41 protein-coding genes are annotated in these 57,671 nt (G+C 36.9%); 17 read left to right on the top strand and 24 right to left on the bottom strand.

What is annotated here, in order from left to right; translation table 11 throughout:
- Positions 1–7: 7 nt before the first annotated feature.
- Complete coding sequence (locus tag K322_RS0113710; protein WP_051290810.1) at positions 8–688, top strand: exosortase/archaeosortase family protein; 681 nt, start codon at positions 8–10, stop codon at positions 686–688.
- A gap of 46 nt (positions 689–734) precedes the next feature.
- Here K322_RS0113710 and K322_RS0113705 read toward each other — a convergent pair whose 3' ends face one another.
- From K322_RS0113705 to K322_RS0113690, 4 genes are all read right to left on the bottom strand, one after another.
- Entirely contained in the window at positions 735–1,898 is a 1,164-nt protein-coding gene (locus tag K322_RS0113705) for a glycosyltransferase (protein WP_026627382.1), read from the bottom strand.
- A gap of 202 nt (positions 1,899–2,100) precedes the next feature.
- Positions 2,101–3,258, bottom strand: coding sequence for a diaminopimelate decarboxylase (gene lysA, locus K322_RS0113700; RefSeq protein ID WP_026627381.1), 1,158 nt, complete (start codon positions 3,256–3,258; stop codon positions 2,101–2,103).
- Positions 3,259–3,279: 21 nt separating this feature from the next.
- Positions 3,280–4,587, bottom strand: a complete 1,308-nt coding sequence (locus K322_RS0113695) for an aspartate kinase (protein ID WP_026627380.1) — start codon at positions 4,585–4,587, stop codon at positions 3,280–3,282.
- Between the two features lie 243 nt (positions 4,588–4,830).
- Positions 4,831–5,196: a DMT family protein gene (locus tag K322_RS0113690; protein WP_026627379.1), complete on the bottom strand. Its 366-nt coding sequence runs from the start codon at positions 5,194–5,196 to the stop codon at positions 4,831–4,833.
- A 220-nt stretch (positions 5,197–5,416) separates the two neighbouring features.
- Between K322_RS0113690 and K322_RS0113685 the strand changes: the two genes are divergently transcribed.
- From K322_RS0113685 to K322_RS0113675, 3 genes are all read left to right on the top strand, one after another.
- Entirely contained in the window at positions 5,417–7,033 is a 1,617-nt protein-coding gene (locus K322_RS0113685; protein ID WP_026627378.1) for an ABC-F family ATP-binding cassette domain-containing protein, read from the top strand.
- Between the two features lie 92 nt (positions 7,034–7,125).
- Positions 7,126–8,373 (top strand): type IX secretion system plug protein, encoded by a 1,248-nt coding sequence (locus tag K322_RS0113680; protein ID WP_026627377.1) that lies wholly within the window; start codon positions 7,126–7,128, stop codon positions 8,371–8,373.
- 174 nt (positions 8,374–8,547) lie between these two features.
- Positions 8,548–14,397: an alpha-2-macroglobulin family protein gene (locus tag K322_RS0113675; RefSeq protein WP_026627376.1), complete on the top strand. Its 5,850-nt coding sequence runs from the start codon at positions 8,548–8,550 to the stop codon at positions 14,395–14,397.
- A 79-nt stretch (positions 14,398–14,476) separates the two neighbouring features.
- Here the strand turns inward: K322_RS0113675 and aroB are convergent, their stop codons facing one another.
- The 13 genes from aroB to K322_RS0113610 all read right to left on the bottom strand — a co-directional run bounded on the left by aroB (position 14,477) and on the right by K322_RS0113610 (position 25,450).
- Complete coding sequence (gene aroB / locus K322_RS0113670) at positions 14,477–15,535, bottom strand: 3-dehydroquinate synthase (RefSeq protein ID WP_026627375.1); 1,059 nt, start codon at positions 15,533–15,535, stop codon at positions 14,477–14,479.
- A 10-nt stretch (positions 15,536–15,545) separates the two neighbouring features.
- The gene (gene fmt, locus K322_RS0113665; RefSeq protein ID WP_026627374.1) at positions 15,546–16,517 is read right to left on the bottom strand and encodes a methionyl-tRNA formyltransferase; all 972 of its coding nucleotides are present in this window, start codon (positions 16,515–16,517) and stop codon (positions 15,546–15,548) included.
- A 17-nt stretch (positions 16,518–16,534) separates the two neighbouring features.
- Entirely contained in the window at positions 16,535–18,325 is a 1,791-nt protein-coding gene (locus K322_RS0113660) for a chloride channel protein (protein ID WP_026627373.1), read from the bottom strand.
- A 187-nt stretch (positions 18,326–18,512) separates the two neighbouring features.
- On the bottom strand, positions 18,513–19,085 hold the full coding sequence (locus K322_RS0113655; RefSeq protein ID WP_026627372.1) for a pentapeptide repeat-containing protein: 573 nt from the start codon (positions 19,083–19,085) through the stop codon (positions 18,513–18,515).
- A complete protein-coding gene (locus K322_RS0113650; protein ID WP_026627371.1) occupies positions 19,082–19,648 on the bottom strand; it encodes an L-threonylcarbamoyladenylate synthase in 567 nt (188 codons plus the stop codon). Before K322_RS0113650 ends, K322_RS0113655 begins: the two co-directional genes overlap by 4 nt.
- Before the next feature lie 157 nt (positions 19,649–19,805).
- Positions 19,806–20,333: a GNAT family N-acetyltransferase gene (locus tag K322_RS0113645; protein ID WP_026627370.1), complete on the bottom strand. Its 528-nt coding sequence runs from the start codon at positions 20,331–20,333 to the stop codon at positions 19,806–19,808.
- Entirely contained in the window at positions 20,317–21,357 is a 1,041-nt protein-coding gene (locus K322_RS19505) for a glycosyltransferase family 2 protein (protein WP_051290809.1), read from the bottom strand. Before K322_RS19505 ends, K322_RS0113645 begins: the two co-directional genes overlap by 17 nt.
- A gap of 54 nt (positions 21,358–21,411) precedes the next feature.
- Positions 21,412–21,867, bottom strand: a complete 456-nt coding sequence (locus tag K322_RS0113635) for a BT0820 family HAD-type phosphatase (protein ID WP_026627369.1) — start codon at positions 21,865–21,867, stop codon at positions 21,412–21,414.
- Positions 21,864–22,292 carry a hypothetical protein gene (locus tag K322_RS20370; RefSeq protein ID WP_026627368.1) on the bottom strand — a complete coding sequence of 143 codons (429 nt, stop codon included), beginning with the start codon at positions 22,290–22,292 and terminating at the stop codon, positions 21,864–21,866. Before K322_RS20370 ends, K322_RS0113635 begins: the two co-directional genes overlap by 4 nt.
- Before the next feature lie 3 nt (positions 22,293–22,295).
- Positions 22,296–22,919: a recombination mediator RecR gene (gene recR / locus K322_RS0113625; RefSeq protein WP_026627367.1), complete on the bottom strand. Its 624-nt coding sequence runs from the start codon at positions 22,917–22,919 to the stop codon at positions 22,296–22,298.
- An 87-nt stretch (positions 22,920–23,006) separates the two neighbouring features.
- Positions 23,007–24,224 carry an HD domain-containing protein gene (locus K322_RS0113620; protein ID WP_026627366.1) on the bottom strand — a complete coding sequence of 406 codons (1,218 nt, stop codon included), beginning with the start codon at positions 24,222–24,224 and terminating at the stop codon, positions 23,007–23,009.
- 171 nt (positions 24,225–24,395) lie between these two features.
- Positions 24,396–24,893 (bottom strand): hypothetical protein, encoded by a 498-nt coding sequence (locus tag K322_RS0113615; RefSeq protein ID WP_026627365.1) that lies wholly within the window; start codon positions 24,891–24,893, stop codon positions 24,396–24,398.
- 95 nt (positions 24,894–24,988) lie between these two features.
- The gene (locus K322_RS0113610; RefSeq protein WP_026627364.1) at positions 24,989–25,450 is read right to left on the bottom strand and encodes a hypothetical protein; all 462 of its coding nucleotides are present in this window, start codon (positions 25,448–25,450) and stop codon (positions 24,989–24,991) included.
- Positions 25,451–25,671: 221 nt separating this feature from the next.
- Here K322_RS0113610 and porE point away from each other — a divergent pair, with 221 nt between their 5' ends.
- The 4 genes from porE (at position 25,672) to K322_RS19495 (ending at position 30,448) form a co-directional block, all read left to right on the top strand.
- Complete coding sequence (porE, locus tag K322_RS0113605) at positions 25,672–27,654, top strand: PorE family type IX secretion system protein (RefSeq protein WP_026627363.1); 1,983 nt, start codon at positions 25,672–25,674, stop codon at positions 27,652–27,654.
- 95 nt (positions 27,655–27,749) lie between these two features.
- Positions 27,750–28,664, top strand: a complete 915-nt coding sequence (gene porD, locus K322_RS0113600) for a type IX secretion system protein PorD (protein WP_051290808.1) — start codon at positions 27,750–27,752, stop codon at positions 28,662–28,664.
- Positions 28,665–28,742: 78 nt separating this feature from the next.
- Positions 28,743–29,108: a BlaI/MecI/CopY family transcriptional regulator gene (locus K322_RS0113595; RefSeq protein ID WP_026627361.1), complete on the top strand. Its 366-nt coding sequence runs from the start codon at positions 28,743–28,745 to the stop codon at positions 29,106–29,108.
- A gap of 59 nt (positions 29,109–29,167) precedes the next feature.
- Positions 29,168–30,448, top strand: coding sequence for a M56 family metallopeptidase (locus K322_RS19495; RefSeq protein WP_051290807.1), 1,281 nt, complete (start codon positions 29,168–29,170; stop codon positions 30,446–30,448).
- 36 nt (positions 30,449–30,484) lie between these two features.
- Here K322_RS19495 and mfd read toward each other — a convergent pair whose 3' ends face one another.
- Together mfd and K322_RS0113580 are read right to left on the bottom strand one after the other, a co-directional pair.
- Positions 30,485–33,793, bottom strand: a complete 3,309-nt coding sequence (mfd, locus tag K322_RS19490) for a transcription-repair coupling factor (protein WP_374116873.1) — start codon at positions 33,791–33,793, stop codon at positions 30,485–30,487.
- 158 nt (positions 33,794–33,951) lie between these two features.
- Entirely contained in the window at positions 33,952–34,521 is a 570-nt protein-coding gene (locus K322_RS0113580) for a terminase small subunit-like protein (protein ID WP_026627360.1), read from the bottom strand.
- 178 nt (positions 34,522–34,699) lie between these two features.
- Between K322_RS0113580 and K322_RS19485 the strand changes: the two genes are divergently transcribed.
- Positions 34,700–35,482 carry a polyprenol monophosphomannose synthase gene (locus tag K322_RS19485; RefSeq protein WP_051290806.1) on the top strand — a complete coding sequence of 261 codons (783 nt, stop codon included), beginning with the start codon at positions 34,700–34,702 and terminating at the stop codon, positions 35,480–35,482.
- Entirely contained in the window at positions 35,472–36,149 is a 678-nt protein-coding gene (trmD, locus tag K322_RS0113570) for a tRNA (guanosine(37)-N1)-methyltransferase TrmD (protein ID WP_026627359.1), read from the top strand. Before K322_RS19485 ends, trmD begins: the two co-directional genes overlap by 11 nt.
- A 60-nt stretch (positions 36,150–36,209) precedes the next feature.
- Here trmD and tamL read toward each other — a convergent pair whose 3' ends face one another.
- The gene (gene tamL, locus K322_RS0113565; RefSeq protein ID WP_026627358.1) at positions 36,210–38,660 is read right to left on the bottom strand and encodes a translocation and assembly module lipoprotein TamL; all 2,451 of its coding nucleotides are present in this window, start codon (positions 38,658–38,660) and stop codon (positions 36,210–36,212) included.
- Between the two features lie 247 nt (positions 38,661–38,907).
- Here tamL and K322_RS0113560 point away from each other — a divergent pair, with 247 nt between their 5' ends.
- From K322_RS0113560 to K322_RS0113535, 6 genes are all read left to right on the top strand, one after another.
- Positions 38,908–39,684, top strand: a complete 777-nt coding sequence (locus K322_RS0113560) for an RNA methyltransferase (RefSeq protein ID WP_026627357.1) — start codon at positions 38,908–38,910, stop codon at positions 39,682–39,684.
- A gap of 198 nt (positions 39,685–39,882) precedes the next feature.
- Positions 39,883–41,835, top strand: coding sequence for an amylo-alpha-1,6-glucosidase (locus K322_RS0113555; RefSeq protein WP_026627356.1), 1,953 nt, complete (start codon positions 39,883–39,885; stop codon positions 41,833–41,835).
- Between the two features lie 103 nt (positions 41,836–41,938).
- Positions 41,939–43,216, top strand: coding sequence for a glycosyltransferase family 4 protein (locus tag K322_RS0113550; RefSeq protein WP_026627355.1), 1,278 nt, complete (start codon positions 41,939–41,941; stop codon positions 43,214–43,216).
- A gap of 32 nt (positions 43,217–43,248) precedes the next feature.
- A complete protein-coding gene (locus K322_RS0113545; protein ID WP_026627354.1) occupies positions 43,249–44,661 on the top strand; it encodes a glycoside hydrolase family 57 protein in 1,413 nt (470 codons plus the stop codon).
- Between the two features lie 49 nt (positions 44,662–44,710).
- Positions 44,711–48,955 (top strand): alpha-glucan family phosphorylase, encoded by a 4,245-nt coding sequence (gene glgP / locus K322_RS0113540; RefSeq protein WP_026627353.1) that lies wholly within the window; start codon positions 44,711–44,713, stop codon positions 48,953–48,955.
- Between the two features lie 270 nt (positions 48,956–49,225).
- The gene (locus K322_RS0113535; protein ID WP_026627352.1) at positions 49,226–51,199 is read left to right on the top strand and encodes an alpha-amylase family glycosyl hydrolase; all 1,974 of its coding nucleotides are present in this window, start codon (positions 49,226–49,228) and stop codon (positions 51,197–51,199) included.
- Positions 51,200–51,264: 65 nt separating this feature from the next.
- Here the strand turns inward: K322_RS0113535 and K322_RS0113530 are convergent, their stop codons facing one another.
- Positions 51,265–51,897: a lipid-A-disaccharide synthase N-terminal domain-containing protein gene (locus K322_RS0113530; protein WP_026627351.1), complete on the bottom strand. Its 633-nt coding sequence runs from the start codon at positions 51,895–51,897 to the stop codon at positions 51,265–51,267.
- 6 nt (positions 51,898–51,903) lie between these two features.
- Complete coding sequence (locus tag K322_RS0113525; RefSeq protein ID WP_026627350.1) at positions 51,904–52,644, bottom strand: glycosyltransferase; 741 nt, start codon at positions 52,642–52,644, stop codon at positions 51,904–51,906.
- A gap of 162 nt (positions 52,645–52,806) precedes the next feature.
- On the opposite strand from K322_RS0113525, the gene K322_RS0113520 reads away from it, so the two are divergent.
- Positions 52,807–54,441 carry an ArnT family glycosyltransferase gene (locus K322_RS0113520; protein ID WP_026627349.1) on the top strand — a complete coding sequence of 545 codons (1,635 nt, stop codon included), beginning with the start codon at positions 52,807–52,809 and terminating at the stop codon, positions 54,439–54,441.
- A 40-nt stretch (positions 54,442–54,481) separates the two neighbouring features.
- On the opposite strand, the gene K322_RS0113515 is transcribed toward K322_RS0113520, so the two are convergent.
- Positions 54,482–56,686: a glycoside hydrolase family 3 C-terminal domain-containing protein gene (locus tag K322_RS0113515; RefSeq protein ID WP_026627348.1), complete on the bottom strand. Its 2,205-nt coding sequence runs from the start codon at positions 56,684–56,686 to the stop codon at positions 54,482–54,484.
- A gap of 307 nt (positions 56,687–56,993) precedes the next feature.
- Positions 56,994–57,671 (bottom strand): glycosyl hydrolase family 95 catalytic domain-containing protein (locus K322_RS19480; RefSeq protein ID WP_035332160.1); only part of this gene is annotated, 678 nt, incomplete at its 5' end.

The following is a 57,671-nucleotide window of genomic DNA, read 5'->3' as shown; positions in this document are numbered from 1 at the left end:
CGGAAGAATGGGGCGCGTATATTCACAAATTCAATTTTTACTAAAAAAAGTAGAACCAATAAAAGGAATCCTCTATTTTCTTTTCCTTTTCTTATTTTTTGAATTTTTATGGAAATTATGTGTACACGAAGGAGATACTGAAAGTCAATTGTTTGTTTTAGGATTTGACCTGACTTCCTCTATTTATCCTGTTTGCGCAGCTACAGCGCGTATTGTTTATTGGATTATTCATGATTTATTCGGCTTTGATAGCTTTAATATCAAAGGCTTGTTTATTTACTTCGATAATTCGCTGAAAATGAAAATTGTGTGGGGGTGTACAGGTATTAAGCAAATGCTTTTATTCACTTTTATACTTATTTTTTATTGGGGGCCTTGGCGCAAAAAACTGTATTATATTCCTTTATCAGTCTTTATACTTTTCATAATAAATATTCTCCGTTTGGTGGTTACCGCTTTTATAGTAAAAGATGGATTTCCTGCTTGGTTTATACCTGTAAATGAATCCTTGACGGGTGTGGATTGGAATGGCTCACAGCAAATGTATTGGAAATTCTATATAGATTGGTATCATTTCTTTCACGATGGCTTTTTCAAGTGGATATATTATGACGGAGTAATGTTCCTGCTTTGGCTTTGTTGGCAAGAAAAATTTAATCTACCTTATCAGAAAATAAGAGAGTCATGAGGTTATTATTGAATTTAATAATGAGCCTTAAATCAATAGACCGACCTTATTTTCTTTTCTTCTTTTTTGTTTTAGCTAAAGATACAAACCTCGAATTAAAGTAAGGCTGAAGTATTTCAAAGAACGGAATACTTAATCTGTATTTAGGTGTTTCGAATAGATTTGTCGCTTTATTTAATACTATTATCTGTGTTATATATCTAATAAGAAATAGCAATACCGCAGCCACAAGGTAAGCCCATAAAAAATAGATTGAACTATATACAATAGATGCCAGAGTAGTTATGTAAAACATATATCGGGAGAATGTTTCAAGTGAGAAAATCCCCGAAGTATAATTTGTAAAGTGAGATTTAGCCCGGTAATACGAGGTCTTGATTTCTTTCCAATGATTAAAACTTTGTAGATTGGTCGATACAAAACTTTCCTTATTTAAAATTACAGCAGTGTTGTCGCTTGTCATTATCCGGTTTACGAATACAAGTTCGGCACTATTGTAATTTAAGGCCGAAGAGAATCCCTTATTATCAAAAAACAAGTGTTTACGATAGGCTATATTGCGGTATGTCGCAGCGAATGGTTTATGTTTGATGGCTTTAGAGAAATACTGAAGCGAGAATATGAGATTGTCAAAAATTGCTATTTTTTTCCATGACTCATCATTGCCTTCGAAGCGGCTGTAACCTATTGATATTTGTGTTTCTTTATTTAACGGGCTTACCATACTTCTTATCCATTCATTTCCAACGGGAATAGAGTCGGCTTCGGTAAATAAAAGGATGTCTTTACGGGCAGCTTTAATGCCTATTGTCAACGGCAGTACTTTATTACGTACTTCTTCATCGTTGTCGGGAATAGGAGAGAAGGTACTATATAAATTTGAATATTCTTTTTTGAGTCTTTTTAGCAAAAACTCAGTTTCATCTGTAGCTCCTTCATTTACAACAATGACTTCATAATTAGGGTAGTCTTGACTAAGGATTACCGGTAAACATTTTTCAAGATTTTCCGATTCATCCTTCCCAACTATAATGACGGATACAGAAGGCCAATCCTTCTTCTCTTGGTTGTAGTCATTTTCTGCGTAGGTTACAGGTTTTTTGTAATCTCCCAGATAAAAATAAAGCTGAATAATAAGAAGAATCAGTAAGATGCCGAAAATGATTATCCCTATTATGTCTATTGTAAAAGATGATATAAACTGTTCCATCCCGCAAATTAAGATTTCAGACCTCTTTGACGCGCCTTCGTGTCGTCTATTGATAATTGTTGTTTTAATAAATATCCGATACTTTAAGCTGTCTTTGGATTATATAATCTAGCTCATATTTAGTATCGGCCTTATATACATAAGAAAGCCAAGGTACAATAATCTTGACTTTCTTACCCTTTATTTAAGGTTTGATCGTATTTTACAGCTTATCCGAAAGATATGCTTTTGGTATTTCTCTGCAATTATATTGCGAAGCCATGATCTCTCCATAAGCTCCAGCTGAGCGTAAAGCGACGAAATCGCCGCGTTTGGTTTCGTTCAGATCGTAATCTTTGACAAAACAATCCGAAGATTCGCATATAGGACCTACTACATCGTATTTTTCGATAGGAAGGTCCGATGATATATTTTCAATCTTGTGATATGCTTGATATAATGCAGGACGAATGAGATCTGTCATACCTGCATCAAGTATTACGAATTTTTTGCTGTCGCCTTCTTTTACATATGTTACACGAGAAATAAGTGAACCGCATTGAGCAACTACCGCACGTCCAAGTTCGAAGTGCAATATTTGTCCTTTTCTTAGCTCAAGATGTTTGTGAAATACTTCGAAATAAGGACCGAAATCAGCAATAGGATTAGTGTTCGGATCGTCATAGTCGATACCCAATCCACCACCTACATTGATGTTTCTTAATTGGATTCCTTTTGCTTCACATTGGCTTTGCAATTCGTTGACACGTTTACATAAAGGCTCGAAAGTTTCAACTTCTGTGATTTGAGATCCGATGTGGAAATGGATACCTATTAATTCGATATTCTCGAAAGTCTTGATTTTGTCAAATACTTTGTCAAGCGAAGACATACTGAATCCGAATTTGTTTTCATTCAGTCCCGTAGTTATATACTCGTGAGTATGAGCGTCTACGTTGGGATTGATTCGGATTGCAACGGAGGCCTTTTTGCCTTTTTTCTCAGCCAGTTCGTTGATCACTTCAAGTTCAGGCAGAGATTCTACATTAAAACAAAATATATTATAATCGAGTGCCAGATTGATCTCTTTATCGGTTTTACCAACTCCGGCGAACACAATTTTTGAGCAAGGAAAACCTGCGCTTATTGCAGCTTTTACCTCATTACCGCTTACACAGTCTGCACCAAATCCGGCAGCAGCTATTATTTGTAGTATCTTATGGTTGGCATTTGCTTTTACTGCATAATGTTGATGATAACCGTACTTATGAGTCTGATCTTTTATTTTGTCTAATGTCTCTTTTAAAAGATCGACATCATAATAGTAGAATGGCGTTTCGATACTTTTGAAGCGTTCGACAGGAAATGTACCTTTTGTCATTATTTTTGTGATATTTGGATGTTAAAAAATAGTATTTCTAAGAGCTTCCAGAGCCCTGTTTTTATCTTCTTCTTTTACAATAAACGATATATTACAACTGCTGCCTCCGAATGATATCATCCTTACAGGAATGTCTTTCACTGAATCAAGAACCTTCGATTCAAGCCCTGCGTTTTTCCAGTCAAGATCTCCAACTGCTGATATAATAGTCATGGATTTATCAACCGCAACAATACCCAATTTTTTGAGATCATCAGTAATTTCTGCTAAATACTTGGTATTGTCTATCGTTACAGATACTCCAACTTCGGATGTAGTCAGCATGTCGATGGATGTCAGATGCTTTTCGAAAATTTCGCAAACTTTTCTCAAAAAACCATGAGCCAATAACATTCTGCTCGATTTAATGTTGATAACAGTTATGCCGTCTTTAGCCGCGATTGCCTTTATTTTGCCCGACTCGGTGTCATTTGATATGAGTGTTCCTTTGGCCTCCGGTGTATATATATTCAGCAGCTTCACCGGAATATTAGCCATTTTAGCGGGAAGTATACATATCGGATGTAATATCTTTGTTCCAAAATAAGCAAGTTCGGCAGCTTCGTCAAAATTCAATTGATGTACCGTTGATGTGTTTGCCATCAGTTGGGAATTGTTCCCATAAAGAGCATCAAAGCTTGTCCATATCTGAATTTCTTCGGCATTAATTGCTGCACCTACCAGAGATGCTGTGTAATCACTACCTCCAAAATGAAAATTATCCACCTCTCCATAAGCATTTTTACAGATGTAGCCTTGGGTTACATACACATCCGAACGGTTGTCTGCCAATATTTTTGTTAAAGAACTGCTGATAAATGAAAGATCCGGTTCGTTTTTCTTATCGATACGAATAAAATCCAAAGCTGATAATTCTTTAGTCTCGATGCCTTTTTCTTGTAAAAGCAGATTTACAATTCCACTGCTAAGGATTTCACCCTGGGCTAAGACTATCTTTTCTTCAAATAGAGTGAACAAGTCTTTTGTGAAAGATCTGATATAATTTATCTTTTCTTTCAGAAAAAGAGTTGCTTTGGCCTTTATCTCAACGTTTTTATAAGTATGTTCTATTTTTTGCTGGTACTCCTTTTCCAGAATACTGATTGTTTCGTTTGCGCCTTCCGGATTTTTCTTGTATAAATAGTCCGAAATTTCTTCAAGTAGAGATGTCGTGCCGGAAATGGCCGATACTATAACTATACATTTGTTATTTTTACTAACTATATCAGCTACGATATTCAGTCTCTCTGGAGTATCTATGGCGGTTGAACCAAATTTTAGAACTTTCATCTATTGAATATTTTTTAATAAGAGTCCTTGATTTCAAATAAGAATCCACAATCGTTAAATCCTCAAATAGAATAAGGAACATAATAAATAATAGAAAGTATTTAATGACGTATTTTAAAGCAATAACCAGCTTTTGCTGTTATGCCTGCAAAGTCAATAAATAGGTCTTAGACCTTAAAATGAGAACAAAAATACAAAAAAAACTTTTATTTTATAGCTTTATGTTATTATACATTTTGTCTTTTATTTCTTGAAAACTAAATATACAGCAGCAACCATAAAACAGAAAGCTAATACATGGTTCCATTTGAGAGATTCGTGAAATACGAGAGAACTGAAAATCACAAAAACAGTAAGAGTAATGACTTCCTGAATAATCTTTAACTGTATGAGCGAGAAAGGGCCTCCGTTTTCATTAAATCCGATTCGGTTTGCCGGAACCTGAAAGCAATATTCGAAGAATGCAATACCCCAACTGATCAGTATTACTCCGATAAGAGGGAGCGCAGCAAACCACGAGAATTCTTTTAGTTTCAGATGACCATACCAAGCAAAGGTCATGAAGATATTGGATGCTATAAGCAATAATATAGTATATAAACCTGACATCTTTTTTTGATGCAAAGATAATTAAGTATCTGTTTGAATAACTTGGTTTCAGCTAATTTTATGTATAGAGATTTTATAAAATAAATTACCTACCTTTGCACCCTTTCAGTAACCATAAGTATTTAGTGACATATTCCGGAAAATAACTATCTGTTGTTAATACTTGCTAAGTCTCATAAAAAAAGGTCTGTGACCTTAAAAGAATAAGTCTATAAAATTCATGTTAATAGTTGAAAGTCTTAAAGTTGAATTTGGAGGTAAGACCCTGTTTGACAATATCAATTTTATAATAAACCCCAAAGACCGAATAGCTTTGGTCGGAAAGAATGGTGCCGGAAAGAGTACCATGCTCAAAATATTAGCAGGGGTTAATAAGAGCTACAAAGGTACTGTAACAGGCCCCGATGGGATGACTATTGGCTATCTCCCTCAGGTAATGCAGGTTTCCGATGAACGTACGGTAAGAGACGAAGCATCGTTGGCTTTTTCTCATATATTTGATCTACAGGATCAGATCGAAGAAATGAACCGTCAACTCGAAACCCGTACCGATTATGAGTCTGATGACTATGCTAAGTTGATAGATGATTTTACACATGCTCATGAGCGTTTGGCTAATATTGAAGATACAAATTTTGATGGTGAAGTTGAAAAAACATTATTAGGACTAGGGTTTAAACGTTCAGATTTTGATCGTCCTACAAGTGAATTCAGTGGTGGATGGCGCATGCGCATTGAGCTAGCCAAGCTACTATTGCGCAAACCTGATGTTATGTTATTGGATGAGCCAACCAATCATCTTGATATAGAATCAATAGGCTGGTTGGAAGATTTTATTACAACTCAGGCCAATGCCGTAGTTCTTATTTCTCACGACAGGGCTTTTATAGATGCGGTAACAACCCGTACAATCGAATTGACTTTAGGCAAGATTTATGATTATAAAGTGAATTACTCTAAATATGTAGAGCTGAGAGAAGAACGTCGTCAACAGCAAATTCATGCGTGGGAAGCTCAGCAAAAGCAGATACAGGAAATCGAAGAATTTATTGAACGTTTCAGGGCGCAGGCTGCAAAGGCTACATTAGTACAGAGCCGCGTAAGGCAGCTCGAAAAAATGGAGCGTGTAGAGATTGATGAAGAAGACAAATCTGCTATACGTATTAAATTTCAGCCCGCTACACGTTCCGGTAATTATCCGTTAACGGTGGATATGGTTACCAAGAAATACGATGATTATCTGGTATTTGAAAATGCAAATCTGATGATCGAGCGTGGCGAGAAAGTAGCTTTGGCTGGAAAGAACGGTGAGGGTAAATCTACTTTCGTGAAATGTGTGATGGGCGAAACTCCTTATAACGGAACAATGATGCTCGGACACAATGTGTCGGTCGGTTATTTTGCACAAAATCAGGCAGATTTATTAGATGAAGATCTCACTGTTTTTGAAACGATAGATCGGGTTGCAGAGGGTGATGTTCGTACTCAGATCCGTAATATATTAGGTGCTTTTATGTTTAACCGCGATGATTCGGATAAAAAAGTGAAAATCCTTTCAGGGGGGGAACGTACCCGTTTAGCTATGATAAAACTATTGCTTGAGCCTGTTAATTTGTTGATCCTCGATGAACCGACCAATCACCTGGATTTGAAAACTAAAGAGGTCCTGAAAAATGCAATACTAGATTATGACGGAACGGTTATACTTGTTTCGCACGATCGAGATTTTCTGGATGGATTGGTAACCAAAGTCTTTGAGTTTTCAGATAAGAAAGTCCGTGAACATATTGGTGGCATCAAAGATTTCTTGGCGAAAAAGAGAGCTTTGTCTTCATAAATAGAGAATGATAATATACCAGATAGAAAGGTTTGCAAATGATTGCAGACCTTTTTTTGTTACATACGATTAAAAATCTTTCCTTTGTTATTATGAAAAAGATATTGTTAACTATTACTTTGCTGTTAAGCGTATTATACTCTTACCCGCAAGCATACAAGACACAACCATTGTCCGAAGATGTACATACCGTACAAGTCAATAAGAATGGAAATTGGGCAAGTATCCCTGTTATAGATTTATCAGGAGACAATTATATAAACATCAATTTTGATATATTAGGTGAAGATTCTTATAGGGCATTAAAATATCGGATCATAAATTGCGATGCCGATTGGAATAAGTCCAGATTATTAGATATTGAATATCTAGACGGATTTAATGATCTGTTAATTGATGATTATGCGCAATCGGTAAATACGATTGTTGATTATACAAACTATAATTTTCAGATACCTAACGATCGTCAGCGATTAAAACTGTCGGGAAATTATGCCGTGGAAGTCTATGCCGAGGATGAACAGAATAAGGTTTTACTTATGGCTTGTTTTTCGGTTCTCGATTCTAAGATTAAAATAGACGGAGCTTTTTCATCTAATACCGATATTGACGCCAATAAAGAACATCAGCAGGTAAATTTTTCCATAAATACGGCGGGCATACAAATAAGAGATCCATTTTCCGATTTGAAAGTGGTAGTCCGGCAAAATAACAGAATGGATAATCAACGGGTAGGAGTGAAGCCTACTTACATACAGGGAGATAAGTTAATCTATGAACATAACCGTGATTTGATATTTGATGCAGGGAATGAGTATCGTCGTTTCGAGTCGGTAAGTTACCGTTATAATGGATTGAATATTGCATCTACAGACCTGACCCGCCCTTATTATTCAACTAGTATTATCACAGATAAGGTAAGGGCTGGTAAACGTTATATTTATGATCAGGATCAGAATGGTCGTTATCTGATCAGGAATGCAGAGGCGAATGATGCCGATATTCAGGCTGATTATTTTAAAACACGTTTCACATTGGATATTCCCGAACCTATATTAGAGCCCATATATCTGAACGGAGGTTTTACAAATAATTGGTTTGATGAAAAGTACCTGATGAAATATGATATTGCAAACAAAGTTTATACTGCTGATGTTGTATTAAAGCAGGGAGCATATAATTACCAATACCTTACTCAGTCGGGTAAAATATATAGCCAGGCAAAAATTGAGGGTAATTATTTTGAAACAGAAAACGAATATGCGGTTTATGTATATTACCGCCCTGTTGGGTTCTTATCTGATCAATTAATCGGTTTGTTGTTAATATCGGGGAAATAGTATTATTAAATCTTAAAAAATATTAGGGCTTTATGTATTTCGGACACAAATTATATCTAAGTAACAGCAAGCATCTAGTGATGTATTTTTAGTTTATTACATACTTTGGTTGTTATACTTACCAAAGTAATAAGTAGGTCTGAGACCTTTAGTTGAAAAATAAGATAAAAAAATATGAAGAAGCAATTGTTTTTAGGATTGCTTATACTCTTTTCAGTAGGGGTATTCGCACACACTAACCAAACCTCAAAAGGTATGAATAAGTATAGATCTCAATGGGAGCAGGTTGAGAAGTTTGAAAAAGATAATTTACCAAAATCTGCTTTAAGTGTAGTTAATCGTATTTTTAAAGATGCTGTGTCGTCTAAAGATACGCCGCAAACTATCAAATCATTACTTTATATCAATAAATATAAAATTTCGATTGATAACGAAACCGATATATCTATTTTTTCAGATATAGACAGTTTGATAACGATTTCGAACAAGGCTGATGATAAAGCTTTGCTTCATTCACTTATTGCGGAAGTTTACCTAAATTATTATGATGCTGTAAGATGGCAGATATCCAATCGGACTGATATTGTTGGATATATACCCAAAGATATTAAAGAGTGGACAGGGAATATATTCAGAGACAAAGCTGCAGAACACCTCAAGGCGTCTGTCGGGAACGAGAGTGAGTTGCTTAAACAGCCGGTGCTGAATTACAAAGATATACTGATAGAAGGAGAAGACTCGAGAACATTATATCCTACTCTTTACGATTTTCTTATTAAAAGGGCTATAGATCAGTCTGCAAGAATGTCAAATTCTTATAAAGGTTCTCAATCTGCAGACTTTGACAGGGCTTTAAAGTCAAAAGGTTTAAAAGCTTCCGATTTGGCTTTACCTGCAAGTGATTTTCTTAAACTGAATTTTTCTGATAATGGTAATCTTTTAATACTTGGTTTTTATCAGAGTGCTTTAAAATCTTTTAAAGCCCGAAATATGAACGAGTCTGTTGTGTTTACAGAATTAGACCGTCATAATTATCTGATGCGGACAGTGGGTTCATATACTGATAAATATGCAAAAGGCTTTTTGTTGAATCTTGAACGGGAAAACGAAGCATACGATTATAATGTAGAGGTCATTTATGCCTTGACCCAACTTTTACAGAGGACGGGAGAGCCAGATAAAGAGGATAATCTGACCCGGATTTATGATTGGTGTCAGCTAGGATTGAAAAAATATCCGAAATACAGCCGTATAAACTTATTGAAAGATGTTCTGTATAACATTGAGAGTCCTTATGCTCAGATCAAAGGAAAAGAGGTGTATCATCCTGATACGAAGAAAAAGACTTTTACTCTTCTATACAGGAATTTAAAGTATGTCAATCTTAGAATTATAGATAAGAATACTCAGCAAGAGGTCAAAAAGCAGACTGTTAATCTGAACCCAAAATCGACTTATTCACAAGAAAGCATCCATTTTGATATTGATCTGAACAAAATAGGTAACTACAATCTGGTTATTGATTTTGATAAATCTGTGTCAAACGATAAGTCCGAAAGATGCGAGTTTACAATATCGCGACTGGCAAATTTTGTTCGGAACAGAAGTCAGGATGTATATGAATTTTATATCGTGGACAGATTGACAGGTGCACCTGTGTCAGATGCAGTGATAACAATTAAGAAATCCGATTCTAAGAATATTTATAACGATATAGATCAAGTAAAAACCGATTCGAAAGGCTTTGCCGTATATGATTTATCAAGAATATATAACCGGGATAAAGGTAATTTGTATTCGTATCGCTATAGTGTTAGTAAAGGAGATGATAAACAAAATGTATTGGCTTATTTTAGTTATTCTTATAATTTTCAGACCAATGAGCAAAGTGGATCAAAAGAGATTATCAATTTGTTTACAGACCGGAGTATTTATCGTCCCGGGCAAACAGTCTATTTCAAAGCCGTAAATTTGTTACAGGACAAAGAAGGAGAGTTCGCGTTAGCCAAAAACAAACAATATAATGTTGAGTTGTTCAATGTCAATGGTGAGAGAATATCCGAAAAGAGTTTGACCACAAATGATTTTGGTTCTGTTTCAGGAGAATTCGTCTTGCCGAAAGGTCGGTTAACCGGACAATATAGCATTAAGGTTGGTGATCGTTATACATATTTTATGGTTGAAGAATACAAACGGCCGACTTTTCAGGTAACTTTTGATAAAATAGATAAGGCGTATGCTTTTGGTGACAAAGTAAAGGTAATCGGACATGCCGAAAATTTTTCAGGAATAAAACTGCAAGATGCAGAGGTTTCATATAATGTTATACAACGTCCATTTTTCAGATGGTGGTATGGCGGTGCAACCGAAACAATAGATAACGGTACAGTAGTCACTAATGCTGATGGTTCATTTGAAGTTTCTTTTGTTATTCCTCAAAGAGAAACCTCAAATAGTCGTTTATTTGGCAATCAAATATATAATTATGAGATTACTGTATCAGTAACCGACCAGAATGGAGAGACTCAGGAAGGGACTTCATCCTTTGTTGTTGGAGATGTATCAGTGATTTTATCAACAGATATAGGTGATAAGATTGATAAAGCATCAGACAAAAAGATAGTTGTTAGTTCAACTAATCTCAATGGGGAAAATATCTTATTAAACGGAACTTACGTCTTATACAGTTTACATGCCAATGATAGTATAAATTCACAGGTAAAGACAGGTGAATTTAAGTCCGAAGAGACAGATCTGATGGAAATTATGAGAAGTTTGCCTTCTGCTAAATATCAGTTAGTTCTTTCTGCTAAAGACGATAAGGGTAGAAATGTTACTGCAAAAGAAAATTTTGTTTTGTACTCATACAATGACAAACAGCCTCCTATAGAATCAAATGAGTGGCTAGTAGAAAAGAAAACAACCTTCTCAACAGCACAAAGTGCAGAGATTGCTTTTGGGGTTTCAGCCAGAGATATTACAGTGTTATATGAAATAGCCGGAAATAATCGGGTATTTGAAAGACGGCAGATTAAGTTAAACAACTCAATTGAGAAATTCTCCATTCCTTATAAAAAGGAATATAATAAAAACGCAGTCGTATCATTTACATATATTATTGATGAAAAGCCTTATACCCAACAAATAGTATTAACGAAAGAGGATGAAAAGAAAGATCTTAATCTGAAATTTGAAGTTTTCAGAGATAAGCTTAAGCCGGGACAACAGGAAGAATGGCGGATTTCGGTAAAAGACAATATCGGTAAGCCTGCTTTTTCGGAACTGCTGGCATCTATGTATGATAGTTCGTTGGATAAACTGAACAGCCCTAATCCTTGGAATCTGATCACTGCTTCTTATTCTCCATCAACCGGAGTTGATTTGTTTCAAAGAGGAGGGGGATTTGATGATTTGAATCAATATTTTTATTTTGATAATACAGGCCGACCTTCCTATAAGAGTATGTCGATTGATCGTTTGAACTTATTTGGTTTTAGTTTTTCCTCCAATAATAGAATTGTTATAAGAGGAATGTCTTCTGTGCCGCAACCTGCGCCTGCACCGGCTTTTGCCGTAGAGCGACTTTCTGGTTCAGTTCAGGGGATTATGGATATGAAATCAGAGTCTTCTGTACAGTTTACACCACCTGTGATTACAGACGATGCAGGTATTGTTGATAATATAGCAGACAAGTCTCCTGTTCAGATAAGAAGTAATTTTAATGAGACTGCATTTTTCTATCCTCAATTGAGAACGGATAAAAATGGAGAGACTATTATTTCATTTACAGTACCAGAATCGAATACAACATGGCGGTTCAGAGCATTAGCCTATGATCAGAATCTTAATACAGGCTCATTAGAGGCTATCGCAATATCTCGAAAAGAGTTGATGGTCACCCCTAATATGCCGAGATTTATAAGGCAGGGCGATAAGGCTTCAATCTCTACTAAGATATCCAACCTTTCGGATAAAACTGTATCAGGAAAAGTACGACTGGTATTTTTTGATCCAGTAACAGATCTGGAAAAGGATATAAAATTGGAGAATAAGTCTCAGATTTTTGAATTGGCTAAAGATGCATCGTCTTCGGTGACCTGGTTGTTCGATGTTCCTTCAGATATAGATATGCTTGGGGTTAAAGTTATAGCCGAAAGCGAATCTTTCAGTGATGGAGAGCAACATGTTTTACCTGTACTTTCTAACAGGATGCTTGTAACCGAAAGTATGAATATGAATCTGAACAAAAGCCAGACTAAAGACTTTGTATTCGATAGGTTTGTCAACAATAAATCGAATAGTTCTTCTAACTACCGGCTGACGTTCGAATATACCGGAAATCCTGCATGGTATGCCGTGCAGGCGTTACCTGTATTGAGTAACCCAACCAATGAGAATGCTGTAAACTGGTTTGCCAGCTATTATGTCAATGTATTGGGGAATTTTATATCTCATCAATATCCTAAAGTAGCTTCGATGATAGCAACATGGAAAAAACAAGGTGCAGATAAGAATACAATGGTTTCGAAGTTGATGCAAAATGACGAACTTAAACAAGTTTTATTTGAGGAAACACCATGGGTACTAGAAGCTAAGGACGAAACAGAACAGATGGAAAGATTGTCTCTGCTGTTGGATCTGAATAATTCGAAGAATCAGGCGGATCAGGCTATTGTAAAATTACAGGAACTGCAACGTGAAGATGGTGGCTGGGCTTGGTACAAAGGAATGTATTCGAGTCGTAGTATAACGCAGTATGTATTGTACGGATTAACTCAGCTAACTCATCTTAATGCAGTAGAGTATGGAGAAAACGTGAAAGTAATGCAGATGAATGCGCTTAAGTATATAGACTCACAGATCCTGAAAGAATATGAAGATCTGAAGAGGTTTAATAAAAACTGGCAGAAGCTGTCTTATTTATCAACCAATCAATTGGAATACCTTTATGTAAGATCATTTTATCGAGATATACCAATAGACCAGAAGACTCGTGAAGCTGAGAGGTTTTATACTTCTATTGCAGAAAAAAATTGGACTAAGCTCAATTTATACGAGCAATCATTATTGGCTGTTTTAGCTTCGCAGAATGGTAATAAGATATTAAATAACAAAATTATAAACTCCTTGAGAGAGCATGCCACAATAAACGATGAAATGGGCATGTTTTGGGCAAATAATGAAATTCGGAGTTTTATGGGGCAATCAGCTGTAACTGTGCATACATTTCTGATGGACGCCTTTAAAAATGCAAATGCGTCTGACGATGAAATGGATAGAATGAAACAATGGTTGTTGAAACAAAAACAGACTCAATTATGGGAGTCGACTCATGCTACAATTGATGCGATATATGCTCTATTGAGTGCAGGTAATGATTGGTTTGCTGCATCCGGAAATTCCAAAATTACAATTAATGATAGAATTCTAGATACGAAAAGTAGTGTGCCTGGTGTGGATTATATAAAGCAAAGTTGGAGTGGATCAGACATAACCTCAGGTATGGGTAGAGTTTCGATATCCAAAACATCCGAAGGTCCTTCTTGGGGTACTATGTATTGGCAATATTACGAAGATCTGGATAAAGTAACAGATCAAAAGGGTGTGTTGAATGTCGATAAGAAATTGTTTGTGGAGCAATCTTCTATCAATGGCAAATCTTTGGTGGAAGTGAGTGAATCTACAGCTTTAAAGGTTGGAGATAAAGTTATCATACGTTTGACTATCCGTTCCGATCGAGATATGGAGTTTGTTCAACTGAAAGATATGAGGGCTTCGTGTTTTGAACCGGCCGAAACATTATCCGGAATCAAATGGCGGGAGAGCACATATTATTATCAGTCGACTAAAGATGCATCCACTAACTTCTTTTTCGATTTATTGCCAAAAGGCACTTATGTTTTTGAATATCCCGTTTTTGTCAATCGAGTGGGTGACTATAGCAATGGTATAACTACGATACAATGTTTGTATGCTCCTGAGTATATCTCTCATACATCAGGGACTAAGGTTGTTATTAAATAAAAGGAATATTTCTAAAAAGAACGGCTTTCCATCATGGAAAGCCGTTCTTTTTTAGTCTTTAAATAGTAAATCTATAATCTTATTCACCTAGAGATTCCCGCAGGAAATCGATTGATTCAAAGATTTCATCTTTAGTTGCTGTTTGGTTGAGTGCAAGTTTACCGATACCTTCCAGTAAGGTAAAGTTTATACGTTCTGCTGATTCATTTTTTTTATCATGTTTCATTAGTTCGTATAAGGTTTCATAATCGTCACATGAAAACGGAAACAAGCCATAGTTTTCACGGATGAATACCAATGTTTGCCATAATTTATCTTTAGGGAATCCACATTTTTTATATGAGAGATATAATTCGCAAATAGTTCCCCATGCTACAGCATATCCATGTTGAACCGGCTTATTAATAGTGTAGGATAAGCTTTCGAATGCATGTCCGATGGTATGTCCGAGATTAAGAGCTTTACGGATATTTTTCTCAAAAGGATCTTGCTCTACAATCTTTTCTTTAACAGCTACTGATTCTACGACCAATTCTTTCAGTATATCGTAATTGATCTGATGCGTATCGAAAGAAAGTAGGTTTAACCATACCTGTTCATTAGATATTAGTCCGTGTTTGATCATCTCAGCATATCCTGAGAGAAAATTAGGATGATCTAGTGTCTTGAAAAATTCAGAATCAATCAGTACTGTTTCAGCGGGAGCGAATGCACCTATTTCATTTTTTAAACCATTGAAATTAATTCCGGTTTTTCCCCCTACAGCAGCATCTACAGCTCCAAGTAAGGTTGTCGGTATATTAATGCTTTTTATTCCCCTTTTAAAACTGGCTGCGGCAAATCCTCCGATGTCGGTAACCATACCTCCTCCTAAACTGATAAGCAAAGAGTGTCGGGTCGCTCCGTTTTGAGAAAGGTAACTCCAGATACATGCCAGGCTTTCGAGATTCTTATTATTATCTCCGGCTTTTATGATGATTTTTCCGGCCTTCTTTATTTCTTCGATTTCAGAGATAAGAGGATAACATAATACATCTGAATTAGTATCCGTTAAAACAAATAGCTTATCATGGGCTATCTGAGTGAGAATATTCTTTAAATCTGCTTTTAGATCAGACGATTTGAGTACTTTTTGCATAGAGTCGATATTATTGTAGAATACTATTTTCAGGGAATTTGTATCCTCGTAAAAGTTCTTCTGTGTTAAGAGCTTTTTTTCCGGGCAATTGAAGATTGGTTATATTGATAAAACCATCTTTGCAACTTACCTTTATATAAGTCTTATTGTCGGTTTCGATATTTCCTTCTGATTGTTCGTGCTTACATTTTTCCATTGTAGCAGAGTATATCTTTACAGGAACTGCGTTTTGTCCCTGAACTTTTAATTCGGTCCATGCTACGGGGTGAGGAGATAGTCCTCTTATATGGTTATATATCTTTTCTACAGACTGATTCCAATCGATATGACAGGTTTCCTTGAATATTTTGGGTGCAGGTTTCAGTTCTTCTTCGTTTTTGAAAAATTGATCTTGAGGAATGGCTTCTGTTTTTCCTTCAAGCAGAAGGTCTACTGTTCTTTTAACTAACTGAGCTCCCATAACCATAAGTTCATCATGTATTTTTCCTACATTGTCCGAATCGCCGATTGGTAATTTTTCTTGAAGTATGATTTTTCCTGTATCTATTTCGTGAGTCAGAAAGAAAGTCGTAGCTCCGGTTTCTTTGTCTCCATTCATTATTGCCCAGTTGATAGGCGCAGCTCCCCTGTATTGAGGTAATAAAGAGGCATGTAAATTGAATGTACCTAACCGTGGCATATTCCATACTACTTCGGGCAACATGCGAAATGCTACTACTATCTGAAGATCGGCTTTCCATACTTTTAGTTCTTTGTGAAAATCTTCATCTTTTAGTTTATCGGGCTGCAATAAGGGTAAGTTTTGTGTTAAAGCGTAGCTTTTAACTGCCGAGTATTGTATCTTATGACCTCTTCCCGCAGGTTTATCGGGCATTGTTATTACTCCGACTACATTATAATTGTTTTCTACAAGTACACGAAGACTTTCTACTGCAAACTCAGGAGTCCCCATAAATACTATTCTTAGATCTTTTTTATTCATAAGTTATTCGTGCTGATTTAGTCCATTTCTGAGAAATTGTCAACCAGAACTTTTCTATAATTATTAAGAATACTTGATTTTGAAACGAACCCGAGGTATTTACCGTCTTCATCCACAACCGGTAAATTCCATGCTTTTGTCTGATCAAATAACCGCATGATTTTTTCCATTTGCATATTCACGTTTATCACCCCCGGAGGTGATACCATAAAACGGGTTACCTTGAAGCGTTCGTATAGTTCGGGACGGAACATGATATTTCTGATATTATCAATAAGTACCACACCCATAAGTTTACCATTGTCATCGACAACAGGGAAAACGTTTCGTGACGATTGCGTTATTACTTTAACCATGTCTCCCAAACTCATTTCTGGTTTTACAACCTGAAAACTTTCTTCCAATAGAGATTTTAGATTCATGAGTGTTAGTACCGCTTTGTCTTTATGATGAGTTATCAATTCTCCTTTTTTTGCGAGACGCATTGCATATATACTGTGAGGCTCGAATAGTTTTATAGTGGCAAATGAGATTGTTGATACTATCAATAACGGAAGCAGTAGCTCATATCCTCCGGTGAGTTCGGCTATTAGGAATGTCCCTGTCAAAGGGGCATGCATTACCCCTGCCATTACTCCTGCCATACCCATTAACGCAAAATTTTCGTGAGGGAGGAATGGCGATAGATGTGATCCGTTTATGACGTAAGCAAATGCAAAACCGGCAATACAACCCAAGAATAATGATGGGGCAAATATACCACCCGTACCACCTGCTCCGTTAGTCGCACTCGATGCAAATACTTTGAATATGAGTAAAGAGCCTAAAAGCCCGATTATACCCCAGTTAGATCCTTTCAGCGTATAGAATAAACTTCCATCCATAATGGCTTCCGAGCCATTTATCCCTCTCAATAGTAGGTTGATTGTATTGTATCCTTCTCCATATAATGGGGGGAACAGAAATATCAGAATACTAAGAATACTTGCTCCAACTGCGAACTTTTGCCAGTAGTTGAGTTTGCGAAATACATTTTCGGTAGCGTCCATTGCCCGTGTGAAATATAGTGCGACTAATCCGCAGAATATACCTAATGCAATAACATATGGTATTCGCTCTAGTAGAAAAGGTTCGGCATGTGCAAACTGAAACATGGCTCCGGTACCCGATACCACATACGTAAATGTTGCGGCAGTAACCGATGTTACAAGCAATGGCAATATAGTTGTCATTGTGAGATCTAGCATCAATACTTCGACAACGAAGACCAATCCTGCGATAGGGGCTTTGAAAATACCTGCGATGGCACCTGCGGCTCCGCATCCGATCAGTAGCATGAGGTAGCGTTGTTCTATTCTGAAAAAGCGTCCGAGATTAGATCCTATAGCTGATCCTGTAAGGACAATAGGAGCTTCGGCTCCGACCGACCCTCCGAATCCGATGGTTATGGAACTGGCTATAATAGATGTGTACATATTATGAGCACGGATATAGCTCTTACGCTGAGAGATTGCATAAAGAATTTTAGTTACCCCATGACCGATATCATCCCTCACTATATATCTGACAAATAATCCTGCTATAAGAATACCTACTATAGGATATATCAAATACATGTAATTAACATTTGCAATGCTGAAGTTATCAGTAAGTAAGTGCTGAATGAAATGAATCAGTGTTTTTAGAATGAGCGCAGCCAATGCCGTTAAAATACCGACCAGAAAACTTACGAAAACCAAAAAATGCTGTTCCCGTATATGTCTGTTCTTCCATGCTAAAAACCTGGATAAACTACTATTTTGTTCCATATTTATTAATTGAACCTCAAATTTACAATTTACAATAAGAATATGGAAATATTTTGAATGTCAAATTGTACCTAAGGTCTCAGTCCTGTTTATTACTTTGGTAAGTATAACAGCCAAAGTCGGTTATAATTTAAAAATATATCATTAAATACTTGTTGTTGCTTATCCATGTATCTTCATATAAGCGTCAGATTATTTTGATCCCGAATTCGTTTAATAATCCGCTGATATTGTTTTCCGAGAAGATTGCTTTCTTTATATTATTCTGAGTCGGGCTTATCGTAAAATTATAAGCCAGACTAAGATCACATTCTTTCAGATTGGTATGGGAAAAACGGGCATCAAACAAATCTGTATTCAGGAAAAATGATTTTTGAAGATTACTTCCTGTCAGATCAACCCCTTTCATGGATGAATCTTTGAATGTAGTACCCTGCATTTTCAGGTGTTCGAAAGAGCAGAAATCCAAGATACAGTTATAGAAATGCACTTCGAAAAGAAATCCTATACATTTGCTGAAATCTATCCCCATCATTTTACAATCTTTGAAAATCACATTGTTTAATTGGGTATTCGATAATTTGCTCATCGAAAGATCACAATTCGCAAAGGTGCTGTTGGTGAAATTAACGGAAGTTAGATCCCGTTCGAAGAGATTACATTTTTCAATCGTACAATCTATAAAGTCTGTACCTGATGCGAGGTTGTCAGGGAATTCGGATGATGTGATCTTTTGATTTTCAAATAATAATGTACTCACTCTCTGATGATTTTGATTTCTCCGTTGTTGCTCAATTTAAGTATGCTTGAAGCCTTAGCTTTGAAAGTATCTTGCTGACGGTAATTAACGATATAATCCACCCCGTTTTTTATTGTTTCCGATACTTCCGTAAAATTAGACGGAGATGATTCTCCACTCACATTTGCTGACGTAGAAACTATTGCTTTACGAAAACGCCGGCATAATTCCTGTGAGAACTTCTCACTTGTGATTCGTATTGCTATACTTCCATCTTCAGCTATCAGGTTAGGTGCGAGATTTCTAGCATTGTCATAAATGATTGTAAGCGGTTTATCCTCAGATGCATCTATAAGGTCATAAGCCAATGACGGTACATCAGACAGATAATATTCCAATTTTACGGGATTGTCCGTCAATACAATAAGAGCTTTGCTATCCGACCTCTTTTTCAATTCGTATATTTTGCGTACGGCTTCTTCGTTTGTCGCATCGCAACCAATGCCCCATATAGTATCAGTAGGATAGAGTATGATACCTCCCGCAGCCATTACCTCCATGGCTTTTTGTATATCTTCTTTCATTTATTATAAATATATTACTTTTTTTCTTCTTATTCAGATGTTTAATATAAAAGGTAACAAAAGTAACAGGCATATGTCCTTTTCAGGTTATAGCCTTTTTCTTGATATCACATTCTTTGCTTATCTCTTTTATAGATAAATTTATTGTTGAGATTCTTCAGTGATTATTTACCAGCTGATATATATATACATCTTTGTATTGTTCCGAACAGTATATCCATTGCTTCAGAAATCCGGACTGTTTATACCCTGACTTTTCGAATAGTTTCAGGCTATTCTTGTTGTCCGAGGCTATATAGGCATAAAGTTGATTAATACGTAAAAAATTAAAAATATACTCATGTACTAATTCAAGAGCTATTGTTGCATAATTACATTGCCTGTAAGCATTGTCAACAAGTATACCGATACCGGCTTTGGCATGATGAAAATCAAAATCATAAATATCAACTGTACCTATAACAGTACCATCTGATTTTAGTTCGATCATCAGCCGTAATTGTTTTGCCTGATAAATATCGGTTTGTTGAGTATCGGCAATATACTCTCTGAGAGCTAATTTAGAATAAGGCGACAAAGTGTTGCCATGTATCCATAGCTGTGTGTCATTTTCCCATTTATACAAGACTTCGAGGTCTTCGGGCTCTAATGCACGTAATTTTATATCGTCATTTTCGAGATACATTATTTGAAGAATGTATTATTGTTTTTGTACCTATTGTAATATCTGTCCGGGGCGAATATATTAAAAAACGAGTGTTTTCGGAACTGTGCTTCTCCATTTCTTCAATAATATTTTCGAATGACGTTTGTGACGAATCGAAAGTATATGTCTTTTTTTCAGGCATATGTTTACCAAGCGTTTTTTTCTTGCCGGAAAAATATAATTTTAATTTAACTGAAGCACAAATCAATGAGTATAAAAGTCTATTAGAATCAGTGTAATGCTTTTTATAAAATATAAGCATAGCCTCATAGAATGCTTTTATGTATTTGAGGTTGTTTTTATCAGTGCTTTCTCCTTTGTAATGAATAATTTTTTCTGGAAGATAATAGTTTTTATATCCGGTCTGTTCTATACGGAATGAGAGATCTATATCTTCGCCATACATAAAAAAATCTTCATCAAAAGCTTCTGTCTGGTTGATGGCACAATGACGGATCATCATAAAAGCCCCTGCTAAAACGGGAACCTCATTTATAGAGTCTTTGTTTAGATAAAGTAGGTTGTACTTACCGAATATCCGTGACTTTGGGAACACCGCCTGTAATCCCGATAATCTGCAGAAGGAGACCCAAGGGGAGGGGACACTTCTTTTTGATTCTGCTAGAAACTGTCCGTATCCGTTAATCATTTTTACTCCTACCGCTCCGGCTTGAGGATTCTGATCGAGAAAACGAATCACATTTAGTAAAACATGTTCACCTAATACAGTATCAGGATTGAGTATTAACAGATATTCTCCTTTAGCTTGTCTTATTGCCTGATTGTTAGCTTTTCCAAATCCCGGATTATTGTCATTGATAATGTAGTGGAGATTAGTTTGGCTGAACCGTGATTGAAGATAGGGTATTGAGTGATCGGAAGAATTATTATCAACTATAATGATTTCATAGTCAAAATCAGTAATGGACGCAAAAATCGAATTCAAGCATTGCTCCAAAAAATACTTAACATTATAATTGACTATAATTATGGATAGTTTCATCTTTGAAATATCAGGTCTTACTGATACTGCAGCTAATTTCAAGAAGCCAGAACCTTAGTATCCGTCCCTTTCAAACATTTCACCCAGACGGATAAAGAAATTCTTTTTGCGTCTTGATCGTTGCATATTCTCTCCGGCGGACATCATTATTTTTTCGAAAGAATATTCACCTTTTTCGGCAGCTCTTACCGCATTATAGATCACACCCCAGTCGGGAAGCCCTCCAACATTGCGATCGTCAATGAACAAATCGGCAGTCAGTTTTCTGGATGCTTTTGCCGGGTCTTCTTCCGGATAATTTTTGTTGGCGGCATAAAATGTCAGCCCTCTTTTGGAACAATAATCAATGGCTTCTTGTAATAAGTCCCCATCGCGTACTGTCCAAAGAATTAAAATATGTCCGTCTTTTTGCAGGCTTAATAATGTATCTATAGCAAATGGTATAGGACGTCCTATTTTAGGGTATTCATGTTCTACGATTGTTCCATCAAAGTCTACAGCTATAATCATACTTCGTCTATAATTTTAGTTTCTTCTTCTAAATGCTTTTTATTCGGTATACATAAGAAGAATGCAAATATAGTAATGATAGTCAAAAACGTAAAATTTTTCAAACCCGTAATAATCAGGCATGACATATTAAATACACAAAGTACAACTAAAGCTGCGTGTCTGGTGTAATATTTTGTAACATATTTTTTTAGAGCAATTTCGGTAGTTGGTTTGTCTTCTTTTTTTAACTTCGGGTGCAGCATTTTCAGTATTCCGTAAATTCCGCCTAATGTAATGATTATAGCCCAACGCTCTAATATCACAGATTCGGAAGGAACTATGTACTTCGTTGTATACAGTACATCAAAAACGAAAGCGATAAGAATAACTGCAATACTTAAAAAATACGAGAGCCTTAAATTTCGGTATGTTTTATCAAGCATGGGTTACAGGTTAAAGGATTCATTAAATAGAGTTCTGTTTATGATAGATCTGCCTAAAGTTACTTCATCGGCGTATTCGATTTCATCCCCGATTGAAATACCTCGGGCGATCATTGATATTTTGACATTATAAGGTGCCAGCTTCTTATAAATGTAGAAGTTGGTGGTATCCCCTTCCATCGTGGTACTTAGTGCCAGGATGATTTCATTGATGCCGCCTTGGGCTACCCGTTCGACCAAAGTATCTATTTGAAGGTCGTTAGGTCCTATTCCGTCAATAGGAGATATAATTCCACCCAGAACATGGTATAATCCTCTGAATTGTGAGGTGTTCTCAATCGCCATCACTTCTTTTATATTTTCTACCACACATACGGTCGATTTATCTCTCCCCGGATTAGCACATATAGGACAAATGTCTTCATCGGATATGTTATAGCACGATTTGCAATACTTGACATCTCTTTTCAGAGTTAATATGGCAGAAGAAAACGCTTCTACATTTTTTTCATCCTGACGTAGCATATGTAAAACCAGACGAAGTGCGGTTTTTCGTCCGACTCCCGGTAATTTGGCAAATTCATTTACGGCACTTTCTAAAAGAACCGAAGGGTATTTTTGTATCATGAATGATAAATATATTGTTTCTTTTTGTTATGTAATTTATTTTGGATTAAATATTTAACTTGGTAAGAGAAAGACCTCAAACCTTTTTTATATATCCAAATAGGCAAAGTAATACTTTTCGGCTTTTTTAGACAATAACTGAACATTCAGCAGATCTGATATGGTTGCAATATCTTCTACCCTGTCGTCATTGAAGAGTATATCTATACTATTGCCGTTTTCGTTATATACATCTGTTGAAACAGTTCTTTTTGCAAAAAAATACTTTGCTTCATGGTTGCTTAAATTCCATTTCTCAGTATATCGGGATATATACTTATCAACAAGTGTATCATTTATTGGTTCTGTGTGTATCTCTATTTTGAATAAATTGCGGTTTACAAATGCATTGCTTAATGTTGACAATATCATGTCATCCGAATTTGTCCATTCTTTAAGAGCACACCAAATATCAGAATCGTCTAATTGTATGAATAGGTCAACAGCTTCTCCATTGAAATTTTCACGAGTAACATTGTTCTTCAGAAAAAAATTAAGTGCAGGTGGTGTAAATAATTCAACACCTTTATTAACTAATTCTTTTGCTCGTTTTAGAGCATTGATAAGCGTTATTTCTGCTGATATTGCAGTCTTGTGATGATATACCTGCCAGTACATCAACCTGCGTGATAGCAGGAAGTTTTCGATAGAATAAATACCTTTCGCTTCAACAACCAATTTGTTATTTCTGACATCAAGTATCTGGATAATACGTTCCGAACCTATATTTCCTTCATTTACTCCCGTGAAAAAACAATCGCGGCGAAGATAATCCAGCCTATCTACATCTAGTTGTCCGCTGACAAGTTCATGCAAAAATCGTTTGTGATACTCGTTCTTGAATATACTTATGCATATATCTAATTTTCCGCCTAGTTCATTGTTGAGGCGTTCCATTATCTTTAATGATATTTCTTCGTGATGTATACCTTCAACTATAGTATGTTCGAGTACATGCGAAAAAGGACCGTGACCCACATCGTGTAGAAGTATACAGGCAAGAGCACCGTTTGTTTCGTCGTCTGATATGTTATTACCTTTTGTTTTTAGGTTGGTTATAACCTGCTGCATCAAATGCATTGCCCCCAGAGTGTGATGAAATCGGGTATGCTGTGCACCCGGATATGCGAATGAAGCCATACCTAATTGCTTTATACGGTTCAGACGTTGTACAAAAGGATGTTTGATGATCTGGTTTATAAAATCATTAGGTATAGTGATAAATCCAAATACAGGATCATTTATTACATGTTTGTTTTTTGACACAAAGCAATTAAATTAAAATTTTAGTAATTGTTTATTGATTAGCCTGTATAACAATATATTCTCTGCAATATGTTGTTAAGCTTTTTCTATAAGTTGACAAAAACACAGACCGGAGTGCCGATCTGTGTTCAAAGATACTTATATTAAATAAATGAATGTGTCTAATGAGTTTTATTTCAATATAAAATTGTTAGCCTTTGCAAATGATTTTTGAGCAGCCTGCATTGCCTCTAATTTTTTCATACTGGTATCGAAACTTTCGTCGATAAGTTTATCTATATTATTGTAATCTTCATCAGAGGTTTCTTCACTAACTTTTGAATATTCTTCGGTCAGAGTTTTTGTATAACTGATCAGAGATTCCATATATGCTATTGTTGCAGCCTTAAAATCTTCGCTGCCTTTTGCAGGTTCCATCAGCGAAATTTTATTTAAATCGGATTTCAAGCTATCTATAGTGTTTTCTCCTAGAACTTTAATGCTGTCGGTGTAATTCTCTAGATCTTCTATGCCATCGATTTTGTCATTGAGACCCATAATCCGGTCGCCTGCTATGTCGGAGTAGCTTACTAAGTTGTCGTTGTATTTGACAGGATCTATCCCCCCACAAGAAGATAAAGAAATTATAATTGTTAACAGGCTTAATAAGAACAATACATTTTTTTTCATTTTGGTGTTGTTTTTGAATACTTTGTAGTAATAAATAATAATAAATTAAATAATAATAAATTAAATAATAACGGGTTACAGTTATGCTGATGTTTTTATTTTGATGATTCTTTGATAGCCAGCCTGTATTTGTAACGCATTTGCTCCATGGCGTTTATTTCCTTCAATACGTTCGCATCCATTTGTTTTGCAGCAGCTATGTCTGTTGTATCTGTTATCAGGGCATATTGGCTTTCTGCACTGATGAGTTTTTGAAGGGATTTTATATAATTAATCGAGCTTGATCTTAATTCTTCATTAGGTGGGTAGATCTTAAGATTTTTAAGATCGTTTAATTTTAGATTTGTCGAGTCTGTAGCTCCTTTTGCTAGTACATTAATGAAATCTATCTTTTTATTTATCAGAGCAATCGAAACAGTACTGTCATAAGTATTGACTATAACCTCAGTTTCGTCTACAATTTTTATAACTTCCGCAAAATTGTTTTGCTCCTTTGGTTTGCAAGATGCAACCAGGCATACTGCTGCGAGTATGCATCCAAAGAAATGTTTGTTCATGTTCAATTCTATTTTCTACAAAGATAAATAATAATGTGAATTTTAAAAACTGTTAATGAATATCGGGTATTGAAAAATTATAAAACGGATGTTCTGTTTAACTTATATTTTTACCTTTGTGTTTTATGTAAAAAAGAAAGTGCCGGATAACATTAGTCTGCGCTTGAGGGGTATGGATTACTATATAGTAATAAATCGGCCGAAGGTCTTAAATGGAATCAATGTCGAAATTTAAAATTTACTCATCTATATTTTTATTGACCGTTGTCGGTATATTCTCCTTTTCATGTAAACAGGTTAAGCTTAGTGATGCAGACCGACGATTTAAGAATGGGGAGTATTTCGAAGCGGCAAATATGTATCGCAAGATTTATCGTAAAATACCGCCCAAAAATAAAGATCTTCGAGGTACGGTTGCTTTCAGGTTAGCCGAAAGTTATCGTTTGTCTAATAATGTAGTATCGGCAAATGCTGCATATGTAAATGCTTTGAGATATAATCAAGCTGATACTTTGATACGGCTTCAATATGCACGAACATTGCACAAAGCAGGTAGTTATAAACAGGCTGTGGATCAATATAAAATATTCCTCGAATCTTATCCTCAGAATCAGTTTGCCCTTAATGGCCTAGATGGTGCGACGTCAGCGGCCGGGATAAAGGATAATCCAACGAAATATATAGTTCGGAAAATGGATATCTTTAACTCACGTAGAAGTGAATTTTCCCCTATGCTTTTACCTCCCGAATACGATATTATGTATATCACCACAAACAGGGATGATGTACAAGGAGAAATAAAAAGTGCGATAACCGGAGGGTACAATAATGATATATTTGTAACTCGTAAAGATGAAACAGGCAAATGGATGAAGCCTGAAACTGCCGGAGCAGTGAATACAGAGAAGGATGAAGGGACTCCTACTTTTTCGGCTAGTGGTAATATGATGTATTATACATTCAGTGATGACGGATCAGAATTCTCGTCGAATGCTGCAATTTATAAATCGAGAAGGGCAGACGGTTCATGGGGAAAGGGGGAAAGGCTCGCCTTTCCTTCGGATTCATCATATATGTATGCTCATCCGGCATTGAGTCCCGATGGTTATTCGTTGTTCTTTGTCTCGGATATGCCCGGCGGATATGGAGGTAAGGATATTTGGCGGGCATCTATGTTTGGTGAAGACGTTAGTTATATCGAAAATCTAGGCCCTGATATTAATACAGCAGGAGACGAGATGTTTCCTTATGTGCGAAATGATTCTACTCTGTATTTTTCATCAGATGGACATCCCGGGTTAGGAGGTTTGGATATATTTAAGGCAAACTTTGATAAAAGAGCGAAACGATGGACTGTCGAAAATATGGGAGTTCCTATAAATTCGCAAGGAGATGATTTTGGGGTTACATTTTATAAAGATACGGAGTCTGGTTTTTTTAGTTCCAATCGGGGAGAGGCCAGAGGTGCCGATCATATTTACTCTTTTGAATATCCGGTGGTCAAGGTTTCGTTAGAGGGATATATTGTAGATAAAGATGATGAATTTATCCCGAATGCAACCATCAGGGTTGTGGGAAATGACGGAACTAATGAGAAATTTAACGGAAAACCAAATGGTACTTATCGTTTTCATGTTAACAGGGGTGTTAATTACGTATTACTGGCCAGCGCCGATGGATATTTGAATGCAAAGATGGATTTGAGAACAGTAAACGAAGAAAAGGATTCGCTCTATTATGTCGATTTTGTGCTGTATTCGATTAATAAACCGGCGGTTTTGGAGAATATATTTTATGACTTTGATAAAGCTGCCCTCAGGGATGAATCTAAAAAGGAACTGGACGACCTGATTGCTTTACTTGAGTTAAATCCAAATGTTACGATTGAGTTATCAGCCCATACAGATCGTAAGGGATCAGATGCATATAATCAACGTCTCTCGCACAATCGGGCGCAATCGGTTGTTGATTACCTGATCGCACATCGTATTGATAAAGAACGGTTGACTGTGGCTGGATATGGAAAAACTAAACCCAAAGTTGTGACAAGGGGGATCGTCAAGAAGTACGATTTTTTGAAAGAAGGGGATATTTTGACTGAACAATTTATTCTGGGATTACCCTCCGAACAGCAGGAAATTGCTGATCAGATAAATAGGAGGACAGAATTTAAAGTATTATCCACTACCTATAAGTTGCATTAAGATCACAGACCTGTTTGTTGCTTTGGTAAGTGTAATAACATGAATCTGTTATGAATTGAAAATGTGTCATTAAATACTTTCATTTACTTAATATTATGCAAAGATGTAAAATGTTGAAAGCATATTGGATATTGATTGTTTTGTTTATATCTGTATATTCTCTTTCGGCGCAGGAGTTAAATATAAAACTTACAATAAACAGCGATCAGATACAAACAACAGACAAAAGTGTATTTGATCAGTTGCAGGACGCTTTGATTCAGTTAGTTAATGCGCGTAAATGGACTGATACGAAATTTAACACTAATGAATTGATTCAAGGGACAATATTAATTACTCTTAAGCAGTTTAATCCGGATGATAATGTATATAAAGGTGAGATACAGATTTCGAGCTCCCGTCCTGTGTACAATTCTACATACATTACTCCGATGTTTAACTTTAGAGATACCGAGTTGGAATTTTCATATATAAGAGGAGAAAGTCTTGAATTCTCCGAAAATAATCTGACCAATAATTTGGTTGCGACGGTTGCTTTTTATACATATATAATACTTGGCTTTGACTTTGATTCATATAGTAAGAACGGAGGAAAACCTTATTTCGAAAAAGCAATGTCTATTGCTCATTCATCACAGTCTCTCAGTTCTATCGGATGGGCTACATTCGGCAGTGACCGGAATAGATATGCCTTAGCTTTAGCGTTGACCGAGGAAAGTTCTTCGGCTTTTCATTCCTTATGGTATAATTATCATCGCAAAGGTTTAGATGAAATGGCAGATAATCCGGTACGTGGACGTATTGGTGTAGTTAAGTCTGTTTCTGATCTGCAATCCATTTACCAAGCCCGTCCTTCGTCTGTTTTATTGTCTTTTTGGAGTGATACAAAATTTACAGAAATGCTTGACATTTACACCGAGGCTAATTCGGAAGAAAAAGACGAAGCTTATAAAATTCTGACTTCTATTTATCCTACCAGAAAATATTTACTCGGAAAACTAAAAAAATAAGCATGTAATGCTTGTTTAAGAGATTATTATTAATATATTTACGAAAAAATAGTAGTTTTACTAAATAAAAGTATTATTATGGAGAAGTTGACAATACAGGAAGAAGCAGTAATGCTGCATGTTTGGTTATTGAAAGAATGTGTAGTAAAAGATATTCTTAATGAAATGGATGATCCAAAACCTCCTTATACAACAATTGCTTCAATTGTTCGAAATCTGGAGCAAAAAGGGTATTTGAATTCTAAAAAATATGGAAATGTATATGTGTATTCTCCTAAAATAAAGGAAGATGAATATAAAAAGACTTTTATGTCGGGAGTCGTGAAAAATTATTTTGCAAATTCATATAAAGAATTAGTTTCGTTTTTTGCCAAAGATGAAAAGATCTCAGCTTCTGATTTGGAGGAGATTATGAAAATAATTAAAAAAGGAAAAGATAAATAACAGAATGAACTCTTTAGGTTTTTTATCTATGTGAAAAAACAACTTAAACTAACAATAATATGGAAAGCGTTTACTTCAATTATATGTTGAAAGCATCCTTATCGATGGGAGTACTATCAATACTGTATTTTTGTTTTCTTCGTCATGACACATTGAATGGTTTGCGAAGGATATCGTTAATATTTATTCTCTTGTTTTCTGCAATATTTCCTTTTATAAGATTTAATCTTGTAGCAAAGGACTCAGATAGTCTTATTTATCAAGTGAATCTTTCTCAGATAGAAATTAATCCGATAAATCCGAATTTGGAGAAAGGACAGGCCTTTAACTATCAATTAATTATATTGACTATTCTGATCATAGGGGGTATTTTTTTTTCTCTGAAATTTCTAGTCCAATTATTTAGTGTTTTGATTCTGATCCGAAAAAGTAAATTAAAAAGAGAAGGTTCTTTTATTTTTATCTATGTAGAAGAAAATATAACGCCCTTTTCGTTTTTTAATTTGATATTTATTTCAACAGATGGAAAAGCAGAGACCGGCAGCGAGTTAATGATTAAACACGAAAAAGCGCATGTCAGACAAAAGCATTCTTTTGATGTGATGCTGGCTGAGTTGTTTTGCATTGTGTTTTGGTGGAATCCTATAGTCTGGTTATTAAGACGGGAAATCAAGGTGAATCTCGAATATCTTGCCGATAAAGATGTACTTAGTGATGGAATTGACGCAACGAAGTATCAATATCTTTTACTGAAAACTGCTCAAAATAATGCTAGCATCTATATAATTAATGATTTTAATGTTTCACAATTAAAAAAACGTATTACTATGATTAATAAACAAGAAACCTCTAAGTTTTTATCTATAAAGTATGTTCTGATATTGCCCATCGTCGTTTTTCTTATTGCCACAAATTTGATGGCTGATAATATGTCAATGGAAGCGATTGTAGCGAATAATATTACGAGTGATAAATCTGTTCCTAAAGAGGGAGAGTCAGACAAGGATAGCGTGTACAGATCAGTAGATGTAATGCCCCGCTTTCAGGGTGGTGAAGCTGCTTTAATGAAATTCATAGGAGATAATCTTAAATATCCCGAAAGTGCAGCTAAAAATAAGATTGAAGGGAGAGTGGTCATTCGATTTACTATCTCGGAATTAGGCAAAGTTTCTGATATTCGTGTACTTCGATCTTTGGATGCGGAATGCGATGCAGCTGCTATAGCTGTAGTCGAAGCTATGCCTGATTGGATTCCCGGTAAACAGGATGGAAAAGACGTTAGTGTATACTATACTCTACCTGTTCAGTATAAATTGCAAAAAGATACACCAAAAGAATAATCTCTGAAAAGCATGGAGACGATTCCATATTCGTCTCTATGCTTTTGATATATCATCCAGTATATTGTATGCCTTGTCAACATTCGGCACATGTTTGATGAGAATAGATCTCTTACCTTGGGTTTCACGTAACTGGCATTCTCTCGGATATTTCTGGATATAAGTAAGCAATTTGTCGAATGCTTTGGACTGATAATAGAGCGATTCTGGATTTGATACTAAATACAGAGCCATTTGTCCTTTTTTCAAGGTGACTTTTTCTATACTTAATGCTTTAGCTATTCGTCTGATACCTATTACACCTATCAGCTCACGACCCTCGGGTGGAATTTTACCGAAACGGTCTTCAAGCATACTGACAAACTTGGCTACATCTGTTTCTTTTTCCAGTTTATTCAGTTCGCTGTAAATAGCTATACGTTCAGAGTCGTTCGGTATATAAAGTGGAGGAAATAGCAATTCAAGGTCAGTGTCAATAACTACATCTTCGACAAAATTGTCTCCTTCGGATTTTTCGCCGTCTTCTTTCTTGCCATGATAAAGTTCAGCGAATTCTTCATTACGAAGTTCATTTACAGCCTCTGTCAATATTTTTTGATAAGCTTCATATCCGAGATCAGCTATAAATCCGCTCTGTTCGGCGCCTAGTAAATTTCCTGCTCCGCGTATATCCAAATCCTGCATGGCGATATGGATACCACTACCAAGTTCGGAGAAGTTTTCGATAGCCTGTAAACGGCGTTTGGCTTCGGGTGTTAGGTTATCGAGTGGGGGAGCAAGTAGATAGCAAAATGCTTTTTTATTGCCACGTCCTACACGTCCTCTCAATTGGTGAAGGTCGCTGAGCCCAAATTGCTGGGCATTATTTACAATAATAGTATTGGCATTGGGAATATCTATACCTGATTCTACAATGGAAGTAGCTATAAGGACATCGTACTCATAGTCGACAAAATCGGTAATGATTTCTTCCAGTTTCTGAGGATCGATCTGCCCGTGAGCAACTGCAATCCGAGCGTCTGGAACTTGTCTGCGTATAACCTTCTCTATCTCGGGCAGATTGTTTATCCTGTTATTGATAAAGAATACCTGTCCGTTGCGGCTCATCTCGAAGTTTATGGCTTCCTTGATTATTTCAGCATCGAAAGTATGTACCTCGGTATGTGTCGGATATCTATTGGGTGGAGGAGTGGTGATAGTTGACAAATCCCGTGCTCCCATCAGTGAGAATTGTAATGTACGTGGAATCGGAGTCGCTGTCATTGTAAGCGTATCTACATTGAGTCTCATCTGTTTCAGCTTCTCTTTAACCGAAACTCCGAACTTCTGTTCCTCGTCTATTATAAGTAAACCCAGATCATTAAATTGGACATCTTTAGCCACAATACGATGTGTGCCGATAAGTATGTTTATTTTGCCTTCTTTCAGTTCTCCGAGTATGCGTTTTACATCGGCCGGCTTTCTTGCTCTGCTTATATAGTCTATCTTGCAAGGGAATTCTTTCAGACGATCTTTGAATGTATGGAAGTGCTGGGTTGCCAGTACTGTTGTAGGTACGAGCACAGCTACTTGCTTATTATCAGCCACAGCCTTGAATGCTGCTCGTATTGCAACCTCTGTTTTACCAAAACCAACGTCTCCGCATATTAAGCGATCCATTGGCAGATCGCTTTCCATATCTCCTTTTACATCTGCTGTTGCAGTTACCTGATCGGGAGTATCTTCATAGATAAAGGAGGCTTCGAGTTCGATTTGCATAAATGAGTCAGGCGAAAATTTGAATCCTACTTCCTCGCGCCTTTTTGAATATAGCAGAATAAGGTCGCGGGCAATATCCTTAAGACGGCGTTTTGTATTGTCTTTCATCCGCTGCCATGCACCAGACCCCAGTTTATTCAATCGGGGAGGTTCTCCTTCCCTGCCTCTGTACTTAGATATCTTATATATAGAGTGTATAGGCACAAATATAGCATCTCCATTGAGATAGGTAAGTTTGATATGTTCTTGCAGCTTACCTCCCATATCCATACGGACAAGTCCCCCGAATTTGCCAACACCATGGTCATTATGTACAATGTAGTCTCCTACTTGTAGTTGGTTCAATTCTTTCAAACTGAGAGCGATCTTACCTTGTCGGGCATTATCCGACTTGAGATTATATTTGTGAAAACGGTCGAATATCTGATGATCGGTAAAGCAGCAGATTTTCGCTGTTTCGTCCGAAAAACCTTCATGTAACGTATTTAGTACAGCCACAAAGGGCAGTTTTTCTCCTCTGTCTTCGAATATAGTTTTTAACCGGTCGGTCTGCTTTACGCTGTCGCTGAGAATACATATTGTATATCCCTGATTTATAAAATCCTCGAAGCTTTTGCTCACCAAATCAAAATTCTTATGATATATCGGTTGCAGAGCCGTATGATATTCTACAGTAGCATTAGCAGTAACAGTGCTCGAATTAGAAAATATAAGATGTTTATGATTTTTCGATTCTTCGGAGAATACGGACTCGGTTATCAAGTATGAATGTATATCTTGTTCGTATTCCGGATTTTCCAATACGGGAAGATCACTGTAGATAAAATTCAGCCTGCCTTGTATCCACGAAAAGTCTCTGTAGCCGATAAATGATTCAGCTGGTAAGAGATTCAAAATCGATTCCTGCAGATGGTTACTTTTCGATACTTGAGGTATTACTTGTATCTGCTTTAGCTGTTCTTTCGATAATTGATTTTCAATATCAAACAGGCGGATTGTTTCTACTTCATCACCAAAAAAGTCTATTCTGTACGGGTATTCACTCGAGTATGAGAACACATCCAATATACTACCTCTTACAGCATATTGCCCCGGCTCATATACATATTCTGTATATTCAAATCCGTATGATTCTAAAACGTTAGAAACAAAAGCCGAATCGACTTTTTCTCCGACTTTAATCTGCAAAGTATTTTCTTTTAAATCCTTTTTAGATATAACTTTTTCGGATACAGCTTCCGGATAAGAAACTATGATCAGCGGATTATTTTCCAACTGCAGCTGGCTTAATACTTCCGTACGCAGTATTTCATTAGCAGAATCAATCTGTCCGAATTTGATTGACCGCTTATATGCCGAAGGGAAAAACAAAACCTGCCTGCTTTTCAGTAGCTGATTCAGATCGTTATAAAAATATCCGGCAGTCTCCGCATCATCCATAATATACAGGTATGTCTGCGGGTTCTTCTGAAAGCAAAGAGCCGCGACCATAGCCCAAGAAGATCCGAGGAGACCTTTTACTTGAATGGTTTTATGCTTTTGTAATATTCCGGCAGTGATACGGGACTTATTCTTCTCGTCTAATATCTGAAGTAAATTCGATGATTCCAATGTATGCAGCTTTAGAGTACAAAGATAGCAATAATAGGAAATACTAGCAAAAGCAGATTCTTAAAACTCAAAGTTGTTGTGGAAAAGGTAACAAAAGTTACACCACTTATGTATTTTCTATCAGTAACCTTATTTTACTTCTCAAATGCCGGATCATAAGCATCTATAGCAGGCTCCGTCTCTTTGGAGGCATACTTCTGTTTGAGTTCTTTTCGTCTTTCTTCCATTTCGTCTTCGGTACCGGGGAATCGGAGTAATTCAATCTGATACGCTGCTTCCTGATTTTGAACTATAATCTCCCATGGTCTCGGCATATTCTCTACTTTTTCTTCTATTACTCCTTCTTTATCCATTGCCATTTTCAGTGTCTTTTCGTCTGCAGAATATTCTTTCATGGTTACAGTTTTGCCCGTCAGATATATTTCACCACAATCGTCTACAGCATATTTATAACGGGTGGTGGTTACAGTATAGCCATGCTCCAATCTTTGTTTGAGTATCTGACGGGCTTTTTGAGCCAAACGCTCGTCACGTCCTGAACGTGCATCATCTATCATTTCTTTAAAACCGGAATATTTTCGAGCCCATTGGTAAAATGTTTTCCGGCTGATATGGTGTATCGTGCAGATCTCACCTAAAGTGTACCCGTCCTGTTCTATTGCATCCGCTATTTGCTTCCCTAGTTCTTCTGTATATTTTGCCATAATAATAAAGTGTTTTTCTATATAGATAAAAATGTTGGAAGCAGACAGGTGTAAAAACAGTCTTTTATTTTTTATTTCTTCATTATAATCGTAAATTCTATTAATTTTTGAAGAATAACTTTATTAGATGGGTTCTAATAATTAATTTTGAAAAAACTTTAAATAGTTAGTTTGCTGTATGTCCGATTCTATAGTAATTATACCAACTTATAACGAGATAGAGAATATTGAAAGAATTATCGAATATGTATTTTCTCTACCCAAGGCTTTCCATGTTCTTATCATAGATGATGGATCTCCTGATGGAACAGCTGATGTTGTAAAGAAGTTGCAAGGTAAATACAGTGACTCATTATTTTTGCTTCAACGGAAAGGCAAACAAGGTCTGGGTACAGCTTATATCGCAGGTTTTAAATGGGCATTGGAGCGAAATTATGAATATGTATTCGAAATGGATGCCGACTTTTCGCATGATCCGAATGATCTGATCCGTTTGTATGATGCTTGTTGTGGCAGCGAAGGTGCAGATATGGCTGTTGGTTCCAGGTATTCTACCGGAGTTAATGTAGTTAACTGGCCTATGGGACGTGTTATTATGTCTTTTTATGCATCGAAATATGTAAAGCTTATTACAGGAATGAAAGTTCATGATGCTACAGCCGGATTTGTCTGCTATAAGCGCACAGTGTTGGAAACTATAGATTTGGATAAGATCAGGTTCAAAGGATATGCCTTTCAGATAGAAATGAAGTACACTGCTTATTCTTTAGGCTTTAAATTAAAAGAAGTCTCCATTATATTTGTTAATCGTGTTTTGGGTGAATCCAAAATGAATGCCGGTATTTTCGGTGAAGCTTTTTATGGAGTCATTGAACTTCGTATAAGTAAATTGTTAGGAAAGATAAAAGCCCGTAAAGGAGTAAGAAGTAAAAATCGAACTATTGTCACTAATGAGAATTGATATTATAACTGTATTACCGCAGATGCTCGAAGGGGCAATAAATTGTTCTATACTGAAAAGAGCTCAGGATAAGGGGCTTGCTGAAATACATCTTCATAATTTAAGAGATTATACAGATGATAAACATAACAGGATAGATGATTATCCGTTTGGAGGAGAAGCCGGTATGGTAATGCAGATAGAGCCCATTGATAATGTAATATCTCACCTCAAAAGCCAAAGGGTGTATGATGAAATTATTTATACTTCGCCCGATGGCGAGACATTCGATCAGAAGATGGCAAATAAAATGTCGTCTCTCGAAAATATCATCATTCTTTGCGGACATTATAAAGGTATTGACTATCGTATTCGCGAACATCTCATCACAAAAGAAATATCAATAGGTGATTATGTGTTGACGGGCGGCGAACTTGCTGCTGCGATTATTTCAGATGCAGTGGTTCGTTTAATACCCGGTGCTATCGGAGACGAACAATCTGCCTTGTCGGATTCTTTTCAGGATAATTTATTGGCTCCGCCTGTATATACACGTCCGGCGGAATACAAGGGCTGGAAAGTGCCGGAAATTTTGCTATCGGGACATCAGGCAAAAATAGATGAATGGAAACTTCAGCAGTCTATGGAAAGAACCAAGAGGCTGCGTCCCGATCTGTTAGAAGATTAAAGTTTTCCCTATTTCGGGTCTATTGCATGCGCCCGAAATGGAAATTTATTCTCCACGATTTTAGAAAGGATATCCAACAGCAATGTGCCAAGCTGTATTTTCTCTGAACCGGAATGGTTTCAATACAGCCCATTTGGACTCAAAACCATCTACAACCTGATATCCGCTTGCATCTGTTTTATATATTGGGGTATCAGCCGGATTGTATAATTTCCATCCGCAGTCGAGACGGATAAGTACAAATTCAAGATCGAGCCTCAATCCCAATCCCCAAGCTGATGCTATTTGTTTGTAAAATTTATTGAATTTAAATTCGCCTTTATATTGGCGTTCGGTACCTTTTAAAGTCCAAATGTTTCCGGCATCCAGAAATGCTGCGAATTCGAGTTTCCAGAACGCTTTGCTTCTATACTCGGCATTGGCATCGAATCTTACGTCTCCCGATTGATCGTTAAAGTTCGCATCCTCGCGGTAAAACGATCCGGGACCCAATTCTCTGGCACTCCATCCTCTTACGCTGTTTGCTCCTCCCGAGAAGAACCTTTTCTGAAAAGGTACAAGTTTGTAATTGCCGTATGGATATACAACTCCTGCACCAATACGCCATGCAAAAGCATTATTGTCGTCAATCTGGATGGATTTACTGTAATCGAAATTTCCTTTCACATATTGTGCATAGTAAGTATCGAATATTTTTTTCGATCCGTATTCGTCTTTTTTGATATTGGTAAGTGCCGCAAAAAGAGCCAAAGCATTACCCGCCGTTTCGAATGATGCCCGTAATGAGTAAGAAGACCTGTCTCTCCGGTTGGGTGCATAAAACAGTCTTTGAGACATATTATTACTGCGGAAATAAGTATATCCTGTACTCAATATAAACTGATCTGTGAAACTGTATATTTTGGCATTGGTAGTAAGCTGTTTTTCGAAATCACTCGATAAATTGGGGATATGTGCATAGCTGATATCAACCAGATCGAGAGTATGTCTTACGGTTCCGTTGGTTCTGTTTTCCCAAATGTATTTCAGCCCTGTGGCAAATACGGTGCGGGTAAAGTATCCCGGACGTCGCTGGTATGTATAACTGGATGTTAATTGAGTAGATGCCCTTAATTTTCGCCTTAGATCGTAATTTAGGAAAGGGAACATAAAGCGGGGGAATGTCAACGAAGCCTCACTACCTATTTCGAAATAGTTGTCATTGAAGTTTGAAAAATTAGGAGTCACTGCTTCATATGAGCCTTTAACCTTAATATTCAGTAGTTCCGATCCTTTAAAGATATTCCGGTGGGTATATCCCAATCCTGCGCCGATGCCGAAAAAACCGGATGAATTAGTGCCCTCTATTTCACTCGATATACCCTGTTTCTTATCGGGAACGGCAGTAATGATGCACCGCATTCTGGTGGAATCATTTTCGAGATATTGCTCGTAACGGATATTTACATTCTTAAGTATATTAAGTTGCGACAAAGCATTGTATGTTGTTGAAACCTGACTACCGTTATACAAGTTTCCTGGCTGTATATAGCAATTGTTAAGTATTACGAATGGTTTTATATAACGTCCTCTTGCCCCATAGAAAATCCGGTACTTACCTCGGTATACAGTATCTGTTGCATTATAATGGTTCAGATCGCCATCTGCTATCGGATTATAATCTACATATATATCTACATTATCGAGAAAGTACTGGGTATGTGGAGTATTTATTGTTTCATGATTGTTTAGCCTTTGTGTTTGAGGATAGATAATCATCTCCAAGTCAACTTCATTTTTTTTACCTATTGTGTCAGCTACAAATTCAATATAATCTTTGCTGAATGCCATGTAGCCGTTTCGGTTTAATATCGAAGTAACACGTTCTCGTTCCGCGTTCAATAAGTCCAAATCCATCTGGTCTCCCTTTTTCAGCAATTTTCCGTAAGAGAGATAACTATTCAGGTTGATCGTGGTTGCAGTATCTCCCATTCTTTTTCTGAACCTCTCTGGAATAGGGAAGGAGTGATCTATAATCTTACGGTCGAATACTGTATCGTTGATATTTATTTTGTAATCAGCAATCCGGGTTGGTTCATTCGATTTAATATCGAATACAATTTTTACCCTTTTATCTCCTTCGGTTATTACCGGTTCTATTTCAGCATGTTGGTATCCCTTGTTTTCCATAATTCGGGATAACTGGGTCAATGTCCTGTTTATTTGCGTACTGTCATATATGACGGGTGGCTCACCTGCGTGTTTCAGTGTTCGGTTATACCATTTGGTTGTATCTCTTCCTGATAGATTGTAAACAAATAAAGGGAACTTGAATAACTCAAATGTTTTGTAATTTGACTTTTGTTTGATGTAAGGTTCAAGATCAAAAGATGATATATCCTTTGCATCAACCTTTACTGTGGCATCTGCCAATAACTGCTGGTTATCGGGAACATATTTTGTCGAGCTACATGAATAGATCAGTAGGGCGCAGCCGGATATAAAAAAAAATATTTTTTGCTTTATTCTCATTCTGGGAATTTCAGATCATTAAAGGTATCTACCATAAAAAGGTCTTAGACCTTTTTATATACTAAAGTAACGAACTCCATTTAATGCCGCTTGTTACTTACTTATAATTGTCTAATTAACGGCAAATTTAAAATATAATTATTTCTTTTGTGTAAATTTAAGTAACAATAAGTATTAAAGCTCCATCTTTAAGTATAATAATTATGCTTTGGGTGATTGAATGTTAATTTAGAGAATACAGAATCGAATGTCGGATTTAAGTAAAAATAATATAAAGTATATACAGTCTCTCAAAAATAAAAAGGATAGAGACGAGTCAGGTGTTTTCGTCGCAGAAGGGGATAAGATGGTATCCGAACTTTTATTGAATCAGAAATGCCGGTTATTGGTTGCTACTTCCGAGTTTATTCGTGAAAATAAGGTGCTTGTGACCGGAGATAATGTTCAGGAATTGATAGAGGTTTCAAAAAAAGAACTTGAAAGGGTCAGTTTTCTTAAGAACCCGCAACAAGTCTTAGCTGTTTTTTTTCAACCGAAGTATGGCTATGATTTAGACTTGCTTAAAGACCAGTTGAGCTTAGTATTGGATGGTATTCAGGATCCCGGGAATATGGGAACCATTATACGTCTTGCCGACTGGTATGGCATAGAGAATATTTTTTGTTCACCCGATACAGTTGATGTATTTAATACAAAGGTTGTACAGGCTACTATGGGTGCTTTGTCGCGGGTTAAAGTGCATTATCTGGATTTAGAAGATTTTTTACAATCGGTATCAGAGCATTTACCGGTGTATGGAACATTCCTTAACGGTGACAATATGTATGGTACTGATATAAAGGAAAACGGAATAGTAGTAATGGGTAACGAAGGTAATGGTATCAGGTCTTATATTGAGCCGTTTATCTCTCATCGATTATTTATTCCGAATTATCCATTGGATAGGCAAACTTCTGAATCTCTGAATGTTTCGGTTGCTACAGCTATAATATGCAGCGAATTCAGACGGCGTTCATTGAGATAGTTTTGCTAGGATAAAATCTTCTTGAAAGCAAAATCCTTTTCACAAGCCGATATACTGTCATTTTGATAAAGGTTAAAAAAAAGATGTTTTTAAACAATTTGCTATAAAACATGTTGATATTTTATAGCAAATGACGAAAAAATATCTTATATTTAGGATGTAGTTCATTCTGTTCCACCTTTCAAATGACATTATACTATGGGATATCTTACTTTTGATAAAAGTGAATTAGTAAATCTTCAATATTCATTACACCGGGAGATACTTAGCACAAATAGAGCCGGTGCTTATATGAGTACTACTATGGTGTGTTGTAACACACGTAAGTATCATGGGCTTCTGGTTTGTCCAATAAAGGAATTTGATAACGAAAGCTTTGTGTTATTATCCGCATTGGATGAAACCGTTATTCAGCACGACCAGACTTTTAATCTGGGGATACATCAGTATCAGAATGGAATATACGATCCGCGAGGGCATAAATACATCATAGACTTTGAATTTGAGCCGACCCCTACCATTACATACCGGGTGGGAGGTGTTGTTCTTAAAAAAGAGTTGCTGATGGTGCATAATGCCGATCAGATACTGATCAGATATACATTGCTCGATGCACATTCACCTACAACTTTACGTTTACGCCCTTTCCTTGCTTATCGCAACAGGCATCAGCTGAGCAAAGCGAATCTCTTTGTCAGTACCGATTATGATCAGATTGATAATGGGATCGCATCGCGTCTTTATTCCGGATTTCCGATATTAAATATTCAATTGGATAAAAAGAATAAGTTCGAATCAAATCCCGATTGGTATTATAATGTAGAATATTACGAAGAAAAGGTGAGGGGATACGATTATCTTGAAGATCTATACACTCCGGGGTATTTTGAGGTTCCGATAAAAAAAGACGAAAGCATAATTGTTTCGGCTTCATTAAAAGAAGAGACTTCTAAAAAATTAGCCGCCTTTTTTGAAAAAGAGGTAAAATCCCGTCCACCTAAAGACAGTTTTCTTAATTGCCTGAAAAATTCTGCTACTCAGTTTATAGTCAAGCAAGGCAAAGATACTGAAGTATTAGCCGGATTTCCGTGGTTTGGACGTTGGGGTAGAGATACATTTATTGCATTGCCGGGTTTGACTCTTGCAGCCAATTACGATCCGAAGGCATGTAAGGATGTACTGGACACTATGTCGAGAGAAGTGAATAACGGACTTTTTCCGAATATAGGTAAAGATGATAATGCTGCATATAATTCGGTCGATGCTCCCATGTGGTATTTTTGGGCTATTCAGAAATATACAGAAGCAGTTCAAGATAAATCGTCCGTATGGAAGGATTACGGCAAGAAAATGAAGCAGGTTTTAGAAGCTTTCCGCAATGGCATCAACGAACATATCCGTATGCATGAAAATGGATTGATCTGGGCTGCTCAGGATGGCAAAGCATTAACTTGGATGGATGCCGTTGTCGATGGAGTGCCTGTAACGCCACGTGCCGGATATGCTGTTGAAATAAATGCTTTGTGGTATAATGCTATTCGTTTTATGCTTGAATTGGCTGAAGAGAACGGAGATAAGAAATTTGTTAAAGAATGGGAAGATCTCCCGCTGAGAATTGAAGAGAGTTTTACATCTGTATTCTGGAATGAAGACTTAGGATATCTTGCCGATTATGTGGATGAACGCGGACAGAATATGGATTTGAGATCTAATCAGATAATTGCTGCTTCTTTGCAGTACAGCCCCATTGATGATGAAAAGAAAAGCTCTATAATTTATGCTATAAAGGATGAATTGCTGACCTCGAAAGGTTTACGCACATTATCTCCGAGTCATCCCGATTATAAAGGTTTCTATGTAGGAGACCAGGCTACCAGAGACAGGGCTTACCATCAGGGTACAGTGTGGGTTTGGCAACTAGGACACTACGTAGAAGCTTGTTTTAAACTGCATAGCTCCACTTTTGTGAACAGAGCGAAAGAGATAGCATCGGCATTTGAAGATGATATGACAGATTATGGGATATGTGGTATCGCCGAAGTGTATGACGGAAATCCGCCACACCATCCGGGAGGCAGTATCTCTCAGGCATGGAGTGTCAGCGAGATATTGAGAATATTACAAATGATAGAAAAATACCAAGCTAAATAATAGCAAGTGTTTAAAATATTGTTCGGATATACTACTTACCAAAAGTAATAAAAAGAGGTCTGAGACCTTAAGATAAAAACAACCTGTAAATTCAGTGGACGCTATGAAAGTATTAATGTTTGGATGGGAATTTCCTCCTTATATCTCGGGAGGGTTGGGTACCGCTTGCTATGGGTTGACTAAAGGCCTGGCTCAACAAGATGTAGAGGTTTTATTTGTTATGCCGAAAGCATCGGGAGACGAAGACGGAAGTATTGGTAAAATAATAAACGCAAGTGATGTTGAAATGCCAAACTCGGTTACCTCCATTGAGTCATTCTGGTCTAATGTCAGTTTTCTGCCTGTGGATTCGGGTTTGATACCATATCTTGGGTGGGAGGAATATGCTCATATAGCTCAACAAACTCAAGGCTCGGATAAAAAGTCTTTTACTCATCTGGGGGGCAAATTTACATTTTCCGGTAAGTATGGATCAAACTTAATGGAAGAAGTGATGAGGTATGCTTATATTGCATCAAAAATTGCTGAAGAAAATGAGTTTGATATTATTCATGCCCATGATTGGTTAACTTATTTAGCAGGCATTGTAGCAAAACGTATTTCGGGAAAACCTTTAGTAGTACATGTACATGCAACGGAATTTGATCGCAGCGGGGAGAATGTGAACCGTATGGTATACGATTTGGAACGAATGGGGATGGAGAATGCAGACGCAGTGATTACTGTAAGTGACCTCACCCGTAATATAGTTGTCAACCGTTACGGTATAAATAAAGAAAAAGTTATAACCGTGCACAATGCTGTTGATTTTTCGGGACGCGAAACAATTGAATCATCAAAGGCTATAAAAGAAAAGGTTATTACCTTTTTGGGGCGTATTACCTTTCAGAAAGGACCAGAATACTTCATAGAGGCTGCATATAAGGTGCTGAAAGTCTGCCCGAATGTCCGTTTTGTTATGGCCGGAAGTGGAGATATGATGAATAAAATGGTTGCTCGTGTCGCAAAACTGAGGATCGGTTCTAAATTTACTTTTACAGGTTTTTTGACAGGAGATGATGTGCATAAAATGTATGCTCAAAGTGATGTATATGTAATGCCTTCAGTATCTGAGCCTTTCGGTATTTCACCTCTTGAAGCTATGCGTACCGGTGTTCCCACTATCATATCAAAGCAGTCTGGTGTAGCTGAAGTCTTGAAGCATGCAATCAAGGTTAATTTCTGGGATATTGACGCATTGGCTGATGCAATGTACGGACTGGTTACATACCCGACTTTAGCGGCGACTTTACAGGGAGAAGGTACAGCCGAAGTGAATGCTTTGAACTGGGACGACAGTGCTTGCAGGGTTAAAGCTGTATATAAAGGTGTAATAGCCTGACTTTATTAAAATAACATAAACACATATTAGCTATGAAAAAATCTCTATGCTTTTATTTTCAGATACATTTGCCATTCCAATTCCGAAGATATCGTTTTTTTGATATAGGTAACTCTCATCAGTATTATGATGATTTCAATACACGGACAGCCTTGCAGAAAGCTGTAGAACACTGCTATCTGCCAATGAACAGGGTATTGATGGATATAATAAAGGAACATGGTAAGGATTTTAAGGTTGCATTTTCGATAACAGGCGAAACGATAGAACAGTTCGAATTATATGCTCCTCAGGTATTGGATAGTTTTAAAGAACTGGCAGCTACAGGATCGGTGGAATTCTTATGTGAAACATATTCTCATTCACTGGTATTCTTGAAAGATGAGCATGAATTTGACAGGCAGTTATTAAAGCAGGCCGAAACGATTGAACGCTATTTTGGGCAGAAACCGTCGGTTGTAAGATTGACAGGACTTATATATTCAGACCAGATCGGCGAAAGAGTTGCGAAGTTAGGTTTCAAAGCAATGGTAGCGGAGGGTGCTAAGCATGTTTTAGGTTGGAAAACTCCGAATTATCTGTATTCGAATGCATATAATTCTAAGTTCAAAATTTTATTGAGAAATTTTAGGCTGAGTGATGACATAGCATATCGATTCTCTGATAGAAGCTGGGATCAGTGGCCTGTTACCTGCGAAAAATTTACAGGATGGCTACACAATGTAGATAAGACAGAAGAGGTTGTCAATCTTTTCATGGATTATCTGACATTCGGTGAAAGGCACTCCAAAGGATCGGGCATATTCGAATTTATGAGGTATTTACCACAGGATGTTTTGAATCAGGGCGAATTCGAGTTTCTGACTCCATCGGAGGTTGTGAAGAAACACGAAGCCAAAGCACCTGTACATGTTCCATATCCTATATCATGGTCGGAAGAAGAACGTGATTTGAGTATCTGGTTAGGAAATGATTTGCAAAATGACGCATTTAATTCCCTTAGCGAATTAGGAACAAAAGTGTCGTTTGTTGATGATACTGAGATTACCCGAGATTGGGAGCGGCTTCAGGATAGTGATAACTATTATTATATGGGGACTAAGTGGTTGACAGAAGGTACACCCCGTCGTTTCCAAAATGTTTATTCTAGTCCATATGATGCTTACATTAATTATATGAATATATTAAGTGATTTTACCTTGAGAGTGGAAGATTTACTTGATACAAAAATAAAAGATTTGTTAGCTAATAAAAAATATGCAGAAAGATTGGAAGATATAGTATCAATTAATCAGAATAAATATACATCGATACAAGTAAAGAAAATTATAAATATATTAGGTGGCGAACTAGGGTTAGGATTGCAGAAGAAAACGAAAAAATCGACTAAATCCGATAAAAGTCAGGAAAAAGAAATTAAGACATCTAAAGTAAAAAAGAACTAATATTAGGGTCGCTAATGAAGCTAATAACAAACAACATCATTAGATAATTATGCAAAATGAAAAATTATTGGTACCGGACTATCTATTTGAGGTAGGCTGGGAAGTGTGTAACAAGGTAGGAGGTATTCATACGGTTATCGCAACTAAAATCGCATCTTTAGAGAAAGTTCTTAATAAACCGCATATTCTTATAGGGCCTGATGTTGTACAGGGTAATGAGACTAATCATGAGTTTATTGAAGATCCATTATTGTTAAAGACGTGGAAAGCAAAAGCTATAAATGATGGATTGCGCATAAGGGTTGGACGCTGGAATATTGCCGAAAAACCAATCATTGTTCTCATTGATTTTACTCCGTTTTTTTCATCAAAAGATGAAATTTTAAGTAATTTATGGGAAAAATTTAAACTTGACTCTTTATCAGGACAATGGGATTATATCGAACCCGCTCTCTTCGGATATGCAGCTGCTAAAGTGATAGAGAGTTATGTAAAATATCATTGTGCACCTAATGATAAGATCATCGCTCAGTTTCATGAATGGATGACCGGATCGGGTCTTTTGTACCTGAAATCGGAGATGCCTCAGGTAGGATGCGTATTCACAACTCATGCAACAGTGCTGGGACGTTGTATTGCAGGAAATAATCTACCACTTTACGATAAACTAAAATCATATAATCCGGATACAGTCTCTCGTAATTTTAATGTTATATCAAAACAGTCTTTAGAAAAGTTGGCGGCTCAGGAAGCTGATAGTTTTACTACTGTCAGCGATATTACAGCAAAAGAGTGCGAACAATTTTTAGGTAAGCCTGTAGATATTGTAACTCCGAATGGTTTTCAGGATTTTATAGCCAATGATGAAAATTTTGCCGAACAGGAGAAGAAAGGCCGTAATGATCTGATAAAAGTTGCACAGGCTATCTTAGGTCGTCCGATAGATAATAATGCATTACTGATAGGAATAAGCGGACGGTACGAGTTCAAAAATAAAGGTATAGATGTTTTTATAGAAGCTTTAGGCAAGTTAAATAAAAACAAAGCATTGACCAGAGAGGTTGTAGGCTTTATTTTAGTACCCGCCGGACATCATGGTCCTTCGAAAGAATTGCTGTACAATCTACAGAATAATATATCAGACAGACCTTTGCATAATAAGTATGTGACTCATGATCTGAACGATGAGCAATATGATCCTACGATGAATGCAATTCGTAACAACGAACTGAACAATACGAATGAAGATCGTGTCAAAATATTTTTTGTGCCATCGTATCTGAATGGTACGGACGGAGTATTTAATGTTCCTTATTATGACTTGCTTGCCGGGCTCGATTTGGCATTGTTTCCGTCTTATTATGAACCATGGGGTTATACACCATTAGAGAGCGTTGCTTTTAAGGTGCCTACTATAACCACATCTTTAGCCGGATTTGGTCTATGGGTAAAAACGCATTACAAAGAGGAACGTCCGGGGATTGCAGTCATCAGCAGAACTGACGATAATGATGCTGAAGTAATTTCAAAAATAGAAGGTCATGTAATCCGACATGCAAATTATAAAGAAAAAGAACAGCTTAGTGTTAAAGAAAACGCATATGAAGTATCTAAGATTGCTCTTTGGGATAATCTGATTTATTATTATATGAAGGCTTATAGCGATGCCTTGGCTAAAGTAGCCGAACGCTATGACGAAAGTGATTTTATAACTGACATACAAACAAATTATATACCGCAAATGCCGCAAAGTGTAACCCCAAACTGGTTTAATGTTATAGTGCATCGTAATGTGCCTGAAAAGTTAAAAAGGCTTGAAGAATTGGCCTATAATCTTTGGTGGTGTTGGAATCAGGATGCAAAAGAATTATTTGAGTCTGTTGATCCTGTTATTTGGGAAAAAGTGTATTTCAATCCGATAGCATTATTGGATAGCCTCAATTATCAGCGTTATCAGCAGCTCGAAAACGATGCAGAGTTTATTAATCGGTTAGATTCCGTTTACTCCAGATTTAAGGCATATATGGATCTGAAGAATACACAAGATGGTCCGACTATCTCTTATTTCTGTATGGAATATGGTTTACATACTTCTTTGAAAATTTATTCGGGAGGGTTAGGTATTCTTGCAGGCGACTATTTGAAAGAAGCCAGTGATAAGGGTACGAAGATGACCGGTATAGGTCTTTTATACAGGTATGGTTATTTCACACAAAGACTATCCACTACAGGAGAACAGGAAAATATTTACGAGGCTCAGCAGTTCGACAAAACACCGGTGACCCCTCAACGAGACGAAGATGGTAATTGGATAACTATACAGATCGCTCTACCGGGCAGAAACTTACATGCCCGTGTATGGAGAGTAGATGTAGGGCGTGTTGAACTATATCTGCTTGATACCGATTTTGAGGATAATTTACCCGAAGATCGTTCTGTTACACACCATTTATATGGTGGTGATTGGGAAAACCGATTGAAACAAGAGTTACTTCTTGGTATAGGAGGTATACGGGTGTTGAAGAAACTGAATAAACGCTCCGATGTGTACCATTGTAATGAAGGGCATGCCGCATTTACGGGTATGGAGCGTATTCACCAGTTGATGGTTGATAAAACTCTTTCTTTTGATGAAGCGAGAGAAGTAGTCCGCTCATCTTCACTGTTTACTACACATACCCCTGTTCCTGCAGGGCATGATGCTTTCGAAGAAGGATTGTTGCGTAAATATATATCACATTATCCTGATCGTTTTCAGATAGGATGGGATCGTATAATGTCTCTGGGGCGTATGCACCCTGACAATCATAGCGAGAAATTCTCGATGAGTGTCCTTGCCGTAAATTTGTCTCAGGAAGTAAATGGCGTAAGCTGGCTTCATGGAAAGGTATCACAGGATATGTTTAAAGATATGTTCCCGGGGTATCTGACCGAAGAATCATATATTGGTTATGTGACTAATGGTGTACATTATCCGACTTGGGCTGCTCCTGAATGGAAAGAACTACATGAAAGGGTATTTGGTGCTGATTTTGCGAATCACCATTATGATAAATCGTGTTTTGCAAATATACAAACTGTTGAGAATCGCGAAATCTGGAATATACGGACAAAACTTCGTGCCAGGATGTTCGAACATATCAAAGAACGTTTGACTAAGCATAACGAGTTGATGTATTATACTCCTCGTGAAATTGTCAGTATTGTAGAAGCATTAGATCCTAATAAATTAACATTCGGGTTTGCACGCCGTTTCGCTACTTATAAGCGAGCTCAGCTATTATTTAAGAATTTGGATACTCTCAATGCGATTGTTAATCATCCTACACAACCGGCTCAGTTTATTTTTGCAGGAAAAGCTCACCCTGCGGATAAAGCAGGACAGGATTTGATTAAGAAAATTGTAGAGATCTCGAAATACCCTCAATTTTTAGGAAAGATTCTCTTTATAGAGAATTACGACATGGAATTAGCTTCTAATTTGGTTCAGGGTGTAGATATCTGGCTTAATACACCCACACGTCCGATGGAAGCATCGGGAACCAGCGGCGAAAAAGCTGTTATGAATGGAGTGATGCATTTTAGTGTACTTGATGGATGGTGGGTCGAAGGTTATCAGAAAGATGCCGGATGGGCATTGCCTCTTGAGCAGGTTTATGAAAATGACGAATTTCAAAATGAATTGGATGCCGAACTTGTATATAATACAATAGAGAATGAAATAGCACCGTTGTATTATGAACAAGATTCGAATGGAATTCCCAATGAGTGGGTTCAGCATGTTAAAAATTCAATAGATAAGGTAGCATCTAACTTTACAATGAATCGTCAATTGACCGATTATGAGGATCGATTCTATAATAAGTTGAGTGCTCGAGCTCATGAAATAGTGAAAGATGACTTTGCCATGGCTAAAAATATTGTAGCCTGGAAACATAAAATGGCCAGAAGTTGGGATAGTATAGAGGTTATCTCTGTAAATATGCCAAGTATCTATAAAGAATCTATTTCTTTGGGGATGGAATATGACTTTGAAGTAAAATTGAGCTGTGGTTCTTTATCTGCTGAGGATTTAGGCGTGGAGTTAGTTGTGACTAATGACAAAAGCAGTAAGACCGAAGACTTCCTTATTAAAAAGTCATTTACGTTTGTAAATCAGAGTGGAAGCATGGCAACTTTCCGGTTGAAGTATGTGACCAGTCAGATCGGAAGTTTCTCTATCGGATTGCGGGTATATGCGAAAAATGATTTGTTAGCTTACCAACAAGATTCAGGATTAGTGAAATGGATGTAATGATCTGCTGACAATCTATTAAGATAAGTAAGATTTAATATGGCTATCTTTGATTATTTCAAAATAGCCATATTATGTTTAAAATTTAATCAATCAGAATCTGCAGAATTTTATCTATACTTAAAGTGATTAAAGCTACAGAGTTCTGCCGCTACTTATTGGGGATAGGAAGAAAAGGTAACTGATGAAAAAGCACAATTTTGGTGTTACTTTTGTAACCTTTTTGTAGAGTTGAGAATTAATAATAGAATCTTATTACAAAAATTAGCCATGAAAGAATCTATATATAACGATCCGGGATTAGATAAATATAAAACAGTCATTCAATACAGACATAATAAATTTACTCAAAGAAAAACCTTACTTACAAAAGGAGGAGCTTTGAGCAATATTGCTAATGGTTATTTGTATTACGGATTGCACCGTTATCCTGATAAATGGGTATTGCGTGAGTGGGCTCCCAATGCTTTAGAAATATATCTGATAGGCGATTTTAATAATTGGCAGCAGCGGAAAGAATTTGCATTTTATGAAACTTATAATGGCAATTGGGAAATAGAACTGCCTCTCGATTCTTTGAAACAGGGAATGTTGTATAAGCTCTGGATAAAGTGGGATGATGGAGCAGGAGAGCGTATTCCGGCATATTGCAGGAGGGTAGTGCAGGATGATGTGAATAAAATATTCTCTGCACAGGTTTGGACGCATGAGTATCAGTGGAAATATAAAAAATCGGTTCAGGTAAAGAATCCTCTTATATATGAGGCTCATATCGGGATGGCCGGAGAAGAGGAGGCTGTGTCAACATATATTCATTTCAGAGAAAAGATACTGCCATATATAGCAAAGATGGGATACAATACAATACAATTAATGGCTATACAGGAACATCCTTATTACGGATCATTTGGGTATCAGGTTGCAAATTTTTTTGCCCCGAGTTCCCGTTTTGGAACTCCGGAAGAACTCAAGGAGTTGATCGATGAAGCTCACTGCCTGAATATTGCTGTTGTATTGGATATTGTACATTCTCATGCAGTGAAGAATGAAACCGACGGGTTGAGTCGTTTTGACGGAAGTTTCGACTTGTATTTTCATTCAGGAGAAAGAGGAATGCACCCGGTTTGGAATTCCAGATGTTTCGATTATGGGAAGAATGAAGTGGTCGCATTTCTATTATCCAATTGTAAATATTGGGTTGAGGAATTTCATTTTGATGGATTCCGTTTTGATGGAGTAACCAGCATGATGTATTACGATCATGGCATTGGACGTGATTTTACCAATTATTCAATGTATTATGATGGTAATCAGGACGAAGATGCAATAACATATCTGACACTGGCAAATGAGCTGATACATGAATTGAATCCCAATGGATTTACTATTGCGGAGGATGTTAGCGGCATGCCGGGATTGGCTTCTCCGGTAGATAAAATGGGAATTGGATTTGATTATCGGATGGCTATGGGAATTGCCGATTTTTGGGTTAAATTGCTTAAAACAAAACGGGATGAAGAATGGCATATCGGTGATATGTTTTATGAATTAACCAATAAGCGAAAAGAAGAATCTACGATCAGTTATGTCGAAAGTCATGATCAGGCTATGGTTGGCGATAAGACTATTATATTCAGGCTTCTGGATAGCCTGATGTATACAGATATGAATGTGTTTGGTCATAATCCAAAGGTTGACAGGGGGATAGCTCTTCATAAGATGATTCGTCTGGCAACCATCGCTACTGCCGGAAATGGTTATCTGACATTTATGGGGAATGAGTTCGGACATCCCGAATGGATTGATTTTCCGAGAGAAGGTAACGATTGGTCTTATAAATATGCCCGCCGTCAATGGAGTTTAGAGAAGGATACTAACCTAAGGTATCGTTTTCTGGCAGAGTTTGAGCATGCTATGTTGGAAGAAATAACAAAATATTCTATATTCGATGAAAGACCTGCTGTCATTGTTCAAAGTACAAATGAGCAAGTTTTAGTCTTTAAGCGTAGAGATTTACTATTTGTCTTTAACTTTAGTCCTGTAAAATCTTATACTGATTATCCGATAGACGTTTCTGAGGGTGTTTATAATATCATCTTGAATACAGATGAATCTCGTTTTGATGGGTTTGATCTGGTAGAAATGAATTATGATTATATTACCCGGAAAGTAAAAGATAAGGATGTCTTAAAACTATATATACCCGCTCGTTCAGCATATATTATGTCTTATCGTAAGTTATAGAAAACATCTAATAATAGGTCTGAAACCTAAAAAATAAATAATGAGAATTAAAAGGAAATATTGTGCTACTGAGGAAATTCGTTTTCTGCCTTTTTAGCTAACCATAAGTTTCGGGCATACGCTATAAAGCCGGCACTTTGACCTAGTATCAGCACGGGATCTTTACGGAAGATGCCATATGCGATGGTAATTATAGATCCTCCTAAACTTAATAGCCAAAAGTTAACAGGAAGAGATGATTCTCCTTTGGATTGTGAGTACCACCATTGGTAAACAAACCTTAGTGTGAAGATAATCTGTCCCATAGATCCGAAAATAAGCAACCCCAGAGGCATGCTTTTAAACAAGCGTTCGATACTACTTGTTCCGTGGTATAGCACATAACATCCGGCAACGATCGGGGTAGCTAGTATAATGTATCTGATTATGGGATATATTTCTTTCCAATGGTCTTTGTTATTTATATTCCAGACATAGATGTAATAAGAGAAAACTTGACCGAGAATAATCGCGAAATCGCCTCTGAGCCATCCATATATTGAAAATAAGAACGATGCAAATAAGCTTATTTGCCAGTATATAGTAGGAGATACAACTTTCTTAGCCCTTTCGGATAATACCCATTGGATCAGCACACGGGCAGAGAATAAACCCTGAGCCAGAAAGCCTATAACAAAGTACCACGATTTGCTTTCCATATGTTATTATTGATGAATGGCTATATTGTTAGATGCTATATTGTAATTGATATATCGTTTTTTCATCCATCGGTAGGCAAAGCAGTCCAAGAATGGACCTATAAGCCGATTCCATAAATTAAATTTGGAAGTTCCTGCAATTCGTTCGAAATGTCTTACAGGAATCTGTTTGACTTTGACGTTCTGGAGTTGAATAAGTGCCGGCAAAAAGCGATGCATGCCTGTAAAAAACGGAATACGTTTAGCGTTATCTGTCTTTATAATTTTCAGAGGGCATCCGGTATCGGCAACACCATCATTGGTCATCCAACGCCTAAATCCGTTTGCGATTTTAGAGGATAATTTTTTGCCTAAACTGTCTTTACGTCCGGTGCGGATTCCCATAACCAGACCAAATTCGTGCCGATAGGGTAGTAATAGTTCAAAGTCTTCAGGTGTTGTTTGTAGGTCTGCATCAATATAACCGACAAAGGCGGATTCTGCAGTATCAATTCCGGCTTTTATTGCTGCGCTTAATCCTCTGTTTTCTGCAAAATTGATATAGAAAAAAGAGTCGTTTTGAAGGCATATTTTTTCTATAAGAGCTTTGCTGTTATCTTTAGATCCATCATTAACGAATAGTATACAAGACTTTACAGAAGATTTATTGAGATATGATGAAAGTTCTTTTTCTAATCTGTCAATGTTGTCTTCCTCATTATAAATTGGGACTATTATTGTTAATTCATAGCCTAAAGTCTTATTCATAATCGCTATATTGATATATTTGTTTGGTCAGCAAAGGTATCTATTTTTTAGAATATATTTGTATTTGCTACTTCTAAAACATTATATTTATTAGACTACCGGTTTCAAAATATTTATCTTTGCCGAGTCTTATCACTATATGTATATTGAATCTGTAACTATATGACAAATACTCAGAATCATCTTATTCATTATCTGTTTATTATTGTAGTTTGTTTTTTCGCATTCTTTGTAAATAATCAGATAATTCCTGCAGACTTGATGGAGTCTCGCAATTTAGCAACCGCTCAGGAAATGATACATACAGATAATTATCTGATGCCTACAATGAACGGTGAACCTCGTCTTGAAAAACCTCCTTTACCAACATGGATAGCTGCCGGTGTAGAGCTTTTGTTTCCGGAAAATCTTGTTGTACAAAGATATATGGCAGCGATTTCTGCTACGATAATGGTTTTCTTTCTGTATTTTCTTGTATCCAGGTTAACTAAGAACCGAAATATTGGATTATTATCATCATTGGTATTAGCTTCTTGCTTTAATATCATACTGATGGGGCGAACTGCTACATGGGATATTTACTGTCATAGCTTTATGCTTGGTGCTATTTACTTCTTAGTTTTGGGCTTGGAAGAAAAAGGTAAGCAATGGGGACATTTCTTTATTACCGGACTTTTTCTAGGATTATCTTTCCTTAGTAAAGGGCCTGTATCGTTTTATGCCTTATTACTTCCTTTCCTTATAAGCTATATTATTGTGCTCAGACCTTCAGCAAAAGATAAAGTGCTTCCTATCCTTATTATGATACTCACTTGTCTGGTTATCTCTACATGGTGGCCTGTATATGCTCGGTTGTCTCATCCTGGATTAGCTGTTGCTGTAGCCGATAAAGAATCATCATCTTGGCTTAATCATAATGTGAGACCTTTATATTATTACTGGCAGTTTCCTGCTGAAGCCGGTATCTGGGCTCTATTCTGGATAACCTCTTTGTGTTGGTTCCACTGGAAAAAAAAGATCGAAAACCGTCATGTATATATATTCTCTGTCATATGGACTTTGGCTGCTTTTATCCTCTTGTCCCTGATTCCGGAGAAAAAGACCCGTTATCTGTTACCTATGCTGATTCCCGGAGCTATTAATATAGGGTTTTATATTTATCATTGTGCCAATAGCATAATGACATCAAAAGAAAAGAATACCTTTCGTTTCAATATTATTGTAATTATTCTTATACTGGTAGCACTACCTGTGGCATTGTACATTATGTTCTTTAAGGACGGCATGGTGACACTGCCTCTTTATATAGTCACTTCCGTTATAAGTATTTGTCTGGCTGTCTTTCTTATTATATCGGTATTCAATAAGTATCGTATTAATGTGCTGAAAGCTTTTACCGGAATATTGTTAACCATGATTATGGTTGAAGGCTTATGTATGATACCTGTCCGTAATATGTTTATAAATAACGACAGGCATAGTATCAGGATGCTGAGAAAGATCGACAAAGTTCAGAATATGCCGTTTTTCTATAATGAAAAAGAGCAGTTAAGAATGGAGCTTGTATATGAGGCTAACCAAGTCATACGTCCTCTGAATGTGTCGGATAGTGCTCTCATTCAGTCAAAACTACCGTTTGTATTTGTCAGCGGAGCACCTATCGATAGTTTGTTGGCCGGAAAAAATGTAAAGATAGAATACATTGATACTTTCGATAATAATTGGCAAAAATCATCTAGTCGGAGATACAATGAAGATCTGGTCAGACAAGTTGCTATTATCAGTAGACTTAAATAAAAACAGAAGAGGAGATTTAAATCTCCTCTTCTTCATTCTACTACTTCACTTTAACTGCAACAGAGCTTCTGATATCTGCAGAAGATGCTGCACAATGTAATGTAAACTGGTCTGATTCTACAATCCAGCTATGAGATTTATCATCGAAAAAGGCTAGGCTTTCGACCGGGACCGATAGTTCGACAGTCTTACTTTCTCCTACTTTTAAGAACACTTTCTGAAAAGCTTTCAATTCTTTAGTCGGACGTTCAAGCGATGGTTTAGACTGAGATGCATATATCTGAACGGATTCAGCTCCATCTGCTTTACCTTTGTTTGTCAAGACGAATGAAACTTTAATTGTTTCATTTTTACCGTATTCTTTTTTGTCGGTGGTAGCTTTACCGTATTCAAAAGTAGTATAAGATAAACCATATCCGAAGGGGAACATCGCCGGGATTTTTTTCGTATCGTGCCAACGGTAACCAACAAGTAATCCTTCTTTGTAAACCTGATTGATACTATCTCCGGGGTAGGAAATCTTACCAAAAGAAATAGCTCCGTTGTCTTCCAGTTTTTTAGGGAAAGAGAATGGCAGTTTTCCCGAAGGATTAACATCTCCGGCTATAATGTTAGCTGTTGCTGTTCCTGCCTGAGATCCTAAATACCACGATTGCATCAATGCCGGCACTTTGTCTAACCAAGGCATCGCAACTGCATTACCGCTGATGATAATTACACCTGTATTTTTATTAATCTTAAGAATATCTTCGATAAGTTCGTTCTGACCGAAAGGCAGATCATAAGTGATGCGGTCGGCTCCTTCACAATCCTGTTGGAAGTTCTTGTTCAGTCCTCCAAAGAAAAGTACTACATCCGCATCTTTCACAAGAGCCAAAGCTTCTCTTTTCAGAGAGTCGGCATTATAAGGAGAAGGTACAAACTGATCGTATACGGTGGGGCCCGATCCGTATCCCATAGTATAGAATACTTTATCATCACCGTACTTCTCTTTTAACCCTTCAAGCGGAGATATTTCTTTCTTTACTTTCAATTCCGAAGATCCTCCACCGACGGTAAGTGATCGGGTTGCATTTTCGCCGATAACAACAATCTTTTTGTATCTATTTTTAGCAATAGGGAAGAAATCCTTTTCGTTTTTCATCAGGACTATTCCCTGTTCTGCAATACGGCGTGCTACATCAGCATGTTCCGGAGTGGCAAAACTCCCATAGGGACGGTTTCTATCCATATTTGTGCGGAGTGTAAGTCTGAGCACACGTCTAACTTTTTCATCTAAAGTCGACATTGGCAACTCTCCTTTTTTCAGCATTTCCAGATAAGGTTGTGCCATAAAATAATTGTCATAAGCGAAGCTTTCTCCCCAGGTAAGTCCATTAGTCCAGCTGCCCATTTCTATATCCAAACCATTAAGGGCAGCCTCTTTAGTATCGTGGGCACTTCCCCAGTCTGTTACGACAACTCCGTCGAATCCCCATTCGCCTTTAAGTATCTTATTGGTTAAGAGTTCGTGATGTGTGGTATGCTGTCCTCTGAACTGATTATAAGCGCCCATTATAGCCCAGACTTTACCTTCTGTTACTCCTGCTTTAAAAGCGGGCAGATATATTTCATACAGAGCCCTGTCGCTGGCTTCGACATTGATATGTCCACGCCAAAGTTCCTGATTGTTCAATGCATAGTGTTTCATACATGCGGCAACACCGTTTTGTTGAACACCGTGTATATAAGGCACTACCATTTTGGATGCCAGATACGGATCTTCGCCCATATATTCAAAGTTCCGGCCGTTCATCGGTGTACGGTAGATGTTTACTCCGGGGCCGAGTATGATATCTTTCTTTCTGTAGCGAGCCTCTTCGCCTAGTGCGTTTCCGTATTCGAGAGATAAATTAGGATTGAATGTAGCTGCAAGACAAGTTAATGCAGGAAATGCAGTACACGAGTCATTTGTCCATCCAGCGTGATTCCATGTATCCCAGTCGATTTCCATGCGAACGCCGTGAGGGCCGTCGCTCATCCATATTTCTGGAATTCCTAAACGAGGGCATCCAGGAGTGCTGAATTTGGACTGAGCATGAATCATTGCGATCTTTTCTTCGAGTGTCATACGAGAAAGAGCATCTTCGATTCGGGCTTCAATAGGCTTGCTGTCATCCAGATATACAGGTTTTGCTTTGAGCTGCGCCTGTGACTGGAATGTAAACAACCCCAAAATACTAGATAGTACTAAAAGTTTTTTCATGTTTAGTTTATATTAAATATATAGATTTCAAATACTTAATTATAAAAGGTAACAAAGGTTTCACTCTTTATGTCATTTTTCATCAGTTACCTTTTTCTCCCTATCATTATATTGATATATTTTATATTCTCAATTCTCGACTCAACCCAAAAGGTTACAAAAGTTACATAAGAATTGTATTTTTTTATTTGTTTCTTTTTCATCTTTCTTTTGTTCTTTTAGTGAAGAGAAGTATTTAATGACATATTTTAAAGCGATAATCAGCTCTTGCTGTAATACTTGCAAAGTCAATAAAAGATATGAGACCTTAAAAAAGAATTCTTACTGTTTGTCCTTTCTTTATGTATAGATAAATTTTGTTATTATCAACGGCATATTTTTTAGTACCTGAAATAGATGATACTTCAGAAGGTAATTTCAATATAAACATATCGGACGTATCTGCTTTCAGTGTGAATTCTTGTATTCTATTGTTCTTCCATAAAAAATCAACAGATGCACCTCCTCTGACTCGTAATCCTTTCACTTCTCCATTTTTACAACTTTGAGTCATTGCGGGTAATAGTTCTATGTAGCCAGAATGGCTTTGGACAAGCATTTCCATTATACCTGCTGAACCTCCGAAATTGCCATCTATCTGCATAGGGGGATGTGCACTGAATAGGTTAGGGTAGGTCCCCCAGCTGCTTTCAGCAGGCTTTAAGAGGTCTCCTATGAGTTTGTATGCCCTTTCACCATTTTTCAGACGAGCCCAGAAATTGATTTTCCAAGCCATAGACCATCCTGTCGATTGATCGCCTCTCCTTTCCAGTGTTGTTTTAGCTGCTTCCATTAACTGCGGAGTATTTTCGAAAGTGAGTTCGTTGCCCGGATATAATCCGTATAATTGTGATACATGACGGTGGTGTATATCTGCTTCTTCATAATCTTCGAGCCATTCCATGACTTGACCGTATTTTCCGATTGAAGTCGGAGCTAGTTTAGC

Source organism: Indolivaga capnocytophagoides DSM 22835 (genome assembly GCF_000426485.1).
Lineage (GTDB): Bacteria > Bacteroidota > Bacteroidia > Bacteroidales > Dysgonomonadaceae > Dysgonomonas_A > Dysgonomonas_A capnocytophagoides.
This window is presented reverse-complemented; position numbering and strand designations above follow the sequence as displayed.

Excerpts from the sequence above, each read along its gene's own strand:
- K322_RS0113710 (WP_051290810.1), top strand. The coding sequence starts at position 8 with ATGGGGCGCGTATATTCACAAATTCAATTTTTACTAAAAAAAGTAGAA.
- K322_RS0113705 (WP_026627382.1), bottom strand. The coding sequence starts at position 1,898 with ATGGAACAGTTTATATCATCTTTTACAATAGACATAATAGGGATAATC.
- lysA (WP_026627381.1), bottom strand. The coding sequence starts at position 3,258 with ATGACAAAAGGTACATTTCCTGTCGAACGCTTCAAAAGTATCGAAACG.
- K322_RS0113695 (WP_026627380.1), bottom strand. The coding sequence starts at position 4,587 with ATGAAAGTTCTAAAATTTGGTTCAACCGCCATAGATACTCCAGAGAGA.
- K322_RS0113690 (WP_026627379.1), bottom strand. The coding sequence starts at position 5,196 with ATGTCAGGTTTATATACTATATTATTGCTTATAGCATCCAATATCTTC.
- K322_RS0113685 (WP_026627378.1), top strand. The coding sequence starts at position 5,417 with ATGTTAATAGTTGAAAGTCTTAAAGTTGAATTTGGAGGTAAGACCCTG.
- K322_RS0113680 (WP_026627377.1), top strand. The coding sequence starts at position 7,126 with ATGAAAAAGATATTGTTAACTATTACTTTGCTGTTAAGCGTATTATAC.
- K322_RS0113675 (WP_026627376.1), top strand. The coding sequence starts at position 8,548 with ATGAAGAAGCAATTGTTTTTAGGATTGCTTATACTCTTTTCAGTAGGG.
- aroB (WP_026627375.1), bottom strand. The coding sequence starts at position 15,535 with ATGCAAAAAGTACTCAAATCGTCTGATCTAAAAGCAGATTTAAAGAAT.
- fmt (WP_026627374.1), bottom strand. The coding sequence starts at position 16,517 with ATGAATAAAAAAGATCTAAGAATAGTATTTATGGGGACTCCTGAGTTT.
- K322_RS0113660 (WP_026627373.1), bottom strand. The coding sequence starts at position 18,325 with ATGGAACAAAATAGTAGTTTATCCAGGTTTTTAGCATGGAAGAACAGA.
- K322_RS0113650 (WP_026627371.1), bottom strand. The coding sequence starts at position 19,648 with ATGAAAGAAGATATACAAAAAGCCATGGAGGTAATGGCTGCGGGAGGT.
- K322_RS0113645 (WP_026627370.1), bottom strand. The coding sequence starts at position 20,333 with ATGTATCTCGAAAATGACGATATAAAATTACGTGCATTAGAGCCCGAA.
- K322_RS19505 (WP_051290809.1), bottom strand. The coding sequence starts at position 21,357 with ATGAAACTATCCATAATTATAGTCAATTATAATGTTAAGTATTTTTTG.
- K322_RS0113635 (WP_026627369.1), bottom strand. The coding sequence starts at position 21,867 with ATGATTATAGCTGTAGACTTTGATGGAACAATCGTAGAACATGAATAC.
- K322_RS20370 (WP_026627368.1), bottom strand. The coding sequence starts at position 22,292 with ATGCTTGATAAAACATACCGAAATTTAAGGCTCTCGTATTTTTTAAGT.
- recR (WP_026627367.1), bottom strand. The coding sequence starts at position 22,919 with ATGATACAAAAATACCCTTCGGTTCTTTTAGAAAGTGCCGTAAATGAA.
- K322_RS0113615 (WP_026627365.1), bottom strand. The coding sequence starts at position 24,893 with ATGAAAAAAAATGTATTGTTCTTATTAAGCCTGTTAACAATTATAATT.
- K322_RS0113610 (WP_026627364.1), bottom strand. The coding sequence starts at position 25,450 with ATGAACAAACATTTCTTTGGATGCATACTCGCAGCAGTATGCCTGGTT.
- porE (WP_026627363.1), top strand. The coding sequence starts at position 25,672 with ATGTCGAAATTTAAAATTTACTCATCTATATTTTTATTGACCGTTGTC.
- porD (WP_051290808.1), top strand. The coding sequence starts at position 27,750 with ATGCAAAGATGTAAAATGTTGAAAGCATATTGGATATTGATTGTTTTG.
- K322_RS0113595 (WP_026627361.1), top strand. The coding sequence starts at position 28,743 with ATGGAGAAGTTGACAATACAGGAAGAAGCAGTAATGCTGCATGTTTGG.
- K322_RS19495 (WP_051290807.1), top strand. The coding sequence starts at position 29,168 with ATGGAAAGCGTTTACTTCAATTATATGTTGAAAGCATCCTTATCGATG.
- K322_RS0113580 (WP_026627360.1), bottom strand. The coding sequence starts at position 34,521 with ATGGCAAAATATACAGAAGAACTAGGGAAGCAAATAGCGGATGCAATA.
- K322_RS19485 (WP_051290806.1), top strand. The coding sequence starts at position 34,700 with ATGTCCGATTCTATAGTAATTATACCAACTTATAACGAGATAGAGAAT.
- trmD (WP_026627359.1), top strand. The coding sequence starts at position 35,472 with ATGAGAATTGATATTATAACTGTATTACCGCAGATGCTCGAAGGGGCA.
- tamL (WP_026627358.1), bottom strand. The coding sequence starts at position 38,660 with ATGAGAATAAAGCAAAAAATATTTTTTTTTATATCCGGCTGCGCCCTA.
- K322_RS0113560 (WP_026627357.1), top strand. The coding sequence starts at position 38,908 with ATGTCGGATTTAAGTAAAAATAATATAAAGTATATACAGTCTCTCAAA.
- K322_RS0113555 (WP_026627356.1), top strand. The coding sequence starts at position 39,883 with ATGGGATATCTTACTTTTGATAAAAGTGAATTAGTAAATCTTCAATAT.
- K322_RS0113550 (WP_026627355.1), top strand. The coding sequence starts at position 41,939 with ATGAAAGTATTAATGTTTGGATGGGAATTTCCTCCTTATATCTCGGGA.
- K322_RS0113545 (WP_026627354.1), top strand. The coding sequence starts at position 43,249 with ATGAAAAAATCTCTATGCTTTTATTTTCAGATACATTTGCCATTCCAA.
- glgP (WP_026627353.1), top strand. The coding sequence starts at position 44,711 with ATGCAAAATGAAAAATTATTGGTACCGGACTATCTATTTGAGGTAGGC.
- K322_RS0113535 (WP_026627352.1), top strand. The coding sequence starts at position 49,226 with ATGAAAGAATCTATATATAACGATCCGGGATTAGATAAATATAAAACA.
- K322_RS0113530 (WP_026627351.1), bottom strand. The coding sequence starts at position 51,897 with ATGGAAAGCAAATCGTGGTACTTTGTTATAGGCTTTCTGGCTCAGGGT.
- K322_RS0113525 (WP_026627350.1), bottom strand. The coding sequence starts at position 52,644 with ATGAATAAGACTTTAGGCTATGAATTAACAATAATAGTCCCAATTTAT.
- K322_RS0113520 (WP_026627349.1), top strand. The coding sequence starts at position 52,807 with ATGACAAATACTCAGAATCATCTTATTCATTATCTGTTTATTATTGTA.
- K322_RS0113515 (WP_026627348.1), bottom strand. The coding sequence starts at position 56,686 with ATGAAAAAACTTTTAGTACTATCTAGTATTTTGGGGTTGTTTACATTC.